The sequence below is a fragment of the Caldalkalibacillus mannanilyticus JCM 10596 genome, from assembly GCF_000615945.1.
Lineage (GTDB): Bacteria > Bacillota > Bacilli > Caldalkalibacillales > JCM-10596 > Bacillus_AT > Bacillus_AT mannanilyticus.
Genome location: NZ_BAMO01000007.1, coordinates 1 through 57,671 on the forward strand (window position 1 = coordinate 1; position 57,671 = coordinate 57,671).

50 protein-coding genes, 7 pseudogenes and 1 riboswitch are annotated in these 57,671 nt (G+C 40.1%); of the genes and pseudogenes, 14 read left to right on the forward strand and 43 right to left on the reverse strand.

Going from position 1 to position 57,671, the window contains the following annotated elements; genetic code table 11:
• Nucleotides 1–207: 207 nt before the first annotated feature.
• From JCM10596_RS24095 to JCM10596_RS05630, 7 genes and pseudogenes are all read right to left on the reverse strand, one after another.
• Nucleotides 208–1,505: pseudogene (locus JCM10596_RS24095) on the reverse strand (NCS2 family permease).
• A gap of 143 nt (nucleotides 1,506–1,648) precedes the next feature.
• Nucleotides 1,649–1,749: riboswitch (purine riboswitch) on the reverse strand.
• A gap of 84 nt (nucleotides 1,750–1,833) precedes the next feature.
• A complete protein-coding gene (guaA, locus tag JCM10596_RS05605) occupies nucleotides 1,834–3,354 on the reverse strand; it encodes a glutamine-hydrolyzing GMP synthase (RefSeq protein ID WP_034680648.1) in 1,521 nt (506 codons plus the stop codon).
• 177 nt (nucleotides 3,355–3,531) lie between these two features.
• A complete protein-coding gene (locus JCM10596_RS24100; protein WP_025026275.1) occupies nucleotides 3,532–4,998 on the reverse strand; it encodes a DUF4129 domain-containing transglutaminase family protein in 1,467 nt (488 codons plus the stop codon).
• Between the two features lie 89 nt (nucleotides 4,999–5,087).
• Nucleotides 5,088–5,765, reverse strand: coding sequence for a hypothetical protein (locus tag JCM10596_RS05615; RefSeq protein WP_025026276.1), 678 nt, complete (start codon nucleotides 5,763–5,765; stop codon nucleotides 5,088–5,090).
• A complete protein-coding gene (locus tag JCM10596_RS05620; protein ID WP_148302517.1) occupies nucleotides 5,746–6,534 on the reverse strand; it encodes a DUF58 domain-containing protein in 789 nt (262 codons plus the stop codon). Before JCM10596_RS05620 ends, JCM10596_RS05615 begins: the two co-directional genes overlap by 20 nt.
• A gap of 62 nt (nucleotides 6,535–6,596) precedes the next feature.
• Entirely contained in the window at nucleotides 6,597–6,974 is a 378-nt protein-coding gene (locus JCM10596_RS05625; RefSeq protein ID WP_025026278.1) for a hypothetical protein, read from the reverse strand.
• Nucleotides 6,975–6,986: 12 nt separating this feature from the next.
• A complete protein-coding gene (locus JCM10596_RS05630) occupies nucleotides 6,987–7,973 on the reverse strand; it encodes an AAA family ATPase (protein ID WP_034680628.1) in 987 nt (328 codons plus the stop codon).
• Between the two features lie 231 nt (nucleotides 7,974–8,204).
• Between JCM10596_RS05630 and JCM10596_RS05635 the strand changes: the two genes are divergently transcribed.
• Nucleotides 8,205–9,140 carry a diacylglycerol/lipid kinase family protein gene (locus JCM10596_RS05635; protein ID WP_051541191.1) on the forward strand — a complete coding sequence of 312 codons (936 nt, stop codon included), beginning with the start codon at nucleotides 8,205–8,207 and terminating at the stop codon, nucleotides 9,138–9,140.
• Between the two features lie 130 nt (nucleotides 9,141–9,270).
• Here the strand turns inward: JCM10596_RS05635 and JCM10596_RS05640 are convergent, their stop codons facing one another.
• Together JCM10596_RS05640 and JCM10596_RS05645 are read right to left on the reverse strand one after the other, a co-directional pair.
• Nucleotides 9,271–9,927, reverse strand: a complete 657-nt coding sequence (locus JCM10596_RS05640) for a CoA transferase subunit B (protein ID WP_025026281.1) — start codon at nucleotides 9,925–9,927, stop codon at nucleotides 9,271–9,273.
• Between the two features lie 13 nt (nucleotides 9,928–9,940).
• Nucleotides 9,941–10,633: a CoA transferase subunit A gene (locus JCM10596_RS05645; RefSeq protein ID WP_025026282.1), complete on the reverse strand. Its 693-nt coding sequence runs from the start codon at nucleotides 10,631–10,633 to the stop codon at nucleotides 9,941–9,943.
• A 290-nt stretch (nucleotides 10,634–10,923) separates the two neighbouring features.
• Between JCM10596_RS05645 and JCM10596_RS05650 the strand changes: the two genes are divergently transcribed.
• The gene (locus JCM10596_RS05650) at nucleotides 10,924–11,196 is read left to right on the forward strand and encodes a hypothetical protein (RefSeq protein WP_025026283.1); all 273 of its coding nucleotides are present in this window, start codon (nucleotides 10,924–10,926) and stop codon (nucleotides 11,194–11,196) included.
• A 253-nt stretch (nucleotides 11,197–11,449) separates the two neighbouring features.
• Complete coding sequence (locus JCM10596_RS05655; protein WP_025026284.1) at nucleotides 11,450–12,202, forward strand: hypothetical protein; 753 nt, start codon at nucleotides 11,450–11,452, stop codon at nucleotides 12,200–12,202.
• Nucleotides 12,203–12,505: 303 nt separating this feature from the next.
• Here the strand turns inward: JCM10596_RS05655 and JCM10596_RS30060 are convergent, their stop codons facing one another.
• Nucleotides 12,506–12,958 carry an ABC transporter substrate-binding protein gene (locus JCM10596_RS30060; RefSeq protein WP_369345608.1) on the reverse strand — a complete coding sequence of 151 codons (453 nt, stop codon included), beginning with the start codon at nucleotides 12,956–12,958 and terminating at the stop codon, nucleotides 12,506–12,508.
• Between the two features lie 142 nt (nucleotides 12,959–13,100).
• Nucleotides 13,101–14,132 (reverse strand): helix-turn-helix transcriptional regulator, encoded by a 1,032-nt coding sequence (locus JCM10596_RS30065; protein ID WP_234410418.1) that lies wholly within the window; start codon nucleotides 14,130–14,132, stop codon nucleotides 13,101–13,103.
• Between the two features lie 207 nt (nucleotides 14,133–14,339).
• Between JCM10596_RS30065 and JCM10596_RS24110 the strand changes: the two are divergent.
• From JCM10596_RS24110 to JCM10596_RS27560, 3 genes and pseudogenes are all read left to right on the forward strand, one after another.
• Nucleotides 14,340–15,319, forward strand: a pseudogene (locus JCM10596_RS24110) (ABC transporter substrate-binding protein).
• Nucleotides 15,320–15,686: 367 nt separating this feature from the next.
• Nucleotides 15,687–16,514 (forward strand): nuclease-related domain-containing protein, encoded by an 828-nt coding sequence (locus JCM10596_RS05675; protein ID WP_025026286.1) that lies wholly within the window; start codon nucleotides 15,687–15,689, stop codon nucleotides 16,512–16,514.
• 458 nt (nucleotides 16,515–16,972) lie between these two features.
• Nucleotides 16,973–17,419 (forward strand): hypothetical protein, encoded by a 447-nt coding sequence (locus tag JCM10596_RS27560; protein WP_025026287.1) that lies wholly within the window; start codon nucleotides 16,973–16,975, stop codon nucleotides 17,417–17,419.
• A 57-nt stretch (nucleotides 17,420–17,476) separates the two neighbouring features.
• On the opposite strand, the gene JCM10596_RS05685 is transcribed toward JCM10596_RS27560, so the two are convergent.
• Genes JCM10596_RS05685 through JCM10596_RS05695 form a run of 3 tightly spaced genes read right to left on the reverse strand, consistent with a single transcriptional unit; the run spans nucleotide 17,477 to nucleotide 21,263 of the window.
• On the reverse strand, nucleotides 17,477–18,241 hold the full coding sequence (locus JCM10596_RS05685) for an ABC transporter ATP-binding protein (RefSeq protein ID WP_025026288.1): 765 nt from the start codon (nucleotides 18,239–18,241) through the stop codon (nucleotides 17,477–17,479).
• A 12-nt stretch (nucleotides 18,242–18,253) separates the two neighbouring features.
• Nucleotides 18,254–20,581 carry an ABC transporter permease gene (locus JCM10596_RS05690; RefSeq protein ID WP_234410419.1) on the reverse strand — a complete coding sequence of 776 codons (2,328 nt, stop codon included), beginning with the start codon at nucleotides 20,579–20,581 and terminating at the stop codon, nucleotides 18,254–18,256.
• Between the two features lie 25 nt (nucleotides 20,582–20,606).
• On the reverse strand, nucleotides 20,607–21,263 hold the full coding sequence (locus JCM10596_RS05695; RefSeq protein ID WP_025026290.1) for a TetR/AcrR family transcriptional regulator: 657 nt from the start codon (nucleotides 21,261–21,263) through the stop codon (nucleotides 20,607–20,609).
• A gap of 491 nt (nucleotides 21,264–21,754) precedes the next feature.
• Here JCM10596_RS05695 and JCM10596_RS05705 point away from each other — a divergent pair, with 491 nt between their 5' ends.
• Complete coding sequence (locus tag JCM10596_RS05705) at nucleotides 21,755–22,189, forward strand: helix-turn-helix transcriptional regulator (protein ID WP_025026292.1); 435 nt, start codon at nucleotides 21,755–21,757, stop codon at nucleotides 22,187–22,189.
• A gap of 1 nt (nucleotide 22,190) precedes the next feature.
• A complete protein-coding gene (locus JCM10596_RS05710; protein WP_025026293.1) occupies nucleotides 22,191–23,390 on the forward strand; it encodes a macrolide family glycosyltransferase in 1,200 nt (399 codons plus the stop codon).
• A 148-nt stretch (nucleotides 23,391–23,538) separates the two neighbouring features.
• Here JCM10596_RS05710 and gshAB read toward each other — a convergent pair whose 3' ends face one another.
• From gshAB to JCM10596_RS05725, 3 genes and pseudogenes are all read right to left on the reverse strand, one after another.
• Nucleotides 23,539–25,866, reverse strand: a complete 2,328-nt coding sequence (gene gshAB, locus JCM10596_RS05715) for a bifunctional glutamate--cysteine ligase GshA/glutathione synthetase GshB (RefSeq protein ID WP_025026294.1) — start codon at nucleotides 25,864–25,866, stop codon at nucleotides 23,539–23,541.
• An 84-nt stretch (nucleotides 25,867–25,950) separates the two neighbouring features.
• Nucleotides 25,951–26,783: pseudogene (gene fghA / locus JCM10596_RS24120) on the reverse strand (S-formylglutathione hydrolase).
• Nucleotides 26,784–26,787: 4 nt separating this feature from the next.
• Entirely contained in the window at nucleotides 26,788–27,903 is a 1,116-nt protein-coding gene (locus JCM10596_RS05725) for an S-(hydroxymethyl)glutathione dehydrogenase/class III alcohol dehydrogenase (protein WP_025026295.1), read from the reverse strand.
• 126 nt (nucleotides 27,904–28,029) lie between these two features.
• Here JCM10596_RS05725 and JCM10596_RS24125 point away from each other — a divergent pair.
• Nucleotides 28,030–28,391 (forward strand): annotated as a pseudogene (locus tag JCM10596_RS24125) (winged helix-turn-helix transcriptional regulator).
• Nucleotides 28,392–28,436: 45 nt separating this feature from the next.
• Nucleotides 28,437–28,607, forward strand: a pseudogene (locus tag JCM10596_RS31215) (site-specific integrase); the annotation flags it as partial.
• A 113-nt stretch (nucleotides 28,608–28,720) separates the two neighbouring features.
• Here the strand turns inward: JCM10596_RS31215 and groL are convergent.
• The 7 genes and pseudogenes from groL to moaC form a co-directional block, all read right to left on the reverse strand.
• Entirely contained in the window at nucleotides 28,721–30,352 is a 1,632-nt protein-coding gene (gene groL, locus JCM10596_RS05735; protein WP_025026296.1) for a chaperonin GroEL, read from the reverse strand.
• Nucleotides 30,353–30,428: 76 nt separating this feature from the next.
• Nucleotides 30,429–30,710 (reverse strand): co-chaperone GroES, encoded by a 282-nt coding sequence (gene groES, locus JCM10596_RS05740; protein WP_025026297.1) that lies wholly within the window; start codon nucleotides 30,708–30,710, stop codon nucleotides 30,429–30,431.
• 302 nt (nucleotides 30,711–31,012) lie between these two features.
• Nucleotides 31,013–31,765, reverse strand: a complete 753-nt coding sequence (gene tatC / locus JCM10596_RS05745) for a twin-arginine translocase subunit TatC (protein ID WP_025026298.1) — start codon at nucleotides 31,763–31,765, stop codon at nucleotides 31,013–31,015.
• A 45-nt stretch (nucleotides 31,766–31,810) separates the two neighbouring features.
• Nucleotides 31,811–31,981 (reverse strand): sec-independent protein translocase protein TatAY, encoded by a 171-nt coding sequence (gene tatAY, locus JCM10596_RS05750; protein ID WP_025026299.1) that lies wholly within the window; start codon nucleotides 31,979–31,981, stop codon nucleotides 31,811–31,813.
• 1 nt (nucleotide 31,982) lies between these two features.
• Entirely contained in the window at nucleotides 31,983–32,636 is a 654-nt protein-coding gene (locus JCM10596_RS05755; protein ID WP_025026300.1) for a redox-sensing transcriptional repressor Rex, read from the reverse strand.
• Nucleotides 32,633–33,124, reverse strand: a complete 492-nt coding sequence (locus tag JCM10596_RS05760) for a MogA/MoaB family molybdenum cofactor biosynthesis protein (protein ID WP_034680661.1) — start codon at nucleotides 33,122–33,124, stop codon at nucleotides 32,633–32,635. The genes JCM10596_RS05755 and JCM10596_RS05760 overlap by 4 nt, the downstream gene beginning before the upstream one ends.
• Nucleotide 33,125: 1 nt before the next feature.
• Nucleotides 33,126–33,640: pseudogene (gene moaC / locus JCM10596_RS24130) on the reverse strand (cyclic pyranopterin monophosphate synthase MoaC).
• A 138-nt stretch (nucleotides 33,641–33,778) separates the two neighbouring features.
• On the opposite strand from moaC, the gene JCM10596_RS05770 reads away from it, so the two are divergent.
• Nucleotides 33,779–35,725, forward strand: coding sequence for an ABC-F family ATP-binding cassette domain-containing protein (locus JCM10596_RS05770; protein ID WP_025026302.1), 1,947 nt, complete (start codon nucleotides 33,779–33,781; stop codon nucleotides 35,723–35,725).
• 95 nt (nucleotides 35,726–35,820) lie between these two features.
• On the opposite strand, the gene JCM10596_RS05775 is transcribed toward JCM10596_RS05770, so the two are convergent.
• The 6 genes from JCM10596_RS05775 to thiL form a co-directional block, all read right to left on the reverse strand.
• Entirely contained in the window at nucleotides 35,821–37,887 is a 2,067-nt protein-coding gene (locus tag JCM10596_RS05775) for a hypothetical protein (protein WP_159102324.1), read from the reverse strand.
• A 411-nt stretch (nucleotides 37,888–38,298) separates the two neighbouring features.
• A complete protein-coding gene (gene tsaD, locus JCM10596_RS05780) occupies nucleotides 38,299–39,315 on the reverse strand; it encodes a tRNA (adenosine(37)-N6)-threonylcarbamoyltransferase complex transferase subunit TsaD (RefSeq protein WP_025026304.1) in 1,017 nt (338 codons plus the stop codon).
• Complete coding sequence (rimI, locus tag JCM10596_RS05785) at nucleotides 39,293–39,766, reverse strand: ribosomal protein S18-alanine N-acetyltransferase (protein WP_199900114.1); 474 nt, start codon at nucleotides 39,764–39,766, stop codon at nucleotides 39,293–39,295. Before rimI ends, tsaD begins: the two co-directional genes overlap by 23 nt.
• Nucleotides 39,767–39,780: 14 nt before the next feature.
• Nucleotides 39,781–40,497: a tRNA (adenosine(37)-N6)-threonylcarbamoyltransferase complex dimerization subunit type 1 TsaB gene (gene tsaB, locus JCM10596_RS05790; RefSeq protein WP_025026306.1), complete on the reverse strand. Its 717-nt coding sequence runs from the start codon at nucleotides 40,495–40,497 to the stop codon at nucleotides 39,781–39,783.
• Nucleotides 40,494–40,955 carry a tRNA (adenosine(37)-N6)-threonylcarbamoyltransferase complex ATPase subunit type 1 TsaE gene (tsaE, locus tag JCM10596_RS05795; protein WP_025026307.1) on the reverse strand — a complete coding sequence of 154 codons (462 nt, stop codon included), beginning with the start codon at nucleotides 40,953–40,955 and terminating at the stop codon, nucleotides 40,494–40,496. The genes tsaB and tsaE overlap by 4 nt, the downstream gene beginning before the upstream one ends.
• A 14-nt stretch (nucleotides 40,956–40,969) precedes the next feature.
• A complete protein-coding gene (gene thiL / locus JCM10596_RS05800) occupies nucleotides 40,970–42,016 on the reverse strand; it encodes a thiamine-phosphate kinase (protein ID WP_081791924.1) in 1,047 nt (348 codons plus the stop codon).
• A gap of 184 nt (nucleotides 42,017–42,200) precedes the next feature.
• On the opposite strand from thiL, the gene JCM10596_RS05805 reads away from it, so the two are divergent.
• On the forward strand, nucleotides 42,201–42,482 hold the full coding sequence (locus tag JCM10596_RS05805) for an iron-sulfur cluster biosynthesis family protein (protein WP_025026309.1): 282 nt from the start codon (nucleotides 42,201–42,203) through the stop codon (nucleotides 42,480–42,482).
• A 17-nt stretch (nucleotides 42,483–42,499) separates the two neighbouring features.
• Here the strand turns inward: JCM10596_RS05805 and JCM10596_RS05810 are convergent, their stop codons facing one another.
• Entirely contained in the window at nucleotides 42,500–43,492 is a 993-nt protein-coding gene (locus JCM10596_RS05810) for a DoxX family membrane protein (protein WP_025026310.1), read from the reverse strand.
• Between the two features lie 117 nt (nucleotides 43,493–43,609).
• Nucleotides 43,610–44,920, reverse strand: a complete 1,311-nt coding sequence (locus JCM10596_RS05815; RefSeq protein WP_025026311.1) for a globin-coupled sensor protein — start codon at nucleotides 44,918–44,920, stop codon at nucleotides 43,610–43,612.
• A gap of 199 nt (nucleotides 44,921–45,119) precedes the next feature.
• On the opposite strand from JCM10596_RS05815, the gene bcp reads away from it, so the two are divergent.
• Entirely contained in the window at nucleotides 45,120–45,590 is a 471-nt protein-coding gene (gene bcp / locus JCM10596_RS05820; protein WP_025026312.1) for a thioredoxin-dependent thiol peroxidase, read from the forward strand.
• On the opposite strand, the gene JCM10596_RS05825 is transcribed toward bcp, so the two are convergent.
• The 11 genes and pseudogenes from JCM10596_RS05825 to rbsK form a co-directional block, all read right to left on the reverse strand.
• Nucleotides 45,571–46,737 carry an ABC transporter permease gene (locus tag JCM10596_RS05825; protein ID WP_025026313.1) on the reverse strand — a complete coding sequence of 389 codons (1,167 nt, stop codon included), beginning with the start codon at nucleotides 46,735–46,737 and terminating at the stop codon, nucleotides 45,571–45,573. The genes bcp and JCM10596_RS05825 overlap by 20 nt on opposite strands.
• Entirely contained in the window at nucleotides 46,734–47,132 is a 399-nt protein-coding gene (locus JCM10596_RS31220; protein ID WP_369345603.1) for an AAA family ATPase, read from the reverse strand. The genes JCM10596_RS05825 and JCM10596_RS31220 overlap by 4 nt, the downstream gene beginning before the upstream one ends.
• 44 nt (nucleotides 47,133–47,176) lie before the next feature.
• The gene (locus JCM10596_RS31225; RefSeq protein WP_369345604.1) at nucleotides 47,177–47,443 is read right to left on the reverse strand and encodes an ATP-binding cassette domain-containing protein; all 267 of its coding nucleotides are present in this window, start codon (nucleotides 47,441–47,443) and stop codon (nucleotides 47,177–47,179) included.
• A 117-nt stretch (nucleotides 47,444–47,560) separates the two neighbouring features.
• Nucleotides 47,561–48,724 carry a glycosyltransferase family 4 protein gene (locus JCM10596_RS05835; protein WP_025026314.1) on the reverse strand — a complete coding sequence of 388 codons (1,164 nt, stop codon included), beginning with the start codon at nucleotides 48,722–48,724 and terminating at the stop codon, nucleotides 47,561–47,563.
• A complete protein-coding gene (locus tag JCM10596_RS31230) occupies nucleotides 48,721–49,212 on the reverse strand; it encodes a hypothetical protein (RefSeq protein ID WP_369345605.1) in 492 nt (163 codons plus the stop codon). The genes JCM10596_RS05835 and JCM10596_RS31230 overlap by 4 nt, the downstream gene beginning before the upstream one ends.
• 58 nt (nucleotides 49,213–49,270) lie before the next feature.
• Nucleotides 49,271–50,098 carry a CotS family spore coat protein gene (locus JCM10596_RS28610; RefSeq protein ID WP_051541193.1) on the reverse strand — a complete coding sequence of 276 codons (828 nt, stop codon included), beginning with the start codon at nucleotides 50,096–50,098 and terminating at the stop codon, nucleotides 49,271–49,273.
• 259 nt (nucleotides 50,099–50,357) lie between these two features.
• Entirely contained in the window at nucleotides 50,358–51,293 is a 936-nt protein-coding gene (gene rbsB, locus JCM10596_RS05845) for a ribose ABC transporter substrate-binding protein RbsB (protein WP_025026315.1), read from the reverse strand.
• A gap of 87 nt (nucleotides 51,294–51,380) precedes the next feature.
• Nucleotides 51,381–52,333 (reverse strand): annotated as a pseudogene (locus tag JCM10596_RS24145) (ABC transporter permease).
• 1 nt (nucleotide 52,334) lies between these two features.
• The gene (locus JCM10596_RS05855; protein ID WP_034680634.1) at nucleotides 52,335–53,825 is read right to left on the reverse strand and encodes a sugar ABC transporter ATP-binding protein; all 1,491 of its coding nucleotides are present in this window, start codon (nucleotides 53,823–53,825) and stop codon (nucleotides 52,335–52,337) included.
• 45 nt (nucleotides 53,826–53,870) lie between these two features.
• Nucleotides 53,871–54,275: a D-ribose pyranase gene (gene rbsD, locus JCM10596_RS05860; RefSeq protein WP_025026317.1), complete on the reverse strand. Its 405-nt coding sequence runs from the start codon at nucleotides 54,273–54,275 to the stop codon at nucleotides 53,871–53,873.
• Nucleotides 54,276–54,346: 71 nt separating this feature from the next.
• The gene (gene rbsK / locus JCM10596_RS31235) at nucleotides 54,347–56,314 is read right to left on the reverse strand and encodes a ribokinase (protein ID WP_025026318.1); all 1,968 of its coding nucleotides are present in this window, start codon (nucleotides 56,312–56,314) and stop codon (nucleotides 54,347–54,349) included.
• Between the two features lie 674 nt (nucleotides 56,315–56,988).
• Between rbsK and JCM10596_RS05870 the strand changes: the two genes are divergently transcribed.
• Nucleotides 56,989–57,579, forward strand: a complete 591-nt coding sequence (locus JCM10596_RS05870) for a hypothetical protein (RefSeq protein ID WP_025026319.1) — start codon at nucleotides 56,989–56,991, stop codon at nucleotides 57,577–57,579.
• The last annotated feature ends 92 nt before the right edge of the window (nucleotides 57,580–57,671 follow it).

Below are 57,671 nucleotides of genomic sequence, written 5' to 3' on the forward strand. Positions count from 1 at the left end.
ATACACTTATTCATAAAAGCAATAACTTAATTTTGGAAAATGAAAATATTTTTTAAATCGGCTTTATTTTGCCTGAGTGGGCTGATTTATTCATTAAAAAAGAAATGACCTCCGTAAAGTTCTTCACTGAAGTTCTTTACAAAGGTTCATTTCAAAATGTTCATTATATAAATGTAAGTAGACCACTTATATCATTACGGCAATTCCCTACTCCACAAGCCAAACAAAATAGGCAATAAAAATGAAAAACAAAACGTACATTATAGGATGAACTTGTTTGAATTCACCCTTAAAGATTTTCATCAATGGGTACAAAATAAACCCTAATGCAATTCCCGTCGCAATACTATAAGTAAGCGGCATCGCCAAGACTGTGACAAAGGCAGGGATCGCATATTCAAGATTATCCCACTCAATCGCTTTAAGTGAAGATGCCATAAGCACCCCAACGATGATCAAGCTGGTGCGGTTACTTCTGGTGTGACGACTCCTAGCAGTGGAGAGAAAAATAGAGCTAAAACAAACAATCCAGCAACAACTACTGAAGTAAATCCAGTACGTCCACCTGCTCCCACTCCAGCCGCTGACTCAATATATGAAGTAGTTGTAGAAGTCCCTAGTACCGCTCCAGCCATCGTAGCCACAGAATCACTGGCTAAAGCCTTCCCCGCTCTTGGTAATTTCCCATCCTTGAGGAAGCCTCCTTGATTTGCTACGGCCATTAAAGTTCCTGCTGTGTCAAAAAAATCAACGAATAAGAAGGTGAAAATAACAATCCAAATTTCAACGGTAAAAATCTCATTAAAATGAATAAGGGCTTGACCAAAAGTAGGAGCCAAACTTGGGATGGCTTTGACAATTTGCTCGGGTGTTCCAATCAAACCTGTAACTACTCCAGCAATTGCCGTTAACACCATTCCATAAAATATTCCACCCTTATATCCACGTATCATAAACATCGCAGTCACAATCGTCCCAAAAATCGCGAGCAAAGTTGTTGGTCTTCCCAGTTCTCCTAAACCAACGATGGTTGCTTCATCAGCAATGATAATTTGAGCATTTTGTAACCCGATAAAAGCGATAAACAAACCAATACCTGCTCCAGCAGCCAGTTTTAACTGTGTGGGAATAGCATTAATGATCGTTTCACGTATCTTAGAGATTGTAATGACAAACATAATGATACCTGAAACTAGAACTCCAGCTAATGCTGTTTGCCAAGGAATCCCCATTCCCAATACAACAGTAAAAGCAAAAAATGCATTTAAACCCATACCTGGAGCCAAAGCAATGGGGTATTTAGCCCATAATCCCATCACTAAGGAACCAATAGCTGCGGATAGTCCTGTTGCAACAAAGACCGCGTCTGCATCCATTCCAGCGGCACTTAAAAAATAGGGATTTACGAATAAAATATAAGCCATCGCTAAGAAAGTGGTTAAACCTGCTACTGATTCTTGCTTCATATTGGTGCCATGCTCTCTAAAACCAAAAAAACGATCCATTTCTTAATATCCTCCCATAGCTTTGCCATAACACCTAAAAAACCTAGGTAGCTTCTACCTAGGTTTTCTCAAAGTGCTTAACTACATGCAAAAGGAGTGAGGACATCGTTAGTAAAACCATGAATCATTAGCGAGTACTCCACAAAGATACCTCATCTGCACGTAGTCAAGCAATTTACGGTTGCCTGGTAGAAACTTCTGAGCCAATTCTCAGAGCTATACGTTCAGCTTACTTTAAATTATATAACCATTCTAAAGTTTACTCTCTGTGTCGAACTATGTCAATAAAAACACGAACATTATTGATTATTTGTAAAATAAAATTCGTTTATTCCCACTCGATTGTTGATGGCGGCTTCGAGGTAATGTCATACACTACACGGTTAACACCCTTCACCTCGTTACAAATACGAGTCGAAATCTTCTCTAATATATCATACGGGATACGTGCCCAATCAGCTGTCATCCCATCTATAGAGGTAACCGCACGAATACCTATTGTGTAATCATAGGTTCTTGCATCTCCCATAACCCCTACAGACCTCATGTCCGGTAGCGCTGTGAAATATTGCCAGATCTCTCTATCTAAGCCTGCCTTCTTAATTTCTTCACGCAGGATGTAATCCGATTCACGAACAATCTCTAGCTTGTCCTCTGTTATTTCCCCTATAACTCTGATCCCTAATCCAGGACCTGGGAAAGGCTGACGCCAAACAATTTCGGCTGGTAAACCTAATTCCTCACCAAGCTTACGTACTTCATCCTTGAACAATGTATCTAGAGGTTCTATAAGAGCCATCTTCATATCTTCCGGCAAGCCGCCTACATTATGATGAGATTTAATTGTTTGAGCCGTAGCTGTACCACTCTCAATAATATCGGTATAGAGTGTACCTTGAGCTAGGAAGTCCATCCCATCTAGCTTACCTGCTTCCTCTTCAAAAACATAGATAAATTCATTCCCGATAATTTTTCTTTTTTGTTCAGGATCTTTTACTCCCGCTAGCTTTGTTAAAAACCGTTCTCTCGCATCAATCTTGATCACATTCATGTTGAAATCACGACCAAATGTATCCATGACACTCTCCGCTTCTCCTTTACGAAGTAAGCCATGGTCAACAAACATACACGTCAATTGATCCCCTATCGCTTTATGAACTAAAGCTGCCACTACTGATGAATCTACACCGCCGCTTAATGCACATAAAACCTGTTTTTCCCCTACTGTGCTGCGAATCTTTTGTACAGCCGTATCAATAAAGGCATCCATATTCCAATTGCCTTCACATTGACAAATTTTATATATAAAATTATGCAGCATTTCGTTTCCGTATTGAGAATGTCTTACTTCTGGATGGAATTGAACAGCATATAGATTTCTTTCTTGATCGCTCATCCCTGCAATCGGACAGGATGGATTGGTCACATCGACCACAAATCCTGGAGGAGTCTCAACAACTAGATCCCCGTGACTCATCCAGACAACCTGCTCTTGATCCAACCCTTCATAAAGCTTCGAAGTGCCACTCAATTGAACCGTTGCTTTCCCATATTCGCGAAGAACAGCTTTCTCTACCTTCCCTTGAAAGTGATGAACCATCAATTGCATCCCATAACAAATTCCTAAAACAGGAATTCCTAGATCAAAAATGCGCTCATCACAGCGCGGGGAGCCTTCTTCATAAACACTATTAGGACCCCCAGAAAAAATAATTCCTTTAGGATTTAGCTTTTTGATCTCCTCTACTGAGATATTATGGGGAAGCAGTTCACTATAAACACCAAGATCTCTAATTCGGCGAGCAATCAATTGATTATATTGACCGCCAAAATCCAACACGATAATCATTTCATTCGGTCTTTCCACTTCAATATCCTCCTCTTATGTACATGGTTTCCAGTCAGTGATTTCAAGCAAAAAACTAGGACAGCCTCTTACACTTCCATGTAAAGGCAGAATCCTAGTCCTTCTAAAAATGATCAGGATGCGTATATGGAGTCATTCTACCAAGCTGTAGTTAAAAGGTCAAGAACGCATTTTTTTCAACACTCTTTCCCATAGCTGATAGGCTTTGTGCAGCTGACCTTCTTCTGTTTTCTTGTTCCCATAGCGCATTTCTTCAAATATTTTGGTTAGAGGTCTTAACTCCTCCTGCGAAACTCTACTTTCTAAGGCAACGACATATTCACGCATGGTCTGTGATGGATCTCTGCGCACGACCCATTTTCCTACAAGCTGAAGCATGACTTCATAGGCTTTTAAGAAAAGCTGAGGATCTTGATTCCGGCGGTAACGAGCAATGATCCACGAAATCATTATTTTTTTCCAATAGAATAAGACACCCAATACTCCCAAGGCAAAGAAGACAGAAAGAGAGATGGTGAAATATTTGCTTTGATACCACGGCTTTGATTTGCTCCCGGCACCAGCTACGTCACGATCCTCCTGATCTCTTTCAGGGATGTCTGGAAAATCTTGTTTAAGCCTTTGTTCGAGATCTGTCATATCAGGTAGCGAGCTCGTATCTGGCGTCGTTCGATCGATCTCAAAAGGGTAGGGATTGTCATAAGCTTTGGTTGGCTCAAATGGAACCCAGCCACTCCCTGGAAAGTAGACCTCTACCCAAGAATGAGCATTTAGATTACGAACCTGTGTTGTATACACTCCCCGCTCTTGAGCGGTAATCTCACCAAAGGTAAACCCTTTAACCCACCTTGCAGGTATACCCACCGTCCTTAACATCACGACCATAGAGGTAGAAAAATTGTTGCAATAGCCTCGCTTGGTTTCAAAGACGAATTGATCAACATAGTCTTGACCCTCTTTAGGAATCGGCACATCCTTTGTTTCATATTCATACCCAAATCGTCTGAAGAATCCCTCAATCTTTTTTACTTTGTCATATGGGTTCTCGTCGTTTTTCGTTAATTCCTCTGCTAACTCTCCTACTCGAGCGGGCAGTGTGTTCGGCAACTGTGTATAACGATTCATAATTTCTGAAGGAACTTCATTCATTGACGCTTCTCTCAGAGCCTTGATTTGAAACTTAGGATAGGTACTCTTCATCTGGTACTCACTATAATGATTTGGCTGTTCTTGATTTTCCCAAAAAGTGATATGTCCTTCTCTGCGATCGACTTGTACTTCTTCTCCCAACGGGTCCAGATGCACTCTTGTAGGCTCCCCTGGATAAAAAAGAGTGGAGTATCTCCTGCTTTTCATTTGGACATCAATTTCTATTTCTTCAATCTTGACTTCTTCTTCATAAAGCTTAAATTCATCGTGTAACAAAAAATCATTGAAGTGTTGGGGGGCATACCGCTCTGGATACTTTGAAGTATTGATCCAGCCATGCCCCGTATAGTAATCCTTCGATTCTCCTCGCCAATAATGTTTTTTTGGTGTGGTAGCCTTAAAGACGATCTTGCTATCCTGAACAAAAGGTCCACCTAAAAATTCATCCTGATCGCTATATCCTACTCGTTGAACCAATCCCGATCCATTACTTCGAGCAGCTGCATGTTCAGCATAGCTCTGGATAAAGGAAGCAGGGTCTGGCCAATTTGGAGCAGCTTTAGGGGCTACATACCTAGAGATGATACGACAAGAATCATCACAAGGGTAAAAACAAACCCTTTATAAGGGAAGGATTGTCTGTACACAATGCTCTTTCGATTGGATTGAATGATCTTCACGATTTCTAGAAAAGCTAAAAGAACCAAGCCCACAATAAATGTGCGGATAATAGAATCATCCTGCCTCATTGGGCTAAATGTATCTAATATGGCAAGATAAACAAGGGTGCAGAGAAAAAAGGCAAACAATCTCCGATACACCACGACCGCTCTATACAGATACGTCGCCATTCCCCAGATCAGCAGGTAGAACACGATCGTTTTGACATAATAGGAATGCCCGACAAAGTCTCTTTCCCATAGTAGCTGGAGAGAATAGAGAAGATCATTGCTTAGGTATTCCACCCAGCTCCAGGAAAAAAACGGACCGCCCAGATAGAGATAGTGGAAAAAATAGATCATCGAGAACCCGACTAACAGATTTTCTAAAACCGTCGGCAGACGCAATACCTTCACCATCACAGCAAAAAGAAAAAAGAGCAGAAATGGCGTAATACTTTCCGTTGTTGAAATCACGGGTAAGGGTTTCAGCCATTCCCAAAAGAGAAAAGTAGCTCCAGCTAATAAAATAAAGGTTTGGAGAGGAGTTGTTCCATGGGAAGGGTTATTGAGATGCCGAAACATGGCGTTCACCTCCCGATAATACTTCACTAAATTTTTCTTCCGTCACAAGATAATAAGTGACTTGAACACCTTCCATCAACTGCAAATGACTGCGTTCTTCGTTGGTTAGTGGTTGTTTTTCACGAATCCAAAAGAACTCCACCTTGATCTTCCGATAGCTTAAATCACCTAAAAGAAGAGCTAGTTTTTTATCAAGGCGAGGAGAAATGATCACCACCGTGGTTCCTGTAGGAAGGTACACGACTTCTTTTAGAATGGTTTTAGCAAAAGAAAGAGTCGCATCTGCCTTAATTCGAGCCAAATGTTCAAAAATGCGATATAGCTGCTCCTGATCCTTGGTCATCGGTAAGGTAGATGGGAAGCTTCCATAAGAAACAAGCCCCGTTGAAAAGTGATTCTTCAAGGCATATTTCGCTAGAGAAGCCGTTAGACTCACGGCTCTTTCAAATAACGGATGCTCCTCGGCTCCATACGATGCTTGTTCTCTATCTAGAAAGAACATAAAATCGTTGGTTACCTGATGTTCAAATTCTTTTGTACGCAATTGCTGGATCTTAGCACTTGCCTTCCAGTGGATTCTGGATAATTTATCGCCTGGGGCATAATCCCTGACTCCCATGACTAACGATACATCCTCTGCTTTGCGATGTACGGTCTGATTCATCCCCATATTTTTTTCATTCATACTTCTCCATTGACGAATCTCCTGATACTTTGGATAGACCACGACTTCGTCAGCTTGTGAAAAGCTCATCTCTTTCTTAATCAAACCAAAAGGGTCCCCTGTTTGCAATGTTATTTCATTCCAACGATACAAACCTCTTGGCAGTTCTAAGATCTCGTATTTCGTATGAAAGGTACGCCCCTGTAAGGATGGATCAGGTTCCCTTGGGATAATAGCCTTCCTTCTAATTTGGGATCCAAATGATCTGTGATCAGCATATAAACAAGCGGCAAGGGAAACGATCTTCTCATGGTCACTTCTACTTGTAATGTTTCCCCTGCTGTCATTTTCTTCTTGGGAATCTGCCTTTCCACCTCTATCCCTCGAAAAGCGAGGAAATACACAATGAAAGAGTACAGGGCAATGGGGATAAAACTATAAAACAAAAACCAACTGACAAAGCCCCCTTGAAATTGGGTAAAGACAAACAAAATAATCCCTAGTAAACAGAGAAGAAAAAGTCCGCGCAAAGATCGGTTTAGCATCTCTTCACTTCCCTATTGCCTTACAGGCTCTTTTATAATAGGAACTTTAATTCTACTCATCACATCTTCTAAGATGGTTTGAACCGTTGCCCCACTTAACCTGGATTCAGATTTTAGAATCATGCGGTGTTCCAGTGTGTAAGGGGCTAATTGTTTCACATCATCTGGAATGACAAACTCTCGTCCTCGAATAAAAGCCAATGCCTGAGAAGCTCTTAATAAAGCTAGCGATCCACGAGGACTCGCTCCCAAATAAACATTAGGATGCTCTCTTGTCGCTTGAGTCAATTGCACCATGTATTCTTTTAAGCTATGATCAACATGAACCATCCGCACTTCTTTTTGTAGCTCTTGTAGCTCCGATAAAGAAATAACAGGATGCACGTTCTCAATTGGATGGGATTTCTCAGCACGACTCAACACTTCGACCTCTTCTTCCAGAGTTGGATAGCCCATGCGCAGCTTTAGTAAAAAACGATCAAGCTGTGCTTCAGGAAGCGGGAAGGTTCCTTCGTATTCAATTGGATTCTGAGTCGCAATGACGTTAAACGGTAGAGGCAGACGTCTGGTTTCACCATCCACCGTGATATTTCCTTCTTCCATGGCTTCTAACAAAGCGGACTGTGTCTTGGGAGAAGTACGATTGATCTCATCAGCTAGAATAATATTGCCGAAGATAGGTCCTTCCCTAAATTCAAAGTTTAGCTCTTTTTGATTATAAATAGATACCCCCGTCACATCTGAAGGCAATAAATCTGGCGTAAATTGAATTCTCTTAAACTCACAACCTAGAGAGCGGGCAAGGGAGCGAACCAGCATGGTTTTTCCTACCCCAGGGACATCCTCTAGTAAAACATGCCCTCCTGACATGATCGCCACTAAAACGAGCTCTATCATATCATTTTTTCCGATCATAACTTTATTAACACTTTGTATCACTTCATTCATTTTTGGATGATACGTATCAAAAGATGCCTGAATCTCTTTACTTTCTCTCATCAGTCTTCCTCCAGTATAGGTTCATAGTTTTCATTTTTTTCTTATCCTTCTATTATAACCATAGCTTTTCCTATTTTTTCAATGTTTAGTTCTACCTTTTTCCAATTATTTCTCTTGCCATTCATCACTCTCTAGGCAGGAAATAAAGCGGACTCTACCGAATTACATTCTACTATACTCATATTATAGCTAAAACTTATAGCTAAAACAGCATAGCTAGGAGAGCCGTTTATGAAAATGTATATTTTTATTATTAATCCTATATCAGGCAGCGGAAAAGCGCTAAAGGTATGGGATAAAATAAAACAGGAGCTTGAAAAAAAGAAAGTAGAGTACCGTTCTTTTTTCACGAAATATCCCGGTCACGCTTCCGAAATTGCTCAGCAGGTCGCTGAATTGCATCAAGAAAAGCTAGAGGCGATTGTCGCTGTTGGTGGCGATGGGACGATTCACGAGGTTTTTAATGGGTTAACCAATTACACAGCTCTACCTGTTGGCTATATTCCAGCTGGCTCCGGCAATGATTTCGCCAGAGGGTTCTCTATTCCCTTATCTCCCCTGAAGGCTCTACAATTTCTCCTTAAACGTAAAGGAAAGGGAGGACGTAAAATAGATATTGGGCGCTATCAGTTTTCCAACCGCAAAAAAGAGTCGATGAAAAGCTTTATTAATGGACTGGGAATTGGTTTTGATGCAGATGTCGCCAAAGCAACGAACGAGTCCCGCTATAAAGATTGGTTAAATAAAATACAGTTAGGGAGACTCGCCTATTTTATCATGGCGATTAAACTTCTGTTTTCATACAAGACACAGGAAATAAGTGTCGAAGTGGATGGGCAGTCATTTGTCTATTCGAATGTTTGGCTTATCGCCATCTGTAACAGTCCTTTTTTAGGCGGAGGGATGAACATTACTCCTCAAGCAAAGGTGAATGATGGAAAGCTTCATTTATGTGTGCTTCATGATGTGAGCAAATGGAAGCTCCTCGCCCTATTCGCCACTGTATTTCTGGGAAAGCATACTCGGTTTAAAGGGGTTATTCTCCACGAAGGACGTCACATAGAGGTGACGAGTTCTACTTCTTGCACGGTCCATGCTGATGGTGAATTAATTGGAACCACTCCCATTACTGTTACAGTTGAAAAGCAGAGCAGGAAAATTTGCTAGATCATGATCTAGACCTTGATCTAAACCATGATTCAGACAAAAAAGGGTGTCTAAAAGCAATACGTCTTTTAGGGCACCCTTCTTCTATTTTCCATTCTACTACCTATACACCTAGCACCTGTACAAAAAACTAGACTCTCATCGTTTTGAGTTGATCTGAGATTATGAGGCTTGGCTCGGTCGAAGCCTGAATGTCTTCGGAGGTATATCCCTCTGCTATTTCCACTAGGACAAGCCCTTTTTCTGTCACGTCGATGACGGCACGATCTGTAATAATACGATGGACGACCCCTTTTCCCGTGAGAGGAAGCTGACAAGAATTAAGAATCTTGGGCTCTCCATTTTTATTGACGTGATCCATAATCACAACAATTCTTTTGGCTCCATGAACCAAATCCATGGCTCCCCCCATTCCTTTGATCATTTTCCCTGGGATCATCCAGTTCGCTAAATCTCCTTTTTCGGACACTTCCATGGCACCTAGGATGGCAACATCAATATGTCCTCCACGAATCATAGCAAAGGATTCTGAACTATCGAAGTAGGAAGCCCCTGAAACAGCTGTTACCGTTTCTTTCCCTGCATTGATTAAATCTGGATCTACTTCGGTTTCGAGTGGGTAAGGTCCGATTCCAAGAAGTCCATTTTCCGATTGAAGGATTACCTGCTTATTATCAGATATATAGTTAGCTACTAGTGTGGGCATGCCAATCCCTAGATTCACATAGTATCCGTTCTCAATTTCTTGCTCTGCCCTTTGTGCGATCTGCTCCCTTGTTAAACTCATCGATCGTCCCCCCTTACACCGTACGTGTTTTTAATCTTTCAATCCGTTTTTCGAAGGTTCCCTTAATTACTCCTTGAACATACACACTTGGAGTATGCACATGATCAGGATTGATACTGCCCACAGGAACGATTTCCTCTACTTCAGCAATGGTGATTTTCCCTGCTGCTGCCATCATCGGGTTAAAGTTACGCGCTGTTTTATCATAGAACAGGTTGCCAATCTCATCCGCTTTCCATGCTTTGACCAAGCTATAGTCAGCAATCAAAGCCTCTTCCAATAAGTACTCTTTGCCGTTGAATACTCTTGTTTCCTTCCCTTCAGCAATCGGTGTTCCTACGCCTGCTGGAGTGTAGAAAGCGGGAATTCCCGCTCCACCTGCTCTGATTTTTTCAGCAAGGGTTCCTTGCGGAGTTAAGACAACCTCAACTTCCCCAGCCAAAACCTGTCTTTCAAACTCTTTGTTTTCTCCTACATAAGAGGCGATTATTTTTTTGATTTGACGATTCTTAAGGAGTATCCCTAATCCGAAATCATCGACACCACAATTGTTAGAAATCACGGTAAGATCCTTGACTCCTTTTTGGTATAGTGCTTGGATTAGATTCTCTGGTATACCACAAAGCCCAAAGCCCCCAACCATTAGAGTAGCTCCATCTTGTATGGATGCAACGGCTTCTTCAAATGAATGCATTACCTTATTCATGATATTCCCCCTTACCCATCTAATAGACTGAATTGATGTCTTCCTGTATTTATTTTACATTAAACTGATGCTTCTTGCTATTTATTTTGTAAGCCCTTTCAACTTTTGTGACCTATGCACTTCAAGTGAAAAACAACTTTATGTTCAAATTGCAGTTGTAGGTGCCCTGCGTTTATAGGAAGATAAAGTAGTAGTAACCTACGTTAAACGCTGGAGAATTGAAGTGTTCTTCAGAGTTGATTATTGAATTATTTTGGACTGAGTATTGTTTATTTTAAGGAGAGGATATCTTGCTACGATTTTTACCACTTGGTTTTTGGTTATCTATCATTCTTTTTCTTGTTTTTCAATGGCTCTCACTTCCAATCATTGAGTATTTTACATATAGAGCTGTTCATGTTCTATGGGGCATAATAATAATCTTGGGAATCATTTATCCCATCTACTTCGCGTCCACAATGATTTATCTAAAGAAGGTACAAAAGCTAACTGTGGAACAATTAATTGTAGCGGGAGCTTTTCTACTTATTCCTGTTATTTCGTATATCCCTCTACTAACTTAGCCGATCACCGCCGCTTGTAGTAGATTGAATCGATTTTCCCCCATGAAGCACATCATATCTCAGTGTGCAAACTTCCTGTCCTGAAGGGTATAAACATATACACCCCCCTCATCCGAGGGGGGGAATTTGCTCCAATATCCCTTGGCTCTCTCCTCACTGTTATTAAATTTCCATAGAACATTTCCCAACTCTAATGAATATTGTAGGCATTGAACAAAAATAAAGAATAACGAGAACTAGAGGAGGAATAGTCGTGAATTCAGATTCACTAGAACCTCAACCCATTAGAGCATTGTCGCTTCTCTCTGCCATAACAATGGGAAATGCAACGATTGAGGATTTAGCTATGGAACTAAGGCAACATGGATTTGATTATTCTTCATTGCAATTTCGAAGAGAATCTCCACAGGAATTAGACTCAAGCATTGTACAAAGAGTGCCACAGATCCCCTTCGTCTTAAACGGGATCATGCACGATCCGAAAGACATCATACGCTTCAACGGTCAGGAACTGCATTTTGTTTTAGCGCCAGCCGGTGATCATTTGTTAGTCGTTGATAATCGAACCTTGTTGAAAAGTTGGCTCGAGTTAGCCTACCACGAGCAATATGGATACCGGAGCTATACACATTTTGATACAGGTACACCGCGCGCTGGTGGTTTTGGAACAGGTACACCGGATGGCAGTGGCGCTGTATTACACATCCCATTAGGGGGAACGGGTCCCCATCATCCCCACACTCTGTTTTGGGAACACATCAACGCGAAAGGCGCTAGTCTATACCTACGCCCAGGTCGTGGATACAAGAATCTAAAAAAAGTGAGTATGGGTATTTTCGGCAACTGGAACGATGAAATTTCCTCTGTCACGTTAAGTGGGACTAGTATGGCTACATTGTATGAGCACATTAACTGGGAGGGACAAACACTGAATCTTTTTAGGTCGGAAAGAGACTTACATCGATTGGGTTGGGGAGATCGCGCTTCAGCAGTTTCTACTCATTAGGCAATTCATCCATAATGAAACGACCCCTCTCTGCCACTATTTTTAACATAAAATGTTGCGGTTTGTTGATAGTTTTGTTGCTATTGTTCAGAATGATAATGAAACGGATACCATTGTCTATACGACGAAGGAGTTTCAGCCTATGGCGGAAAGCTTTTCTGATCGCTATGCCTTTGTTGGTCCCTCCATTAGAAAATCTCCTCAGTTATTAGATCCGAGGAGAAATGGAAAAGATCCTCCATCAGTTCTGTAAACGGATGGAGGATTTTCTCATTAAACGATAGGTGCCAAAAAAAGGAAACGCTATACCAACACCTTTAGTACATCGTCGATTTTTTTTCCATGAGAGATCACACCGTAATTCATCCAGGTCAAAAAGTCTACTTCGTATACACACTTATTCTTTACGGCAGGGAGCCTTTTCCATAAAGGAGAGTCTAATATCCTTCTTTCTTCTCCATCTGTATTAGAATGACGTTTGTCAAACGTGATAAACAAGTGATCAGCATCAAGCTGTTCCAGCCATTCTTGTGTTAATGCCACTTTTCTAGATTTTCCTGCTAGCTTCAGTACAATAGAATGCGGTGTCAAGCCGAGATCTTTGTACAATATCGGACCTGTATAACCATGTTTACATCCGCCATACAAGCTAATGCCACAGGCTGAAATACGCAGAAATGCGACTGTTTGACCACAAACGGAGTGCCATAATACTTCCTTAGCCTCTCTTGCTTTATTTTCATATTGCTCAATGATTTCTTGTACATTGTTCTTCCTTCCAAGTAATTCTGCACTGTATGCAACATCTTACGCCACTCTTCGCCGGGATGGGGTAAATTGTAAGTCTTTGCTACTTCACTTAGCCGTTCATTCGGTATCCACTTATCAAATCCACCATCTAAGATAATATGATTAGGCTTATAGGGCAGCAATCCATCCACATCTTCTGTTTCAACATCAAATAAAGGAATATGGTGCAAGCAAGATAATCCTGCTTCCCCCATCCATTATGAAAGCATTGCACTACAGGAGTAATTCCTAAAGCCACTAAAAAATCCTCAAGGAATGGAGCAAAGACACGATTGCTTTCTCGATGATTTTTGCGATAATGGCCAGGGGATATTCCTACCGATTGCTTAAATCGGCGATTAAAATAATATTCGTTATTAAACCCGATATTCTGAGCAATATCCATTAAACGATCATCTGTCTTTACTAGCAATTGCTTAGCTCGCTCGATCCGAATCCCATTTAAATAATGGAGAGGAACCTGACCCGTTACTTTTTTAAACATGCGCGTATATTGCCAGCGGGACACTCTTGCTAGTTCTGCCAGCTGGTCTACTGTCCACGGTTTGTCATATTGTTGTTTTAAATAATCAATCGAATTTTTTATTTCCTGCTGTATACTACTCGCTCTACTATTCTCCGAACAATTTTGCTGAAAAATGAACTGGATCAATTCCTGAAAACGCACATGAATATTGAACAATTCCATTTCGTCACTTGAATTTCGCTGTTGATAAATAGCCTCGAGAAAATCAAGACATTGGGAGAAAGGATGGCATAGCACTTCTCCTTGACAAGGAAGCGGAGTGCTTTGCTTAGACATCTCTTTCACAAGATCTGTTCCATTAACTTTACAAACATCGAAATCCAGTTGATAAAAGCTTACATTATCTTGATTGGACTGCGACTGCATGCTTATTTCCATATTGGGTGTAGTCATCACACATTTTCCACGAGCTAGATTAATACTAGAATCACCCATCATGATCCGTCCGCTTCCAGAAGTGATCACCCACATTGTATAACCATCTCTTATATTTCCTTCATTTTTCCAATCTAGAGGTTGGACTCTATATCGAATCTCTTTTAGTATATAAAACCAAGTAGGCTGAACCATCTCTATTATTGCTTCTCCCTTCATTTCTAACACTGCAAATCGATAATGATTATCATTTTTAGTATAGAGATAATAAGAGAGTTGTTCAATGCTCTTCTCAAGTTTGTATAAGAAAATTGTAGAGAATGTGAATTGCTAGTCCATATATAGATATATACAATGTTTATAAATGAAATGAGAATGATTATCATAATTTCCTTTCGTTAATTTTTAGTATAGGAGTGAGTGAATATGGCAAAATCGCATCAAAAGTTTTTTGTCATCATTGCCGTATTGTTTGTATTGGCTATCGGACTTGTAGGGTGTGGAAGCAAGGAGGGTTCGACGTCACAGACGTCACAGCAAGATATAGAGCAGTCTTCTAATAAAGAATCAGCTGAAACGCGAGTTGTTAAGGATGAGTTTGGAGAAGTAGAAATACCAGCGAATCCAAAGCGAGTAGCAGGGATTTATCTTGAGGATTATTTATTGGCTTTAGGAGTAACACCCGTTGTACAGTGGTACCATCCAGAATGGGGAACACAAGATTATTTAAATTTGAACGCCCCTAAATTCGATATAACTGGAAATATAGAAGTTTTGCTGGAAGCTAGTCCAGATTTGATTTTTGTTGATGGAGGAGTGGATTCTGCCAAATATGAGATGTATTCCAAAGTGGCTCCGACTTACAGGTTGCCTGAAGCAATTCTCGATAGCCCATCAGAAATTCTAGAAACAATAGCAGAAGTGTTAGGGATTCCTGAAAAATCTGTCAGTGTGTTGAACCAATATGAACAAAAAATCGCTGAAGCAAAAAGCATTTTAGAAAAAGAGGTCGGTGGTGAAACGGTCGCCGTTGTCCGAATAGATATAGGAAATAAAGCTCTTCGTCTGTTTGGCATAAAGAACAGATATATCAGCCAAATTTATGAAGAATTAGGCTAACACCGCATCAGCTTGTCAAAGATATGGATGATTTTAGTGCTGCCCTTTCAGAAGAGAAGATTCCTGAGCTTGATGTTGATCATATTATTATTTTTCCTTCTAATGGCACGTGGTCATCAGAGGAAAATAAAGAAGCAATAAAATTGCTTGATAGCTCCATGTGGAGGTCTTTACCAGCTGTTAAGAAGGGACAAGTATATATGGCGGAAAGAACTCACTGGCAGTCTGGGGCCATTACAGCTAATATGATGAAGATTGACGATCTTTTACAATGGCTTGCTGAATGAAGGGGTTATCTAAATAAATATCAAGTAGGCCACACCTGTTTTTTCAGGGTGGTCTACTTGATATTTATTTATCTTTTTAAAAGCATTATATGAATATATACTGTAAATATAAAATCTTCTCTTAATTCAACCATACTTACAATCTTATCTTCGATTTAGGGGCACAGTACACTAGCACTGAATTGACAAACTATGCACAATCCTTCAGTCGAAAGGGATGCCCTAATAATACATGATCGCCTTGGCTTTATGACTCCACAGGCTATTGAAGATTACTATAAGCTAGTTGCTTAAAACTTAACTTTTTTGCGTCCAAAATATTGGCTCAGATCCAACTCAGATTCAAGGAATTAGGAGGGTTTCTTTAATGTTTAGTAAGCTAATTTCGAAGCTTTTGAAGAATGATATAAAAGAAAAAGTTAGTCCAAAACCAGTAACAAAGAAAGAAAAGACAAAAGTTGCACCGACAAGAATTGGTGAACTAGGAGAGTACAAAATCGATATTCAACTTGACCAACTACCCAAGAACTACAGATATTTAAGTGATGTATTACTTCCAAATAAAAAATCAAAATCTGGATACTCACAAGTTGACCATATTGTACTTACTCCCTATGCAATCTTCGTGATTGAGACAAAAAACTATGCTGGTACAATCTACGGAGACAGGAATAGAGCCAAATGGTCTGTTAATGGAAAGTTCCCAATGTTAAACCCTTTTAATCAAAATTATGGGCATATACTAGCTGTAAAATCTTTTTTAGATGGTGTAGAAGATACTAACGTTGTATCAATGATTTCATTCAACAGAAGGGCTACATTTAAAGTGAATGAGGAATTGAGAAAGATACAATCTAATGATTTGATTGTCTATGATACGGAGTTATCAGATTTTATTGCCAGAAAGATTAATATCATTAAGATGTTGAATTTATCAGCGCTTTTTTCAGATGAAGTAATCATACATATGTATAATGTGCTAAGTAAGGCTAACATAACCGACCCAAGTACCAGAGAACAACATGTTGAGAAGATAAATGAATTGAAAGATCAGAAAGTTGATGCTAATGCATCTACAGAAGTTGTTAATTGTGACAAATGCGGAAAGGTTGTTTCGGCAAAGATAAAAGCCTTTTGTTTATCAAACAAGAACCGATTTGATGGGAAGATATATTGTTTTGAACATCAAAAATAAGTATCATCAGAAGGAATATGATTGCCCTAAACAAATTTTAACACCATAAAAAGACTACCTCCTTAAAATTAGGAAGTAGTCTATACTTTAGAAGTAAATCATTTACGTGACTGGTTCTCAGAAAGGGTGAAAAATAGCTTTAACTATTTCTCAGATGCTTGGCTTAAAAGCCCTACATCATGCCGCCCATTTATCATTTGCAAAAAGTATAAAGAATAACTTTCAATAAAATGCCGTTATAACTACTTTTTCTAATATTTATATAATATCGTTTAATAAAATATAAAAATACTATGAGCAAAAAAATGAGCATTTATTAGACGACAATCCCTCTAGTAGCATTTTAAGAGCTATTTTTTTACGTTCTTTGATTTATCTGTTAAATTTAAAAAAACACGGAATAAAACGATTAATGAGCAGTTGTATCACTTTTCACTTTTCTATCAAAAAGATAAAGAATGAAGAACATACCGCTAAATCCTATGGGAACCCCAACTGTTGAAAATCCTTCTACTTTTGAACCGTCACTTGGTACTGAACTTGGAGAAGCTATAGAAATTCTTTCATCTAGTGAGCCAGAAATTGCACCTTATAACGTTAAAGTGATTGACAATGTCACCCTACAGGGGCCCTCCTTTCAGAAGCACTTTACGCTTGCACCTGGCAACGGCAAAGAATTAAACATTTGTGTAAAAAATAACCACAGCTCCAAAAGCGTCAGATTCATAGTAGAGCGCACTGACAATAATCAAGATTTCGGTTATGTGACGATTGAACCTGGAACGTCTTCAACTAGAAATTTTACCATGAAAGACGGCGAAGGAATGGAGGGTACCTGGAAAGTCTATGTAACTAGTAACGACGGTCATAGAATGGATCTTTTTATTCACGCTGGGCAATTCTAATTCTTTTTAGCTGTTTGAAACTAGTTAACGAAGGCATAATTTTGACATACTTCCTCCCTAAAAGCCCATTCCCATCAACCAACGAGAAAGATTGTTCTCTCTTGCCCTTAATTCTTGCTCTTGGCGTTGATATTTCCCTAAATGCTTCTCGCCAACAATGTCACCGTCCAGCATATAGATCACTCGTTCTGTTTTAGCAGCTACTTTTACATCGTGCGTGACAAGCATAATCGTTGTTCCCTGATCGTTGAAATCTGCTAATATATCTAAAACTTCACTTGCAGATGTGGAATTTAATGCCCCAGTAGGCTCATCACCAAAAAGAATTTCTGGCTCATTAATAAGCGCTCGACAAATAGCCACACGTTGAAGCTGTCCGCCTGACACCTCCATTATATCATTATTTTTCAAATGAATAATCCCGGTTTTCTTCATCAACTCCTTTGCTCGTTTATCAATTGCTTCTTTTTTGTCTTTTTTCGCTAAATATGCGGAAAGAACGATGTTATCAAAAATAGATAGATTTTTTAACAGATGTATTTGTTGAAAAATAAAGCCCATATAATATAGTCTTAAATGCGCTAATTCCTTTTCTGTAAGTGATGACAGCTCTTTTCCATTTAGTAAAACACTCCCACTAGACATTCTATCCATCCCACTGATGTTGTAGAGTAAGGTTGACTTTCCAGATCCGGAAGGACCCATAATGGAAATAAATTCTCCTTGTGAAATAGCAAGATTAATGTCTTTTAAGATTGCGACCGATTGCTTTTTGCCACCATATATCTTCGTCAATCCTTTTGCTTCTAGTATCTTCATCATTACCTCCCCCCGTCAGTCATTGTTTACATGAGATAGCTTAATCTTTTCTATTGATCCTGTGCTAAGAATAGTCGTAACAACGACACTTGAAATAAGTATGAACGGACAAACTATATACGCCCGAATCGGATGAATCGTAAACTCTAATCGAGAAATACCCATCGACGACAGGAACACACTTACAATACGCTCCCCTCCTACATTCGCTAGGAATGTGCCGACCATAATTCCCACAATCATTAGAAACGACATTCCAACAACATATTGTAATTGAATATCCTTTACGGAGAAGCCGATGCATCGTTTAATAGCAATTTGCGCTGCATCCTTTGCGATTACCATCTTGACAAATAATGTCGTGATCAGAATAGAAATGGCTAGACCAATGACGATGGCCGCCATTGTTAAAATTCTCACTTGTTGCACCGTATCCCCTAATGTTTGTGATAAATATTCTTGTATATAGGTGACTTTTGAAGGATAGAACTCCTTCGTGTATTCTGTTAGTTTCTTCGATATAGCTATATCGTCTTTTAAATCTAAACTAACGACATACCATAGGACTGATTCATAGTTAGGTGAGAATATTGCTTTTGCTGTTCTTCCACCATTAGTGATATCTTGGTAAATACCCGTCACCACAACCTCTTTCTCACTGCCATCGCTATTGAGTTGTAACAGAAGCGAATCTCCAACGGATTTCTCCAAATCATTTGCATTTATATAAGAAAGCACAATCTCTTGTTCATTCATCGGTGCTCTTCCCTCTAAATATTCAAGCGGAAAAATCGACAAGTTTCCTGTTTCTACACTAATATTTTCAAAAACGCCAGCACTATTACGCACTTGAAAACGGGAAGTAATAAGTGGTGAGTATGTATCCACATCCGGATCTGTTTCTAGATAGCTGACAACCTTGTTAAATCGTTCTAGAATATCCTCAGATTTTTGCAAATCTATTCTTATGTCAGATTTACCAATCCCCATATAAGAAATAAAATGAGGAGATTGAATCGTATGATAGAAATTCACTGGTACAATAATGACGATGCTACAAATGATAAACACGACACATAATAAAATGAACATTTTTAAACGACTAAAAATATCATTTATTCCAAGAAAACTATTTACATCTAATAATCTTGTTTTCTTTAGGGAGAATCTTTTAATTAGCTTTGTATCACCTAAATGACCTGTACGTAACGCTTCTACCGCCGATACTTTCTGGAATCTTCGCAGCGTAAACCTACAGAATAAGACAATTATCAAAAAGACAATCATTGCACCGAAAAATGAGATAATATAGGAAAGAATATCCCCCTCTGGGCTACCAGAATAAAGGACAATATTACTCGTAAGTAATTGACTAGTGAATAGAGAGATAAAATAGCCCAATAAACTTGCCAGTCCAGCAATAAATATGTATTTAATTAAATAAGCATTTCTTATAAAATGCTCGTGTAAACCAATTGCTTTCATGACTCCAATCTCTTGGTAATCTTCTTCTAGGGTGGATAATATGGTGAGGCGTAAACAAAGACTTGCAATAACGATGAGTAAGAAGCTTACTAAGATGATAACAACTGCGACAATACCGTCAGATAGCGCGTTTAATAGCTGGAATGCTTGATAATCGATGGTAGGACCACTATTCGGTAGACTAGCCGCTTCATATTGCTGTATAAATGTATTCCTTTTACTTAAATCTGTTAACAGAAATTCTATCAAGTACTCGATTTCTCCAAAAGTATTTTTCATTGTTTCATAATCATTCTCGTGAAGTAAAAAACGTTTCGAGTGAACGACTGATGGATTCATTAACGAATCTCTTACAAAATGAGTAATCGTAAAAGACATCTGCAATGAGCCATTTGAAACGACTAATGTGTCACCTAGTTTTAAATCGTTTCTTTGCAAGTAGTAAATTGGAACACCTACTGCACCTGGGGAAACGTATGCAATATTATTTTCTAACGTTAATAAGTAGTCAAATCTCCCGTTTTGCTTGACAAAGCTAATGTCCATGACACTATTTGTCTCTGGCTCACTATTTTTACCAATGATAATATTTGCCCCATCGATATTGACCATCTCCACCAATTGATAGTCTTTGACAAGATCATGTGACTGTGCCCAATTCTCTAGTGCTGCTTGATCCAAATCACCTGCATGCATCTGGACGAAGTGCGGTGTTTTTGAATTTGTAAACAAATGATCAATGGAATGGTAAAGTTTACTAATCATACTACTCCCAGTCGATACTAAAATTGATGATAGCATAATGAAAATAATAAGAGTTAGCGTGATCGTTTTCTTTCTATTAAGATCTTTTCTCATTATTTTACTGAGCATCCTATTTTCCTTACCCTTCATTGAAATGATTTTCATAAGATTGATGCAATAAATCTTGTATATACGTAAACGTCCCCTTGTTTGCCCCTAGTGATGTTTCCATCAAATGTGTAAAAGCCATCACTTTTTGAATTAGCTCTTCTTGGCTCCATTGAAAAATTCCTTCATCAAATAAAAACTGGGAAGAAACGAGCAAAAACTCTACCGTTTCCTTTGGGTATGGTGTATTAAAAACACCTTCCTCGATTCCCTGTTCGATCACCTTTGTTAAAACAGGTGTTAATTGAAGGATTGTTTCTACTAAACTTTTTTGGTGCATTTCTGCGTTATTCACTTGGTGTAATTGGTCTACCATTTTCGTTTTTTGCGAATTATTTGCTCTATTCTGTGATAATAAAATGTCAAAGATTTTTTCATTTGCTTTTTTCGTCGTATCCATTGCGATAGTTTCCGCTGCTTCCACCCCCTGTTGAATAAAACGCATCACAATGGCATTTAACACCTCTTTTTTTGACTCAAAATGGTGATAAAATGTACCTTTTGCAATACCAACACCTCGAAGAATATCATTCACTGTTGTCGTTGAATAACCTTTTATTACAAACAATTCTTCTGCAGTATCCAAGATTTCCTTTTTTCTTTCTTCTGGGTCTTTTAAAATTCTCATGCTCATTCTCATCCTTCTATAAAACTAAAATAGACCGACCGTCAGTCTATTTTAGTTTTAACAAATATGCGATTTTTCGTCAACTAACTTTTTTATCACTTTTCCCTTTTCTATCAAAAAGATAATCGATTAAAAAAGCTCCTCCAAACATTAACGGTCCAACAATGATGAGATAGTAGATGTTTTTAGGTACCTCATACACAGATGATAAGTAGGAAATCAAAAACACCCATACTATGAGAGTTATCATTTTTATCCAAGTACGCATTCAAAATCACCTCACCAACTTTAATTACCACATAATATGGATATATGTTGATATTTTACATGAATTTAAGGGACGCTTCTATAAAAAGGTTTATTACATAAATTTAATCTTACTAGAATTATTTTGTATTATCTTGCCACTATTTTTAACATAAAATGTTGCGGTTTGTTGATAGACTTTATCCGATGGCTTCTATACTATGAATCATAGAGGAGCTGAAGATATGATTGGTATGAATATTCGTATTTTACGTAAAAAGCTTAAAATGAGTCAGGAAATAGTAGCTGAAAGAATCAACGTATCTCGTCAGACTGTGGCAAAGTGGGAAAATGGAGAGGCATTGCCTGATATTCATAAATGTAAAATGTTAGCCGATCTCTTTCAAGTTACCTTGGATCAATTATCCAGTAATATGAGTGAGGCAGAGGTCGAACAGCTTGGTCCCAAGGGCAAACACTTCTTTGGGGTTGTAAAGGTGGGAGAGCGCGGACAGATTGTTATTCCAAAACAGGCACGAGAAATGTATCAGATTCATGCTGGCGATAAGCTTGTTATTTTAGGGGAGGATGCTACCAGGGGAATTGCCATCCTAAAAAGTGAAGACTTCTTAGAGTTTGCCGATATGATCCGAAAGGCTGAATTGCTAGAGGAGGAATAGTATGAATAAAATTGCATTTTTTTCGATCCCAGCTCATGGTCATACAAATCCAACCCTTCCTGTGGTAGAGGAATTAGTTAACCGAGGGCATGAAGTATGGTATTACTCCTTTTTAGAGTTTAAAGAAAAAATAGAGCGCATCGGTGCCAAATTTATTCCTTGTGATGAATTCTTACCCCCGGTATCTCAACAAGAATTGGAGCATAAAGTTGGCAAGGATTTTGCAGCATTAATTGAAATGATTGTCGATACGACCATCGCCTTGGATGAAAAGGTCTGTGCTGAATTAAGAGCATTTCAGCCAGATTGTATCGTGTCTGATTCCTTATGCTTTTGGGGGAAGTTATTTGCTCAGAAATTAGGAATCCCATACATCTGTTCAACAACAACCTTCGCCTTTAACAAGCACACCGCAAAACTGATGAGACGCGGCCTTAAAGAAATAGTGAATATGCTCTTGGGAATACCGCGAATGAATAAAAAAATGAAATTGCTACGATCCCATGGGTATGAAGTTGATGGTTTTGTTTCTATTGTTCAGAATGATAATGAAACGGATACCATTGTCTATACGACGAAGGAGTTTCAGCCTATGGCGGAAAGCTTTTCTGATCGCTATGCCTTTGTCGGTCCTTCCATTAGAAAATCTCCTCAGTTATTAGATCCGAGGAGAAATAGAAAAGATCAAAAACTCATCTATATTTCATTAGGTACTGTGCTTAATCAAAATAAAGATTTTTACCAAAATTGTATGAAAGCATTCGTAGACAGTCCTTATGAAGTTGTGATGTCTGTTGGTGAAAAAACAGAGATTGCCTCTCTTAGCAGGATACCAAAGAATTTTTCTGTGAAGGACTATGTTGACCAAATTGCCATGTTGCAGAAGGCAGATGTATTTATTACGCACTGTGGAATGAATAGTGTGAGTGAAAGTCTGTACTATGGGGTGCCAATGGTTTTATTTCCGCTCCATAGTGAACAAAGACTAGTGGCTGACCGAGCTGAAGTACTTGGTGCTGGAGTCAAATTGAAAGGAAACAAACCAAAACATCTATCAAAAGCAGTCGCTAAAATCCTTTCAGATAAAACGTATCTGGATAATGCACAGAAGCTTTCTGTAAGCTTCCAAAAGGCTGGTGGCGCAGTGGAAGCCGCAGATGTTATATTGGCTAAAATTGAAGGGCTTTTGCAATTTGACTGAGTGGTTGACTAAAATAGTGCTGCTTGCTAACTACATTTTCCTCATAAGTGGCAATCATTCCTCAATCTCGTCTCCATATTATTTTACCACGCCCCTCCTCAGGGCGAGGTAACTTATGCCCAATGAAGTTAAATAACCTTATTGTCATTCAACAGCTTGCCGTTGTAAATCCGTTTTTTACTAGTCGTACTCGTTTGACTGGCTGTAATTCCTGATTTTGTAATAGTTCGGGGAATAAATAATGGATGATATGCATGGTTAATCGTCGTGATTTTCCTTTATGTGGATGAATATGCATATACATGGATGGATTAAAGTTCGCTTCAATAATTCCATAAGCGTTTTTATGGGCTGCAGGAACTTCTGTATTTTCAATAATCAAATCAATCCCACAAATTTTTACCCCGAGTGCAGCTACCGCATCCACTGCTATTTTTTTATAATCATCAGGAATTTGATCGGTCACATCAATCGAATCTCCACCTGTACTAATATTGGAGTTTTCACGCAGATAGATGATTGCACCCTCTCGCGGAATGGAATCTATTCCATATCCTTGAGCTTTAAGCATAAGGTTCTCCAATTCCCCCAATTGGATGCTTTCTAAAGGCGTTCGATGGTCTCTTCCTCTTAACGAATCACGATTCTTTTGATCTACTAACTCTTGGATGGTATGTTTACCGTCCCCTTTAACATTCGCAGGAACTCGTAATAAAACAGCATAAACTTTATCATTTAACACAAAAAATCGATATTCTGTTCCATTAATAAATTCTTCTATTAATACAGATGAATCTTCTTTAAATGCTAGCGTGAGTGCCTTTTGATAATCCTCGTAATTTGCGCATTCTTTGAAGATTGATATTCCTAATCCATAGTTTGTTGTTTTCGGCTTCACAACAAAAGGCTTAGTAGAAAATAAATGATAGGATCGTAAAGCTTGATCGATTGTTTGAAACTCCTCACCCTTAGGCACTCGAAATCCATGTTGGTGTAGAATTTTCTTTGTTACTGTTTTATTTTCCATAATTAAAGTGGACACATAATTATCTTTACTTGTCATGTTTCCATTTTTTATATATTCAACATGATCTTTTAATTTCAGCTTCAAAAATTGATCTTGTCGATCCAAAATTTCTACTTGGATTCCTTGTTGTATGCAATCAAACATTAAAATCTGGGTGGACAACTCCATATCAGTAAAACCTGCTAATTGATAAGGCTTATCCCATGATTTTTTATAATTTTCTTTAGCAATTGACGTAGCCACTTGACTTTGACTGCTTTTTTCACTCTCTTTATAAAGTCTTCCGGCTAAAGTCTTGCTTGGATCCATCAGCATTTCTCTCAGATGAACAAATAACGTATCAGTAACAGGTAAATCTAAGCTTTCGACTAAATGTTCCATCTCATCAATCATCTTTTTAGCTTCTATTGCAAATTGTATATGCGCTAATGGATGCTCAAGAGCCACTATCTCATTATAAAAATCACCCATTTTTACCCATTCATCACAATGATCTCCTTCATCTTTCCATAGTAAATACAGTAGGAAAAGATGGAGAAATTCTACTTGTTCATAACTAATTCCATATGTGTCAAAAGGATTTAAATCTATATTGCGCAATTCAATATAATGAACACCGTGATCTTCTAAATCTGAAACATGATGCCCACCTCTTAAACGAATAGGTCCATAAAATTCCTTTTCTTCTGATAGAAGCCCTCTTTTCACCATCAAAGAAAGATCTGTTAGATAGTTCTGTATACTACTATACGACACTTTAACATCATCAGAATTGGCATAACCGTATTTACTACCTCTAATGCTTCTTACGGCATCATCCAAAGAATTATATTCAAAAAAATTCTTTTCACTACGCGGAGAAGCCCCATAAAAATAAGTTACTAACCATCGGTTGTGTAAATAATTTCTTGTAACCTTTAAATAAATTTCCGCTTTAAACTGTTGGTAATCTTTTATCTCCGATTGTAAGCTAAATAATGCTTGGATCAACTCTTCGCCGAATTCAAAGTTGAAGTGAATTCCGCTAACCATTTGTTTGCGACGGCCATAAGATTGCGATAAAGTTTGACGATATCGAACATTTTCGACATTTTCCAATTTCGCAATCACAATGTCTTCTTCTTTTTCTGGCAACTGTGGTGGCATGCTTAATGGCCATAGCATTTCATTCTCATCCATAGAACGATAAGCAACATCATGGATCGCTGCTAAGTAATTAAACAGATCCTCTAATGTCTCCGTAACAGGTGTGATTAATTCCATTTGTGTTTCTGAAAAATCTCGTTGAATATATGGGTGATCATCTTTTAACATTATGCTCTTAGGATGATCTGTTTTAGCCAAATTTCCCGACAAGTCAACTCGATGACTTTCTTTTTCAATCCCATAACGGGCTTTTAATAAGTATGATTTCACACGGTCATTGGCTAACATTGTTTTAAAATCCATAGTTGCTCTCCCCCCCCCCCAATTAACCATTTATCGAATTAATTCCCGTTTAACACGACTAAATGGGTCATAAAAATAATTGAATTATCTTAAGTACTTCATATGGAAAGAGAAATGGTCCTCTAAGAAAGTAGCTATAAAGAAATAGCTATGATCATAACCTTCCATTTTCTGATAATGTACTACTTGATTATTTTTCTGAGCATTCTTTAAAAAATAAGTTTCATCTAATTGTTCTGGATAAAAATCATCTTCAGTTCCTTGCGTAATGAGAATAGGAGCATGCCGGCCTCTTTGACCAATTCTGAAGCATCCCATTCTTTCCAAGAAGCTTGATCTTCACCTAAATAAGCGGAGAAAGCCTTTATTCCCCATGGGACTCTACTAGGACTTAAAATAGGAGAAAAGGCAGAAATTGCTTTGAACCTTGTCGCATTTTTCATGCCAATCACTAAAGCGCCATGACCACCCATTGAGTGGCCCATTATGCTTTCATCTCCTGAAAAATGAGGTACCAATGTTGACGCAATCGCGGTTAACTCATCTACTATATACGAATACATGTGATAATGCTTTGCCCACGGATCTTGTGTCGCATTTACATAAAAACCTGCACCTTTTCCAAGATCCCATCCGTCATCATTAGCCACATGTTCTCCACGTGGGGAAGTATCTGGAATAATAACGGCCACTTGATGTTTTTCAGCCAATCGTTGAAATCCACTTTTTAGACTAAAATTATCATCCGTACATGTTAAACCAGACAACCACCAAATAAGAGGAATTTTTTTCTTTTCTGTATTTGATGGTAAGTAAATACTAAATGTCATCTCGCATTTTAAATGTTCTGAATAATGAGTATATTTACATTGTTCTCCACCGAAAGAGCGACGTTTTTCAATACGTTTAAGACTCACTTTCTCACTCTCCATATGTTAAAATTGTACGGATGGACTCGCCCTTATGAAGCAAGTCAAACGCTTCATTGATGTCTGTAAAGTTTAAGTGGTGGGTGATAAACGAATCTAGATCAATTTTACCATTCCTATAATCTTCAATCATTCCTGGCAGCTGCGTTCTTCCTTTTACTCCACCAAAAGCTGATCCACGCCATACCCGTCCAGTTACTAATTGGAATGGGCGTGTTTGAATCTCTTTCCCTGCACCTGCTACACCGATAATAACACTTTCGCCCCATCCTTTATGACAACATTCAAGAGCAGATCTCATGACTTCAACATTCCCGATACACTCGAAACTATAATCGACTCCACCATCTGTCATTTCAACAATGACTTCTTGAATAGGTCTATCAAATTTAGATGGATTGATAAAATCAGTTGCTCCCATTTTTTTAGAGAGTTCAAACTTATCCTCATTTAAGTCAATAGCAATAATTCGGCTTGCTTTTGCTTGAACTAACCCTTGAATAACCGCTAATCCAATAGCGCCAAGACCAAATACGGCTGTCACTGCTCCTTCTTCTACTTTTGCTGTGTTGTGTACAGCCCCAATCCCTGTAGTAACACCGCATCCAAATAGACAAACTTTATCCAGTGGCGCCTCTGGGTCAATTTTTGCTAAAGAGACTTCAGAAACAACTGTATATTCACTAAATGTACTCGTTCCCATGTAATGATAAATAGGTTCTCCATTATAAGAAAAACGAGTGGTTCCATCAGGCATTAAACCTTTACCTTGAGTTTCTCGTACGGCACTACATAAGTTTGTTTTACCAGAACGACAGAATTTACATTCTCCACATTCAGCTGTGTATAGCGGAATAACATGGTCTCCTGGTTTTACTGAAGTCACTTCATCCCCTACAGCAACGACAACACCCGCACCTTCATGACCTAGTACAGCAGGAAATATACCTTCGGGATCATCACCTGATAATGTAAAAGCATCTGTATGACAGACTGATGTATAAAGTATTTTTACTAATACCTCTTTGGCTTTTGGTTCTTCTACATCGATTTCTACAATTTTAAGTGGTTCTCCTGCTCCAAATGCAACAGCAGCTCTACTTTTCAAATAAATCCCTTCTTTCCCTTGTTTTATGGTATTTACAATTTATATAATTACACATTAGAATTAATGGAACAATACTGACTTTTTTGTCACTATAAACATATTACAATAGAAGGAGATCGTAATAATATGGAAATTACCTATAAAGATAAAACGTTCTTCACGAGCAAAGATTTGGCCTTATCAGTAATAGGTGGTCGTTGGAAGATAGCAATTATATGGTGTTTACTCCGACAATCTCCATTGAGGTTAAGTGAAATACAAAAATACCTTCCGATGTCAATCAACGTATGTTAATTAGACAATTAAGGGAATTAGAAGAGGATAATATAATTACTAGAGTTGTATACCCGGTTGTACCTCCTAAAGTAGAGTATCAACTAAGTGAAATTGGTTTACTTCTAGAACCCGTTGTAACTTCCATTTGTGATTGGGGAGATAATTTTAGAGAATTTTTAGAAAAAGATTCCAATAAAAAATCAGTTGAATAAAAACCTATACTGGTTTGCGTATTGGGGAATTACTTCCATTAATAACATTACCCCTCATTTACACATACATCTCTCTTAATTGAAGCCGGTGTGGGAGTAAAGGAGATTCAGCAGAGTTGAGGCTATACAGACATAAACACGACAATGAATATTTACGCTAATAAGGAAGAAAAGGCCTCCCACCAGTTCAGTAAACTGATGAAAGACCTTCTCTGATAAGATTGTTTTGTGAAAAAAGTGAGCATATTTTGCTTGCTATGAGCAAAAGTATGAGTATTTATCTTTATTCCACTTAAAAACCCTTATATGTCAAGGCTTTATGATGTTTATTACATCATGCCGCCCATTCCACCCATGCCGCCCATGTCAGGCATTCCGCCACCAGCGTTTTCTTCTGGCTTATCAGCTACAACAGCTTCTGTTGTTAAGAACATAGCTGATACGGATGCTGCATTTTGAAGGGCAGAGCGAGTTACTTTTGCAGGGTCTACGATTCCTTGCTCCATCATATTGACCCACTCACTTGTAGCAGCGTTGAAGCCGATTCCTACAGGCTCTTTTTTCAATCTTTCAACGATTACAGATCCTTCTAGACCTGCATTGTCGGCGATTTGACGAACTGGCTCTTCTAGAGCGCGAAGAACGATGTTTACACCTGTCTTCTCGTCACCAGTTGCTTCTACTTTTTGTACAGCAGAAATTACGTTCACTAGAGCTGTTCCTCCTCCAGCTACGATTCCTTCTTCAACAGCTGCACGAGTAGAGTTTAGAGCATCTTCAATACGAAGTTTCTTCTCTTTTAATTCTGTTTCAGTAGCAGCACCTACTTTGATTACCGCTACTCCACCAGCAAGCTTCGCTAGGCGCTCTTGAAGTTTTTCCTTGTCAAATTCAGAAGTAGTTTCTTCAATTTGAGAACGGATTTGCTTCACGCGACCTGCGATTTGATCAGAAGATCCAGCACCTTCAACGATCGTTGTGTTTTCTTTTGTCACCACAACCTTGCTCGCACGACCTAATTGAGATACGTTAGCAGATTTAAGGTCTAATCCTAAATCTTCTGTGATTACTTCACCACCAGTTAAGATAGCGATGTCCTCTAGCATTGCTTTACGACGGTCACCAAAGCCAGGAGCTTTAACAGCTACTACATTGAATGTACCACGTAGTTTGTTCACAACTAAAGTAGCAAGAGCTTCTCCTTCAACATCTTCAGCCACAATTAATAGAGGCTTTCCTTGTTGAATGACTTGCTCTAACATAGGTAAGATCTCTTGGATGCTAGCGATCTTTTTATCTGTGATTAAGATATATGGATTGTCTAAGACAGCTTCCATCTTATCTGTATTTGTTACCATGTATGGAGATGCATAACCACGATCAAATTGCATTCCCTCTACAACTTCAAGTTCAGTAACGAATCCTTTAGATTCTTCAACAGTGATAACACCGTCATTACCAACCTTATCCATTGCTTCTGCAATTAATTGACCTACTTCGTCATCCGCAGCAGAAATAGCAGCTACTTGAGCAATAGATGCCTTTCCTTCGATTGGCTTAGAAATAGCAGAGATTTCTTCTACAGCAGCACGAACCGCTTTCTCAATCCCTTTGCGCACAACCATAGGATTTGCTCCTGCAGTTACGTTCTTTAACCCTTCACGAATCATCGCTTGAGCTAAAACGGTCGCAGTCGTTGTACCGTCACCAGCTACGTCATTTGTTTTATTGGCTACTTCAGCTACTAGCTTAGCGCCCATGTTTTCAAATGCATCTTCAAGCTCGATTTCTTTTGCGATTGTTACCCCGTCATTTGTAATTAACGGAGATCCAAATTTCTTTTCTAATACCACATTACGACCCTTTGGTCCTAATGTAACTTTAACAGCGTCAGCTAAAGCGTCTACTCCGCGTAACATCGCACGACGAGCAGATTCACCGAATTTAATATCTTTTGCCATCGTATTCAGCCTCCTTAATAATATGTAACTTCATTCAAATAGAAGTTCATTTGAATTGTCTTGTTTTTGCAACCAATTAGCTTAATACGGCTAATATATCACTTTCACGCATAATAAGAAGCTCTTTGTCTCCTACTTTCACTTCTGTACCAGCGTATTTAGAGAAAATCACTCGGTCGCCTTCCTTCACTTCTAGAGCCACGCGTTGTCCGTTCTCATAACGTCCACTACCTACAGCGACTACTTTCCCTTCTTGTGGCTTCTCTTTCGCAGAATCAGGAAGTATGATCCCACTTGCTGTTGTTTCTTCTTTCTCAACCGCTTCTAGTACAACACGGTCTCCTAATGGCTTTAACATTGAAAACGCCCTCCTTTATGGATTTGGTTTTTATTTTTTATTTTAATTAGCACTCACTCATACCGAGTGCTAACAATTCATATAATACTCATTTTTCCTAAACTTTGCAAGTATATTTTTCATTTTTTTCTCTATAATTTTCTATTTTTTTGTTCTACGTTTGCCGTTCATTTCCTTTATGTAAACAAAAAAAGATACACCCTACCATTATACGCAGGTGTACCTTCTTTTAGACGGGTATCGTATTTTATCTTTCTCAATGCTCTATCTTCATTCGATCCTTCTTATCTGTCATTCATCTATTATCTTTCATTGCTGAGCTCTTCTTCTTGAGCCCTAACCATTTTCTTATAGGAGAGATGAGAAAGTAGAATACTCACCTCATACAAAATGATCAGCGGCAGTGTGACAAAAAGATGGGATAACAAATCAGGCGGCGTAATAATCGCTGCAATGACAAAAAGAGCAAAGTACGCAAATTTTCTTATCTTCCTTAACAATACTGGATTGACAACTCCTAACCTGGTCAAAAACAGCATGAGCAAAGGCATTTGAAACAAGAAGCCAAAAGGGATAATTAAGGTAAATAAGAAGCTAAAATAACTAGCCATTCCATACATTTCCTGCGCCCCAAGCTGCTCCGCAATATTCATCATAAACCCGACCACAAAAGGAAAAAGCCAAAAATAACCGAAGGACAGTCCAATAATAAAGAGCAGGATTCCTCCTGGGATATAGCTTAATGTGACCCTTCTTTCCTTCACTGTCAATCCTGGACTGACAAAGGCCCAGATTTGATACAAGGCAAAAGGGAAGGTAATCACAATACCTAAAGCCATCGCAAATTGAAGATAGACTCGAAAAGCATCTGTTAAACCAATAACAACCCAATCTATAGATTGGGCAACATCCTGAAGCTTTAAATAATTGATCACTGTAGGGGCTAAATAAAAGCCGAGCACCATGGATAAAACAAAAAGGAGCAAAATATAGATTACTCTTTTTCGCAGTTCACCAACATGCTCCCACACATTCATTTGGCTCTGTTCTGACATGGCAATCCATCCTTATGATTCGTCAAAAACGTCTTTCGTTCGTTATTATTTGTCCTTCTTTTTATCGTCTTCATCATCGGTTAAACCCTTTGTTGCATTTTTAAATTCTTTTAGTGTTTTTCCAAACGCTCTTCCCAATTCAGGAAGCTTATTAGGGCCAAATAAGAGCAGGGCGAAAATCGCAATTAAAACTAAGCTAATGGGTCCAATTGGCATTTTATTCACCTCCTGCTTTTTCTTTATTGAGCGGATAATGCTTTAGAAAGTAGATAAGGGATTGTAGTTCAATTGATAAATCAATATGATGCACCCGAATATGTGGAGGAACATCCAATCTTGCAGGTGTAAAGTTTAGGATTCCCTGAATTCCAGCTTTCACTAATAAATCACTCGTTTTTTGTGCTGCCTGTACAGGGACTGTTAGTACAGCGACTACACAATCCCCCAAAGGCTCTCGCTCTATCTCATTCAGATCATAAATGTGTACCCCGCTTATTTCCTCTCCGATCTTGCTAGGGTCTACGTCATATGCCCTGACGATTTCGATATTGTGTGTTTTTTGAAAATTATAATGTAAAAGTGCTGTTCCCAGATTTCCTACCCCTACTAAAATAACGGCTGTTTTGTCATCTTGTCTTAACGTTTCACGAAAAAACTCTAAGAGATAATTCACGTTATAGCCGTATCCTTTTTTTCCAAGAGCACCAAAGCAAGAAAAATCCCTGCGTATGGTTGCAGCATCCACTTTCACAGCCTCACTTAACTCTGAAGAGGATACTCTTTGCTTGCCTGTTGCCCTTAGATTTTCTAAGAACCGATAGTAAAGAGGTAGCCTCTTGGCTGTTGCTTGTGGAATGGTATGCTCTCTCATTCACTATGTCCCCCCAGTTCAAACACCTCACGTTTACCCTGTAGTATCATAAGTGCGTTAGGAAGCTGATCTAAAATCGATTGTAGGCAATATTTCGCAGCATCAGGTGCGCCGGGAAGGTTAATAATTAAGGTGTTTCCCCGCGTTCCGCATAAGGCTCTTGTTAACATGGCTTGACGAGAAAAAGACATGGTTTGTCGTCTCATTTCCTCTGCCATCCCCGGAATAATACGATCAATGACTAATCTTGTCGCTTCCGGAGTGACATCCTCAGGACTTAGGCTCGTTCCTCCAACGGTAATTAAAAGATCAGCTTTATGGCGATCCGAAAGCTCAATCATATGTTCCTTAAGGGTTGTAATACAATCTGGAGAAACGCGATGAGCAATTATTTCACAATTTAAATTCTCCCGAATCACTTCCTGCACAACAGGACCTGCGTCGTCCACCCTTTCTCCTCTAGATGCTCGATCACTTGATGTTATCATGCTACTCTCCACATTTTTTGGCTCCTCCTTCAGCTATTTCACGTCGATAATCTCCACTTTTCCGCCCGTCTTTTGAACCAAGTAAGTGGGTCCTATGACCATTCCTTTATCTACTGCTTTACACATATCATAAATCGTTAAAGCACAAACAGAGGCAGCCGTAAGGGCTTCCATCTCTACCCCGGTTTTTCCGTTTGTCTTTACCTCTACTTCAATCTTGATCGTGCCTTTTGTTTCACAGCGTTCCGTTGAAAAATGAATATTCACTCCCGTTAATGCCAGAGGATGACACATAGGAATAATGTTCGAGGTCTGCTTGGCTGCCATAACCCCAGCAACCTGAGCAACTGCAAGCACATCCCCTTTCCCAATCTTACCTTCCTCCAGCTTATTCAATACCTCTAAAGTCATTTGTACCTGACTGACAGCGGTGGCTGCTCTAGAGGTTTCGTTTTTTGCAGATATATCAACCATACGGGCTCTGCCTTGGTCGTTAAAATGTGTAAAGGTTGACATGGAGTGCCCCTCCCTTTTTCGTCATTCTCTTTTATTCTACACGATTTCACAAAGGTTGTCTTCTACTGTGTTCAGGACAATTGATAAATTTGTGAACTTTGTTAAACTGTAATTATGAAATAAGAGGTGAGGAATAAAATGATCTTATTACAAGCACATAATATATCAAAATCATATGGAGTCCTCCCTATTCTTACCAACATCCAATTAGAAATACGTTCAGGAGAACGAATCGGTCTAGTGGGTGTGAATGGAGCTGGGAAGTCAACCTTATTAAAAATTATTACAGGCGAATTGTCCTATAATTCTGGTGAGATTATGAAATCCAAGGAAGTTGAAATAGGATACCTCGCTCAGAATAGTGGTCTAGAATCTTCTCTTAGCATCTGGGATGAAATGAAAAAAGTGTTTGCTTCTCTTATAGAACAAGAAAAAGCCCTGCGTGAGATGGAACAAAAAATGGCAGATCCAACAATAATGGATCAGTCTAGCCTCTATGAAAAATTATTGGAGGAATACTCTCGTCGCTCGGTGGAGTTCAAGGAACAAGGAGGCTACCAATACGAAGCTCTTATTCGTAATGTGCTACATGGACTTCGTTTCGCTCAAAAGGATTACAATGATCCCATCTCTTCTCTGAGCGGTGGTCAAAAGACACGACTTGCCCTTGCCAAACTTTTGCTACAACAGCCTGCTATTCTGATTCTTGATGAGCCTACCAACTATCTCGATTTAGAAACCTTGGCGTGGTTAGAACAGTTCCTTCAATCTTACCCAGGCGGATTGCTTATTGTTTCCCACGATCGATATTTTTTAGATGCTCTCGTCAATGTGATCTATGAGATCGAAAGAACCAAAGCGACGAAATATGGAGGGAACTACTCTCGTTTCTTAGAGCAAAAAGCAGAGAGATTTGAGCAAGAACTGAAGCTATTTAAAAAGCAACAAAAAGAAATAGAAAAACTCGAAGACTTTGTGCAACGGAATATGGCGAGAGCTTCAACCACGAAACGAGCTCAAAGCAGGCAAAAACAATTAGAACGAATGGAGAAGGTAGATCGACCACAAGGAGATTTGAAATCTGCTTCCTTCGCTTTTGGTATTGAAAAACAAAGTGGAAATGATGTCCTGAAGCTGATGGATGTCGGGGTAGGATATCCCGAGCAAGCCCCGCTTGCCCAACATATTCAATTCGAGGTCTATAGAGGGGATAGCATTGCCATTGTCGGGCCCAATGGTGTAGGAAAAACAACCCTCCTTAAAACCATTATGGGAGAAATTGAAGCAAAGGAAGGCACGATTCAAAAAGGAGCTAATGTCACCATCGCTTACTATGACCAAGAGCAAAACAAGCTCCGTTCGAATAAAACTGTTCTTCAGGAAATATGGGATGATTATCCTCATATGCTGGAAAAAGAAGTTCGGGGTCTGTTAGGTCAGTTTCTATTTAGCGGGGATGATGTCTTAAAGCTGGTTTCAGATCTGAGCGGTGGCGAAAAAGCGCGACTTTCTTTGGCTAAGCTTCTTTTACAGAAAGCCAATGTCTTAATCCTGGACGAGCCTACCAACCATTTGGACATCTATAGCAAAGAGGTTCTAGAGGAAGCCCTGCTGGACTACCCTGGAACTCTCTTATTTGTTTCACATGATCGCTATTTTCTCAATCGTATGGCGACCAAAGTGGTCGAAATCTCCGCTAGCGGTTCAGAAATGTACCTGGGAGATTATGATTACTATGTGCACAAAAAGAAGGAGCTTGAAGAAATTAAAAGCTTGAAGCTGAAAGAAGCATCACAAAAAAATGCCTTATCTCCTGAGCCGATCAAAGAGCAGAAGGATAAAGAAAGCTACGAGCGCGAAAAAGAAAAACAAAAGCAGCAAAGACAACGTGAAAGAAAGAAAGCCCAGCTGGAAGAGAGCATTGAAAAGCACGAACAACAAATTAAGGAATTGGAAGAAGCCCTCTGTCTTCCTGAGATTTATCAGGATTATGAAAAGTCAGCCGAAATCCAAGGAAATCTAGACTCATTAAAAGCTGAACTAGATCAATTCATTGAAGAGTGGACCTTCCTAGAAGAAGAATAAAGCCACTAATAAAGCGGCTGGTACACACTCACAGCACAAATCGCCCCTTGCTACCTTACGTAGGAAGGGGTTTTTTGAGCGCCTAGCACTTACAACTAATCTTTAAAGCGCAAAAAGATATACGGAAAGGTAACATACATCATGGTTGTCGCTGCGGCAACAATCCCTGAATCATTGACCAGCAGGATCAGTACGGCACCCACGACAATGGATTGAAAGCCGTGAAGCCAAGGATCATTGCGCACGATATCCTGCCGATGTTTCCGATACCAGAACAAAAAGAGAAGTAAGACAATAAAGCTGGTGACAAAAAGCTTCCCCCACAAAGAAACACGAATCAGCTTGAGATTCATTTCTAGCTTACGATAAACGATCTGTCTAATGGGCTCCCATTCTCCACTAACAAGCAATCTAACTACACTCCCAATATGGGTGTGCTCACTCTGGAGATGGAGGTAGCCAATGAAGCCAATAATAGCAAACAAAAGGATTGAAAAAGAAAGCAGATGCTTCCAACTACACTTTACTCTTAAAAAAAGAAAGATAGAACATAAAAAAGTCAGCAATGAAGCGAGTGTCGCACCAGCATTTGTACCGTATTGTGGAGCGGCCATAAAATATAAAAGGATCAAAAACATCAGACTCACTGCAACGATAAAAGAACGCCCTACTTTTTGAGGCTCCCCTATTTCCGTCTTTTTCTTTTGCATTAACCAGACATAGACCCCAGTTACCCCTAACAAGGAGCTTCCAAGCAAGATCCCCGCATACTCATTACCCAAGCCATAATATCTTGCACCAATCATAGGATCATAGCCTAAAAAGGATCTTTTCATCCACAAGCTTCCCTGCAACAAATCATAGACAATGACGATACTGTTTACTAGACCAATCAGGGCGAGGAAAAGCGAATTATCCATCAGTTTTTTTAAACAAATGCTTAAAAGCATGGAACTAAGCAAGAGAACAACAATCCACAGCCATGCATGCAGATAAAGGATCAACGGAGTTATCCACAGGAAGAATAGGGGGGAGAGCAGAATCGTCCCCACCAAAATCTGAATATGCTGAACCGCTTTTTGGTCTCGAAAGAACCACCAATAAACCGTTGTTGCTACGAGTAAAAGGATAACTAAAGAAACATAAATCGTGATAATCCATCGTCGTTCCTGATAAATCGTAAACAAGTAGTCCAAATGGCTTTGCCAAGGCTTCAAATTCAATTGTCCATCAGTGTAATGTAGCCATTCTGTTGATGCTGTGGATATCTGATTCTCAGCCTCCTTACTAGGAACGATCCCTTTGCCGACTAGCTCGGATGGCTGCTCTATTGAATAGAACTCTAGGATACTCGCGATAAGGTCAACATTAGCTACAATGCCCTTTTGTTTTGTTGTTGCGGATAATAAGACCTCATGCTTTTGCCCCTTTTGCCATGTCACCAAGGGAGCCAAGTGCTTACCCTGACGCAGAGATTCTTTGGATACCATGGGAGAAAGCAACCAGATTGCCAGCCCTTCCTCCTGGTATTGCTGTTGTCCTTGCTCGGCAATGCTTGAAAAAAAAGCACTTACCTCCTCCAGCCATCTCTTCTTCGTCCTTTCCAGTTGTAAAGGAGAGAGAAACTCCTTTTCAGCTTCGATGCGTTCTAGATCTCCTAGCTCGATGACAGTAAAAGAACGGGGATAAGTAGACCAAATCTCCTGTAATGCTACTATTATTTTTTCCCAATCGGTGACCCACCCTGTAGGAAATTGCAGGTCTTTACGTAAACTCTCTTTGTCAATAAGTCCATTGGCTTCCCCAGCAAAATTCATTACGAACGTAGCAGCCAGTCTCTGCCTCTGTTCAAACACATCACTATTACCAAAGGCGGCTGTATAAATCCCCTGTTGATCTAAGGTTTCTCCTAACCAGCCCGGCCCTGTCTGGATGTTTCCTTTTGTCCTTGTCCATTCTTCCTGTAAACGATAGATCTCTGGGTGGACAATCTCCTTAGCAGGTTTTTTACCTGATCTTTGTTGATAAATCTCCCCCGCCTTGCCCTGATCCATCGTTTCCTCTTGTTGATAACCATTCCATTCTTTCGTCCCCACTCCAAAGTGACCTGTTGATAACGTGATGACATTGTTGATTACTGACATCTGTCCCCCTGTTCTCATGCTCATGCCTGCTAGTTGAAGATCCTTCTGAACGGAAGCAGGAATCTGGTGAATCCATAATTCTGTATCATCAAAGCTATATCCCGGGACCAAAAGCAGGACGATATGCCTTTCATCCCCCTCTTCTTGCTAGCCAAAGCCGTTGCCGAACATGAAAAAAAGAGAAAAATCATACCGATGGCCATCCATAACAACCGAAATAGATTCCTTCTAGCATTGAATGCACACATGCTGATCTCTCCCTTATATCCGTAAGCTAACAGGTTATTCACAGCTTATTCTAACTAGATTGATTCTATTTCATTCAACGATATATACTTATCCACAAAAATAAAAACCTGTGGATATACTTTTCCACAGGTTGTGAACAATTTGTGAATAACTTTGTAGATAACTCTAGTGATTCATTGCTTAGCTTAATTCTAAACCAGGATAAGCGTTAAGTGACATAGAGTCCTTTCTTCCTTTTTGAAACGAAATATACCCTGCTCCAGCAATCATGGCAGCGTTATCTGTGCACAACGAGAAGGGAGGAATCACCAAAGGAATGGATTTCTCCGCACAAGCCAAGGTCAACTGCTGACGAAGAGCTTGATTGGCAGCTACTCCGCCGGCTAATAGAACTTGTTTGACTCCATACTCATGGGCAGCTCTCAATGTTTTTCCTACTAATACATCGATGACGCTTTGCTGAAAGCTGGCAGCAACATCTTCAATCACAACACTCGTTCCTTTTTGTTCATGGTTGTGAACATAGTTGAGCACCGCAGATTTCAAGCCACTAAAGCTAAAATCATAGGTATCTGCTTCAAGCCAAGCTCTCGGGAATGGAATGGATGCCTCTCCCTGTTGAGCCAACCGATCGATATGCGGTCCACCAGGATAGGGAAGCTGTAAAGCACGTGCGACCTTGTCGTACGCTTCTCCTGCGGCATCATCTCGGGTTTCACCTAGAATCTCGTATTCTCCATGCTCTTTCATTAAGACAAGCTCTGTATGTCCTCCTGAAACCACTAGAGTCAGAAGGGGAAAGGCAAACTCTTGGACAAAGCGATTAGCGTAGATATGACCCGCAATGTGATGGACTCCTATCAGCGGAATCCCGTGAGCGAAGGCAATCGCTTTCGCTGCTGCTACTCCAATCAGCAGGGCCCCTACTAATCCGGGTCCTTTGGTGACAGCAATGGCATCAATGTCTGCCATCGTTACCTTCGCTTCTTCTAGAGCTTCTTCGATCACTAAGGTAATATGCTCAACATGCCTTCGCGAAGCCACTTCTGGGACCACTCCGCCAAAGCGCTTGTGAATCTCCATCTGTGAAGAAACAATGTTCGATAGGATACGGACCCCATTCTCCACAATCGCTACAGAGGTTTCATCACAGCTTGTTTCAATTCCTAAGATTTTAATTGATTCCTTTTGTTTCATCTAAATTCACCCACATTATAATGGCATCTTCATGATTATCTGTATAATAGCCTTTTCTAATTCCATGCTCCGTAAATCCTAATTTTTTGTATAAATTCTGTGCGCTTCTATTAGATACTCGAACTTCTAGCGTCATTTTCGCCGCACCATACATCATGGATAAACTGATGATGTGCCTCATCAGGTATTCTCCAATCTTTCTCCCTCGATACTCTGGGTGTACAGCAACATTGGTAATATGAGCTTCATCTACAATTACCCAGACCCCACAATACCCTACCACCTTATGTTCCATCTCCGCAATGATATAGTAGGCAAAGTGGTTGTTAATCAGCTCATTATAAAATGCATCTGCGGTCCAGGGAGTGGTAAATGACTGATGTTCAACCTCTAGGATTCCCGGGATATCTTCCACTTTCATAAGGCGAAAATGAATGTCTTCCTCCACCATGATATCCTTCCTCTCTAACAACTTCCTCCTTGACGAGCAAGCCAATTGGCTTCCGCTTCAGCTAACTGAAGATATTCTGGTACAAATGAATGTATGTCCGTTTCCTGTCGTGTATGCCACTCTTTCCAAACCAGCTGAGCTAATTGAGCGGCTCGTGGACGGTGTTCTATTTCCCGAGCGAACCTAATATGATCCCCTAAACCCTGTTCCAGCACTTCACGATGGTGAGACACACCTTCTCCAATGAAGAGAAGAGGCTCTTCACTCCCTCTATATTCTTCAATCAAGTCCGTTATTAATTGAAGACGGTCTGCTTGCTGTGGGAGGGCTAATTCTCTTTCTTCATCCCAGCGATAGATCCCGCGATACACCTGACCACGGCGAGCATCAACAAGTGGAATAATCAAGCCAGATTCATCAGGACGATTTTGGGCAATCACCTGTAAGCTGGATACACCAGCAAGGGGAATTTGAAGTGTCCATGCCAGCGTTTTGGCGGTCGTCACTCCAATTCGCACACCGGTATATGATCCAGGTCCCTGAGCCACACCGATCCCTTGAAGTTCCCCCGGCTTAATCTGTAGTTCTTGTAAAAGCTGTTCAATCGCTGGCATCAATCGGAGAGAGTGATTTTTGGATATGTAGCTATTGATTTCTCCAAGTACCACTCCCTGGTCTATAACGGCAACTCCTAATGGCCAGTTGGATGTGTCCATTACTAATAGCTTCATGCCAGCACCTCTTTTATTAATTGTTCATATCGCTCTCCACGTGGAGTGAAAGAGATTTCTCTCGTCTGTTCACCCATTTTATGAATCTCAATCTCCAGCCGTTCCTGAGGAATATAGTCTTGGATCATTTGAGGCCACTCGACGACACACACTCCACCGCCATAAAAGTATTCATCGAAGCCTAAATCTTCTGCTTGATCCTCAAGTCTGTAGGCATCCATATGATACAAGGTTAGTGAGCTGCCTTGATATTCTTTGATAATGGTAAAAGTAGGGCTGTTAACGTGCCTCTTCACTCCTAATCCTTTGGCTAAACCTTGCGTAAATGTTGTTTTACCAGCCCCCAGATCCCCGGTCAAAGTGATGACTTCACCACCCACCAAGTGTTTTCCTATCTTCTCAGCAAGCTGCTTGGTTTCCTCTGAGGAGGTGATCCGTTGCTGAAGCCTCTCTTGCATACTAAACCCTCTTTCTATTTAACAAAATGATTAAATCCTTGCTTCGCCAGTTTCGCTCGATGGCCCTTTTCTTGCAGGTATACTTCTCCCTTTCCTTCCATAGCATAGCCAATAGGGTAAAAGGCTAAGTTCTGCCTAGAAAATTCTTCGGCTGCCTGTGCTGCGAGTTCCTTAGGGAGTGTACCGATCAGGACAAAATCTTCTCCACCATGAAAGACCCACTCATAAGGGTTCTTCCCTACACACTTAGCAAATTCCTTTAACTCCGGACTTAGTGGAAGCTTTTCTTGTTCTATAACAAGTGAAACCTGACTTCTTTCCGCAATTTCATGCGCTTCACTGGATAACCCATCACTTACATCGTTCAGGGCTATCGCTCCTTTTGCTGAAAGTCTTGCTAATAGCCTTCCTTCTTGGAGATGAGGCTTCGGCTGCTGATGAGCAAACAGAAGATTCATAAACGGCTCCATCGAAGGAAAGGAGGCGCGTTTCTCATCAGATTGCAGCAGATAATGTAAACCTGCGGCAGAATCCCCCAGCCTCCCCGTCAGAAAAAGAAGATCGTCTGGCTTCGCCTTGGAGCGTGTTAATTGAACATGCTCTTCAACCTCTCCAATTGCCGTCACCGTAATCACAAGAGCCGATTTGGCGGAAACCGTATCTCCTCCAATCAAATCTAGCTGACACTCATCAGCTAAGAATTTCAATCCTCTATAGATTTCAGCAATCTCTGAAGCGTTCCAGGAAGGTGGGATCGCCATCGAAACAAGAAAATACTTAGGAGTTCCTCCCATAGCAGCAATATCACTTAGATTGATTGCCAGCGCTTTATACCCAATTTGAAAAGAAGACATCGTTCGGGTGGTAAAATGAATCTCTTCTACCATCGTATCGATGCAGACAACCTGTCCTTTCTGCTGAGAAACAGGGAAGATCGCCGCATCGTCCCCATTAGGGACAAGAATGGGCTGATATGTATGAAAATCTTTCGTCATTTCCTTTATTAATTCAAATTCATCTTCAATTTTGTTCTGATGCTCCATTTTATTCTTCTGCTCCATGATTTTCCTCCCAACCAATGGAAGTCTACTTCATTATAGCTTTGTCCTAATGATCCTTCAACTTCTGATCAGGGTTCTTTCCTTGCCACACGTACAAAAATAGAGTAGAGTGGAAGAAAAATCAGGAGAACATTGGAGGAAATGAAAAGATGAAGATACATATAACCACACGAGCCAGGATGCCATGATCAACCATACTCCTCCACAGGGCTATGGATTACGCATCACAGGAAAATTGGCAGGAGGTTGTGGATGTACGTTAGATTATCATCTAAGTCTAGATCAAAAACGAGAGGGAGATCTCACCTTCCATACAGAAAATCTTCAGGTATGGATCGATGAATTTACCACCCAATTTCTAGAAGACTCACTCACCCTAGATTATATTCCTGCACAGGGCTTTAGGCTTTCTTCCCCCTCTGAGATTTATGCGTATGGTTTATCTATTGCCCAGCCCACTTTTTAGAAGCACTATCGCCTTTTCTAAGCAAAGCGATAGTAAATCAAGATCATGGTCGAGAGCACAAAAATAAAGTTAAGAGAAACAAAGATAATCTGATCAATTTTGCTCTTATGTATTTGGATAGGCGGATGATAGAAGCTCACTCCTTCAATGATGAAAATAAGAAGGATGATATGAAACATGAAATGACCTATCACTTCTGTCATTCCAAACAAGGTTGTTGTCGTAATAAAAATCAAGGTCAATACAAGGGCAAGAAGCCGATTAAGAACCCCTACGACGAGTAAATAGCCCACAACAAATTCAATAAAGGCACTGATTGAGATAAAGATTTCAGGGGAAAAACCAAATGTGGGTACGTGATGGTGTTCAATAATGTCCAAGCTCATGATGGGATATACCCACTTTTCTATGGCTACCCAGCATAAAGAAAGCCCCGTACCAAGGTACAGAAAGGGCATTCCCCAAGACTGAATTCGAGTCTTCTCCACTAATATGGCAAACACAATCGCCACATAAAAGCCATAGTCCAGCATGTAAAAAACTCCGTGCTCACGTACAGTTAAGAGAAACAAATACAAGAGAGCAACTGCCGCCATTTTCGAAGTATAGGTCAGTGGAACAAGGAGGAGGAGAATCATTCCTACTCCCATATACATGCCGAAGGTGGAAACCTCTAATTCAGGAGCAAAGATGGAACCAGAAAACAACTGGATCGCTAAAGCAAGAGCTAATCCAATCTTGAGTAGAGGATAAACAAAATGACGATACTCCTCCAGTCTTTTATCCATTTGTCTGCTTATTTCCCAATTCGTAATCTGAGGGATGATTTGGGGCAAAATCCCTAAGATAAGGGCAACAACGACACTTGTCCCCAGAAAGAAGGGAGAAAGAATATTCTCTATTGATTCTTTAACGGGATCAATATCCGTAAACCATTTCACATGAGCGCTGCTTACTAGGGGGATGAGTAAACATAACAATAACATCCATCCTACTTTTTTATTTTTCATCTGATCACCTCTACGACCTAGTATTCTTCAATGATCAAGAAGTTATTTCATCCTGAGGTCTAGGTCAAAAAGAAAAAACGAGTCTGACAAAAGACTCGCTTCTCATGCATCCATTATTTAGTTAAGCTCCTGTGTAATTGAGGTCAGGCTATCGGCAGACATCGCCACTTCTTCAAAAGCATTTCCAAGTTCGTTCAACACGCTGACAAAGGAAACAAGCTCATGATCAATTTGTCCATTTTTCTCTTTAGATAGACGAATGGTATCTATGATCTGCTCAAAATATTGCAGCGTTGTTTCCTGACTTTCGTTTCCTTCTCCAACCGCATTTCGAATTTTTTCTAATGACTGAGTAAGATTATCTACTTGAGAATGCGTATTCACAATGAGCTGAGATACATTCGTAACTGAGTTTTTGGTTTCCTCAGAAAGCTTTCGCACTTCATCGGCAACAATGGCAAATCCTCTTCCGTGCTCTCCTGCGCGTGCTGCTTCAATCGCTGCATTCAAGGATAACAAGTTCGTCTGATCAGCAATTCCTGTTACAATCTCAACAATCTCCTGCATTCGTTTCGAGATTTCTAATAATACCTGAACATCCTTTGATATATCCGTAACCGTCTGTTGAATGTTTGTCATGTTCTTTTTCTGAACCTGGAGCTGCTCTTTTCCTTTATTTGATTGCTCTTCTGCTAGCCCAGATAGTTCAATTCCCACTTTTGATAGCTCCACTATATCCTCTGATTGCGAGGATAAATGATGGAAGGACGCATTCGTTTCTTCAGCGATCGCCGCTAGGTTTTGAGATGCTCCCGTTATATGAGCTCGGATCGACTGCTTCTGCTCATCGGAAGCTTCCCTTAGTTTTTCCGTTTCCGCATCATATGCCTCTAAGACAAGCTGTTGCTCTAAATTAAGCAAGCGAGTAACCGAACGAATAATTGGCAATCTCTGTTCTTCTGCTACTTTGGTTTCAACCACCTCTAAGAGAGATAAGAAAAGGTCCTGAAAAGCACACATATACCATTTGGTTTGGAGCCCAATCTGGACATGCATTTGAGCGATTCTTTTTCTTTTTTCAAAATAAGCTGCATCTATCATTCCCGAAAACATTTCTGAGATATGCTGATTCAATGTTTTTTTCAGCCTAACTATGGAGCTATTATCCTGGATCATGCGAATCAGGTTTGGTTCATTCTCTAGATTTTTATAGAATCTATCAACAATGCGCTCAATCTCTTCTTGCACATAGTGCTGGATGCTTTTCGCTTGGTGTAAATCCTCTTTTGTTAAGCCAATCATTTTGATTTGCTTGGCAAAATCACTTCCTTCTTGAATGTCTAGCTTCACGCTTGGATCATGGGTCACCTGTGTTCTATTGGATACTTGTTTCGATTTTTTTGATTTAAATAAAGATGTAATAGACATAGATCTAGGTCCCTCCTACAAGTAAAATACCAGTCTCTCTCCTATATACTATGTCGGCTTCATGTCAGGTTTTGTTTAGTATGGATCTTTTCCATTATGGAGCTTTTCCCTATAGGCGTTAGAGTTGCCTTCCCCGTTCTTTTTTCGCTACACTGATCTTATGTAGAATAAAATATGGAATACGTATGGAGGGATGATCATGAATGTTAAAATAGGACAACCTGCACCAGATTTTCGCTTACCTGCAAATGATGGATCAGAGGTTAGCTTGTCGGACTATAGAGGAAAAAAAGTGATTCTTTATTTCTACCCAAAAGATATGACTCCTGGCTGCACGACTCAAGCATGCGATTTTCGAGATCAGTACCAAGCCTTTGCGGATCTAAATGTCGTCATCTTAGGAGTGAGTCCTGATCCCGTGCAAAGACATCAAAAGTTTATTGATAAATACACTCTCCCTTTTTTACTGCTTGCCGATGAGGAGCATAAAGTGGCTGAAGCATATGGTGTATGGCAATTGAAAAAGAACTTTGGTGTAGAAAAGATGGGCATCGTCCGCTCGACCTTCGTCATCGACGAAGATGGCACACTCATCAAGGAATGGCGCAAGGTGCGGGTAAAGGATCATGTAGCAGAAGCCCTTGAATTTATCAAAGAATCGAAAGCATAAGCATAAGGATACCAAGCAGTGTCAGGCTCGGTACCATTAGATAGAGAACCCCTTTTCGGCTTGCTTTCATGGCTTCTAGCTCGTCCAAGCGGAACATCTGTAGAAAAGGGGATTTCTGCATTTCCATCCACGTTGCAGCTAAAAAGGAATAGAGAACGAAGATAAAGACAGCAGCAACTCCCCATTTAACCCAGTACGGGAGCACAAACACCGCATAGAAAAAAACGAGCTGAAGCTGGATAAAAGAAAGGAGGAGCTTCCAATTTCGAATAAACGATTTAAGATAGAGTTCTACTAATCCATTCTGTGTAGAACGTTGTTTAAACAACAGGGTAGACTGGCGAAAAATCCAAGGTCTTTTTTTCTTTCTCTTCTGTTTCTTTATCGTCATATCTGGCGCCCCTATGTACATTGCCGAAGTCATCAGAACCTGTACTCCACTATTCTTTCGTTCTGAAGCCCTAATGCAATCCTCTTCAAAGCTCCAAGCGATTTTCTCTCTTCTTTTCCAGCCTATAGAAATCATCAGAGATAGAATGAAGAGAAAGAGAAGCTGTACCACTACTTGCTCTGTATAAAAATAAGTGGGAAGCAGAAAAAGTCCAAAAATTCCTCCATACGCCACACCAAGAATCAAGAGTCGTTTCCATCCCTGAACAAAGATCGAAATCATATCTTCTATTCCCATCATCAAAAATCTGAATAGTGTAAGCACTAGGAATAACAAGGATAAAGAAACTAGCGAAAAATCAATATAGTTGATCAATATAGGTGCTATAGCTCCCGTGGTAACTACGGTTTGAAAGACATTTACTATAAAAGAGTAGAGAATACTCCACCTCATCAGCTGTCTAACCCATGACTCATTTTGAATCAGAAATAATTGATCTGCCTTTTCCACAAACAAGTGCAAGCGTCCTGAAATCGAATAGAAGAATACTCCTATCACGAGATACAAATAGGGAATATGCTCTGCCCAAGCTGCCGTCTGGTTCCATAAAGTGGTGTAATGATAGATTCCTATCCCTATTAACGGAATCAACAAATAGAGCCAGACAACCCAATCTATCACTCCTGTCCAAAGCCGAAGTTTATATCTCCACTCAAGTTGTACACGTTTCGCAAAAATAGTAATCATTTTTTTCATTTTAAAATCTCCACCAAGTGATTAAAGCATTCTAAAAGAGAGGAAGACTCTAATCCACATTGCTTTTGAATTTCCGCCAGATTTCCTTGAGCGATGATTCTTCCACCATTCAGAAGTACAAAACGTTCACAGATTTTTTCCGCTGTATCCAAAACATGTGTAGACATCAATATCCCTGCGCCTCTTTGGCGTTCTTGACTGAGCAATTCCAAAAAAACTTTGGTTGCCGTTGGATCTAGCCCGACAAAAGGCTCATCGACAATATATAAATCAGGCTGAATCAAAAAAGCCAGAATAATCATCAGTTTTTGCTGCATTCCCTTGGAAAAGCTGGGTGGTAAATGGTGTTTTTCTTCCCTTAGCTTAAATCTCTCCAATAATTGTTCGGCACGCACCTCAAAGAAATTTCTCTCCATTTCAAATAAAGTGGCTACAAGCTCTATATGCTCCCAAAGGTTAATTCATCATAGAAGATCGGCTGTTCAGGAATATAGGCATATTTTGAATCAGGTCTACTCATCGTAATCTCGCCCTCAAAGTCCTTCAACAAGCCCATCATCGCCTTAATTGTCGTACTTTTCCCTGCTCCATTTGGACCGATTAAACCGACCAATTCCCCTGGTTGAATATGAAATTGAATCTGTTGTATTGCTTCATTTCGTTCTTTATATCCTGCTCTAGAAATACGTACCTCAACGATATTCATTCTTCTCGCCTCCCGCTTTTCCATACGAGATACAGAGAGGATGGTTTCACTAATTATAGAAAAAAATAGAAACAGCCCTACCCTTTAGAAGGGATCGGACTGTCGCTAAAGCTGATTCTATTCATTCGCTTTTTCATCACTTGTTCTTTTTTTCCATACACCTAACACATCTTTCGCTACTCTTTTCCAACTAAATCTCCCTTCGGCTAGCTTACGACCGCTTCGTCCCATTCTTTCTGCCTCCCTCTTGTCGGAGAGTAGCTTATTTATTTTCTGCGCAAATTCCTTCGGATCATTTGGTTTCTTGACAATAAGTCCATTGCTATTCATCACCACCTCAGGATTTCCCCCTCTTGCTGTTGTAATAAAGGGAAGTCCAGCTGCCATCGCTTCATAATGGACTCTGGCAAGAGGCTCCTCCCACTGTGAAGTACAGACAAAGAGATCTCCCGCCCAAAACCAATGGTGGATCTGATCGGCTGGAACATACCCTGTTGTAATAATCGGGATAGGGGAACGTTTGGCAAGGGACCGAATATAAGCAATGTAATCGCTCACCTTGTCTTTGCTGTACCACGATCCTCCCACAATGACAAGTGCAGCATTACGATGCTTTTTCGCTACATCCCACATCGCCCTGACAAGCACATCTGCCCCTTTTTTAGGAGATAAGCGCCCAATAAATAAAATCACTTTTTTGGATTCCAAGCGATGTTTCTTCCGGATCTTTTGACGAATCAGTTTGGCTTGTTTGGATTGACTATATGGGACAAATAGCTTGAGATCTACACCAGAGTAGATGGTTTGAACCTTTGGTTTGGCTTGAGGATAGTGCTGGCAGATGGTTTTCCCGACATAATCACTTACGGTGACAATTTTTTCTACATGATCAATGGCGGCTGCAGCCTCTTGAGAGGAGATTTTATCAGGACCGAACATATCATTGTGCATACTTAAAATGATTCTAGCTTTGGGAGCTATTTGGCGAATTGGGTTAACAAGTCTAGGTCGATTAAAGATATGAATAAGATCAAAGCTATTGTTTTTTAAAAAAGATAGAATCCCTTTTAGATAGACATTTAGATCCAGTCCTGCAACCCTGACATAGCGAACTTTTTTTACTGTTTCACTCTTCGGTAATTGAGGATCGGTAATACCCAAAATAGTCAGGTCATGCTGAGTCGCTAATTGATCAACAATTCCACTAATATACGTTTGAATGGCTCCGCCTCGAATTGGAGGAACTGGCAGTTTTTCTGTACAGATCATTAATATCTTCATCTTGAGCCTCCTTTTCTTCGATTCGATGCTCTCGAGGTTTTAGCTTTGTTTTTAGACTTTTTTGGGGATGTCTTTTTCGTTTTGTGCTTTGAATTTTTTTTGGATTTTTTCTTCACCTTGCTCTTTTTCGATGTTTTTTCGAGTGGAGCAATAGAAGAGGCAGAAAAGGTTTTAAGAGGTTGAATTGTTCCTGAGAGTGGAGGTAAGTAGACGGAGCTTTTGTGATTGTTATTAGCGGGGGGATCATATTTCCCCTTCTTGTATTTCCCAATATCTTTACTTAGTTGATCTAATGCTTTCCACTTGGTTTTTTCACATAACATTAGCTTATTGATCACCGTGGTGAACTCCGTATTTAAAAAGGTTTCTGGATCATATAGCATCTCTTTGCAATGCTTATAGAATTCATTAGGCATCGCCATATCAATAAGCAGAATTTTAAACATTTCTTGGCTCAAGGGATTTGCCTTATGATAGGCTTCGATCATGCCCCTCATCCATTTTATATCCCAGACTCCCATGTCATCCATCGTACTCGTAATCAGCTTACGCAAATCTCGAATAGGTAAATCGTAGGCGACTCCATTCTAGGTCAATCACCCAGATTCCTTTTGGACCCATTTGTCCATTGGACCACCCATAATCCTGATGGACCAGTCCCCAATAAGGTTCACCCATACTCACCATCTTATAGTACGCTGACTTCTCTAACTGCGCTAAGGCATTCTGTGCCTGTTTCTCAAATGTATCAATGACAGACAAGAGCTTACGGCTTGCGGGATTTTCTTTGTATAGTTTGGCAAGAACTCTGAACCAATCAATTTTGTTAATAATTTTGGCATAATGCTTGGGCCATTTGTGTAATCGGGAAGCGACATTGGCTTCACCAGAAGGTACGTATCCTTTTGAATGTTTATGGAACTCACCAAGACCATAACATAAGGCTTGAGCCCCTTTAAGATCAATCTTAGTCGCTTGTGTTAGGGGACTAACCCAGTCTGTTACAATCCAGGTTTTCCCCCCTAGTTCTTGGCATAGCTGCCCTTTTTTCGTTGGAATAAGAGCGGGAACGCGTGCTCCTTTCTTCACGACATATTGCTGAGCCTCTACGCTAAATCGGCTTCTTCTCGGCTCACGATGTAATAGCTTGAGACTGCGCACCCCTTTATTTGTTTTGATTCTCCAAATAGCACCGCCTTTATCTGGTTTGGAGGTAATTAAGTGTCTTTCTTTTACTTTTAAGTCGTAAAAAGAAATGACTTTATCAGCCAGTTTTTCTATTTCAGGCGGGACATACATGTTTAAATCGATAGATCTAAATTTAGGGTTGGTAAGAGCAAGATTGTCCCAAGGCTGTACTTGATAGTCACCCATTGCATCATCCTCCTGATGTATAATCACCTATTTATTCCAATGGTAATTTGCTTCTTACTCTAGTTTATTGAAATCACAAGGGTTAGTGCCTTGTCCAGCTAAAACAGGCTATTGTAGCTAAGGCAGAAGCGTATGCTCGCCTTAACCCACAGGGACGCATATAGGATGCGGAGGTAAGCCTTTCTTCTCATGAAAAAAAGAGCTCTCTACCTAGGCAGAGAACCCTCCTTCTTCTTCAAAATAACCGTCTATCATTCTCTTATTTAACTAAATCTAACTCGACAGGAATGGTTGAATCTACCGCCTCACCCTTCAACGCTTTCATTGCCGTTTCAACAGCAATTTTACCAATAAGGCTAGGATTTTGTGCGACGGTTGCCGCTAGCTTGCCATCTTGAACTGCCTTAACTGCATCCTCAGTGGCATCAAATCCTACCACAATGACCTCTCGACCAGATGCCTCAATGGCTTGAAGAGCCCCTAGAGCCATTTCATCATTATGAGCAAACACAGCATCGACTTCAGAGTTTGCTTGAAGGATGTTTTCCATGACCGTTAAGCCTTTTGAACGATCAAAGTCAGCAGGTTGACTCGCAATAATCGTAACATCTTGTCCCTCCATAGCCTGATTAAATCCTTCTCCACGATCACGTGCGGCTGATGTCCCTGGGATTCCCTGTAACTCTACGATGTTCCCTTTATCTCCTAGCAACTCTAGAATATATTCTCCAGCCAACAGACCCCCAGCAACATTATCTGAAGCAACATGGGCTAAGACCTCTCCTCCTTCTGCTCCGCGGTCTACAGTGATGACAGGAATGTTTGCCGCATTAGCACTTTTTATAGCAGAAACAATGGCACCTCCATCTGTAGGGTTAATCAAAAGCATGTTGACCTTTTGCTGAAGTAAATCTTCAATATCAGAAACTTGCTTAGCAGGATCATTCTGCGCATCGACGACAATCAGCTTGATACCCTGTTCGGCAGCCGCGGCTTCAGCTCCTTCTTTCAATGTAACGAAAAAGGGATTATTTAAAGTGGATACAGAAAAACCAATCGTGATGTCTCCCTCATTCGCCGGTGTACTTGTGTTGCTTCCTTCACTCACAGGTGATTCGGTTGTACAGCCTAGTGCCAGAGCAACCATCAGAATCAAGACTAATGCAACAGAACCTCTTTTTTTCCATACTTTCATGCGTAAGTCCCCTTTCAACTGTCGTTTTTATTCTAGTAATCTATGAAAAATCTTCAAGGAGAAGACCTCATATTCCAGTGTGAATTCTTAAGAAGCCCACGATTTTTTACGATCTAAGAGTACCGCTAAAAGAATGACAAGCCCTTTGACTACCTGCTGGTAAAAGGAGGATACATTTAATAAATTTAAACCATTGTTTAATACCCCAATGATCAAGGCTCCAATAATGGTCCCCACGATCCAGCCTTTCCCTCCAGATAAGCTTGTTCCCCCTAGGACAACCGCTGCAATGGCATCAAGCTCATAGGTTAATCCTGCATTTGGTTGAGCTGAATCAAGGCGAGAAGTGAGAATAATCCCTGCCAAAGCGGCTAGAAACCCCGATAAGGAATAAACATAGATTTTCACTCGATCGACTTTAACCCCTGATAGTCTCGAAGATTCTTCATTTCCACCAATGGCATAGGTATGGCGGCCAAAGGTCGTCTTTTTCAGGATAAAATACAGAATGGCAAAAGCCAGCAGCATCCAAATGACGGGAAGTGGAATAAAGCCGAAATAACCTGCTCCCATCATGCGGAAAAAATCACTTTCTAAACCGGTAATCGGCTTTCCATCTGTATACACTAGTGTGAGTCCACGATAAATGGTCATCGTCGCTAAGGTCGCAATAAAGGGAGCTACCTTTCCTTTGGTAATCAGAAACCCATTGATGGCTCCCATGATTCCTCCGACGAGCAGCCCGATTAATATGGCTAGAATAGGTCCATTCCCGAAGCTAACAGACCTGCTGTAATCGCACCGGAAAAGGCGAGGATGGAGCCCACAGAAAGATCGATACCACCAGTTAAGATAACAAAGGTCATTCCCAAAGCGATCAAGGCATTGATGGAAACCTGTCGTAGAATATTTAAGGTATTATTAAGGGTTAAAAAGTTTGGACTTAATATAGAAAGGATCAAAACAATAAGAAACAATCCAATAAAAGGTCCCATTGTCTGTAAATATGTTTTTAGCTTATCGGCTGGTTGAATGGACATCTTATATACCTCCTGTCGCTGCCATCATAATTTTCTCTTGATCTGCCTCGGCATGCGTAAACTCTCCCGTGATTTTCCCCTCTTTCATGACGAGGATGCGATCGCTCATTCCTAATACTTCCGGCAACTCAGAAGAAATCATGATAATCGCCACGCCTTGTTCTGTTAATTCGTTCATAATTTGATAGATCTCTTTTTTTGCCCCAATGTCCACTCCACGAGTAGGCTCGTCTAGAATCAACACCTTAGGAGCAATACCTAACCATTTCCCGATGACGATTTTCTGCTGGTTTCCGCCACTTAAGAATCGGACGAGCGTTTCAATGCTGGCTGTTTTGACATTCAATTTCTTCACGTTCTCATGGACAAAGGTGATTTCTTTCTCCTTAGATATGACACCCAAACGAGCGTGAGAATCGAGATTCACCATCGTCATATTTTCCCGTACACTTAATTCAAGAATTAATCCTTCATCTTTTCGGTCCTCCGTCACTAAGGCAATCCCATGCTGAATGGCATCTCGGGGTCTCTTAATCTTAATCGGATTTCCATTCATGGTGAACGTCGCCGTTTCATAAGGATCGATGCCAAAGATCGCTCGAACCATCTCTGTCCTACCCGCTCCCATTAATCCAGCAATGCCCAAAATTTCTCCTTGATGAACGGTAAAAGAAATATCGTTTAACACACCCGCTCGGTTCAGCTTTTCGACCTTTAAACATTCTCCACCGACAACATGCTGACGCGGAGGATAGCGTTCCCCCATTTCTCTCCCTACCATCATCTGAACTAATTTTTCCATAGTGGTTTCTTTCGTGCTTTCTGTTCCAATGTATTGTCCATCTCTCAACACCGTGATTCGATCGCAGATTTCAAAAATCTCTTCCATTCGATGAGAAATATACACCATTCCGACTCCAGATTTCTTTAATTCACGAACCACTCGAAACAGATTTTCGATTTCTCTACCTGTTAGAGAGGCGGTCGGTTCATCCATGATCAGACAATCCGCATTCATGGATAACGCACGCGCAATTTCTATCATTTGTTGCTGTCCAATAGAAAGATTTCCCGTCACTTGATTAGGGTCTATGGTCATCCCCAGTCTGCTTAACGCTTGGATCGTTCTTTCCTTCATTTCTTTCCAGCGAATGATTCCTGTTCCCCGATAGGTTAATTCACGTCCTAAAAACATGTTTTCTGTCACCGTAAGATAGGGGATCAGGCTTAGCTCTTGATGGATGAAGGCAATGCCATGGTTCATGGATTCTGTCGTATTTGTAAACTGAACCTCCTGCCCTTTCACCTTGACGTTTCCTGAATCCTTCGTATAAACCCCACCTAAAATCTTCATTAAAGTGGACTTTCCAGCCCCATTTTCCCCCATCAAGGCGTGAACCTCACCCTGTTCAAGCTGAAATTGAACATTGTCTAGAACCTTTACTCCTGGAAATGATTTATGAATCGATTGCATCTCCACTAAATAAGACATCTGTATTCACCTCCATAAGCATGCTTGTTGAACTAAAGACCTATATTAAAAAGTGACGCCGGCTACAAGAATCACATTGGCATAGGGAGTCGCTTCGCCTGTCCGAATAATCACCTTCGCTTCTCTTGTTTTTTCTTTGAACTCCTCATGAGAGAGAAAGACAATGTCAGTGACACAATCTGAACGAAGTCTTTCGATTGCCTGATCCTTGATCGTGACATTTCGCTCTTCTATTTCTTGGGCAAATATAGCCTGTTCTACTTTCATTTCGGTTAAGATGGTTTCTACTGTTTCAAGAAAGCTCGGTGTCCCTTGTTTCAGGGCTAGGTCAATGCGTTTAACTCCTTCAGGTATAGGGAGTCCACAATCCGCAACCACAATCTGATCTGTATGTCCTAAGCTGGAAATAACGGCTGCAATTTCACTGTGAATAATGCCCGTTTTTTTCATCCTCTTCTCCCCTTATTTTTTATTTTTGTTTTTTTGTTTTTTTGTTTTTCTTTTGATCTTCTTTTGGCTTTCTACTCTGTATTATGGGAGCCGGTGGAAAGGAATTGCTCCACTTCTGCTCTAGTTGGCATCCCCGATTGTGCCCCGTATTGGGTTACGGCAAGAGCACCTACAGCGCTGGCAAAACAAACGGATTCTTCTAAGCTTTTCCCTTCAGCTAGCGAAACCGCTAAAGCTCCATTAAAGGCATCTCCTGCCCCTGTTGTATCGACGACATCTACCCTATAGCTACTGCTAAAGGAAAGCGTCGCATCCCCTCTTTTGGCATAAAAAGCACCCTCTTCTCCACTGGTGACAATAACCTGATCCACACCATTGGCTACTAAGCGCTGTACCGCTTCCACTACATCCTGCTCCGTTTCAATTTCGCTTGAAGTTAGAGTAGCTAGCTCACTCCGATTAGGTGTGATATAGGTAACCTTTTGTAACAGGTCTTGACTAAGCGGTCTTGCAGGAGCCGGATTTAAAATGATCGGAACCTGATGCTCATAAGCGATGTCACATGCTTTCTGCACAGCTTCTAGAGGAATCTCTAATTGCAGGAGAATGATATCCGCTTGAACAATGACATCCTTGTTTTGCTCTATCCACTCAGGTGTACATCGACTATTTGCTCCTGGTACCACAATAATCGAGTTATCTCCTTCAGAAATCGTAATCTGGGCAATCCCTGAAGAAACATCTGTAACCGTTTCCACATTTGTCACTAAAATACCCTCATTAGCCAAGCCCTGCTTTAATTCCTTTCCGTAAGAATCTGATCCAATAGCTCCTATCATCGACACTCTGGCTCCTAAGCGACCCGCAGCCACCGCTTGATTAGCTCCTTTACCGCCATGATGCTGGGAGAAACGCTTCCCCATCACCGTTTCTCCCCGTACCGGAACCTTCTCTGTTACCGTCACTAAATCCATATTAATGCTTCCTATGACTACAACATGTGGTTTCATGTGATTCTCCTTTTCTGAGCGAGGACTCTGCTCACTCCTTTTTTCTTTCTTTTTCCGTTTGGACGATGCTCGGATCACTAATTCAACTTCCATCTCATGATAAATTTGATCAACTGGCTGTTTCTCAATGATTTTCAACAACAATCTAGTGGCTAATGCTCCCATATCATAAATAGGTTGAGCAATGGTGCTTAGTTCGGGAAAAACCGCCTTGGATAAGCCAATTCCATCAAATCCAATAATCGCAATATCCTCAGGAACTCTTTTTCCAGATTGAAAGACGGCCTTTAAAGCACCAACTGCCATGATGTCATTTCCAGCAAAAATCCCATCAATCTCTGGGTATTTTTTCAAAAGCTTTAAGGTACTCTTCTGGGCTTGTTCAATATCGAATTCACCATCAATGATCAAATCCTGAGTAAACCATGGCTCTGTCTGTACAACATTCATATAACCTTCTAGGCGTGATTTGGCTGTCATCGTTCCTTCTGGTCCCCGAATATGGGCAATTTTTCGACAACCAATGTCCAGCAGATGGCGAGTTGCTTTTTCTGCACCTTCTCTGTTATTGGACACCACCGTGGGGACCTGTTCCTCAATACTTCGATCTAAGACCACAAGAGGCACTTCACCAAGAATATGATCAAAGTGAGACGTATTTGAAGCCAAGATAAATCCATCGATATATTTATTTTGTAACACCTTAATATATTCTCGTTCCTTTTCCGTCTGTTCATCAGAGTTGCATAATATGACGGTATATCCGTAAATTTGAGCTACATCTTCAACCGCTCTTGCTAGCTCAGGAAAAAACGGATTCGTGATATCTGGAACAATAAGAGCTATGGTTTTACTTTGTTTTTTATTCAAGCTTCTTGCAATCTCGTTCGGTTGGTAATCAAGCTCCTCCATGGCTTTCAGCACTTTCTTAGCTGTTTCTTTTCCCACATAGCCACTTTTGTTTACAAATCTTGAAACTGTAGCAACCGACACTTGAGCTAATTTGGCAACATCTCGAATCGTAGGCATCTAACGTTTCCTCTCTTGTTCATCATCTAGACCTAACGCACGATCTAAACTCGAAAATCATTTAACATCACACGTGTAAACGGTTACACATTGTTTATGACTTTACTTTATTCTCTTTTATTATTCTTGTCAATATGATTTATAATTTTCACAAAAAAGAACAGACTATATTATGATTAGTTGAATTTTAATATTGACAAAAGAGATATTATCCTTTATAATGTGCTAAGCGAAGAAAGTAATTGAAATCGTAAACACAAGTGTAAGATACTGGCGTTCTGCTATGTTTTTATATAGGAATTATTCACACTGGATCGGCTTCGGAGCCGTTAGGACGTAAGAGAGGTAGGGCTTATGTTGTTTAGTTTTAAAAACGACCCATGTGGAATAACACCGCGGCTATATCATGTAGATGATTAATAATGGAAATGATACGATTCATTTCATAAATAAAGATACACGTGTACAGTTACAGTTAGAATTCGCACATATACAGCGAACCAGGTCAGGGATCTGGTTCGCTTTTCATTTGAACGACAGATTTATCTCCATTGTTCTACAAAATATTTTCTTGTGCTAAATTTCGACATTTTTTTCACTTTGTTTTTGGTAGGATAAAGTAGACTTCTATCATGATAGAGTTTTTACTACATAGAAAATGGGAGGTAACAACATTGTATCGCAGATTAAGATGGTTAGGTTTAGTTTTGCTTGTCATTATGCTGGCAGGCTGTGGTGGAGAAAAAGAAACCACAACGACGCCTGAGGTAGAAGAAACAGGTGTACAGCAGGAGGAACAGAATAAGAAAGAAGAAGCAGAAGAGCAAAAAGAGAATGGCGAGGACGAAGCATCTGCTTCCAATAAGCTGATTGAAGCCGCTAAGAAAGCAAACACTGTGAATCCTGAAATTAAGTTCAGAGAAATAAACTGGATGATGGGAGCCCCCAAACGTCAACCAACCGGAGGCATTTGGATCTTCAGCGGAGAAAACCACCCTCAAGAAATCTCTAATTCCTTCAATTGGGAAACAAAAGATGTTCTCCTTATCCAGATTTCCAATGAAGAATACAAGGGCTATGGTTTAGATATACGTTCATTACAAATCTTGAATGATGAAGTCATCAACGTGCTCGTAGAGCTATCTGCACCCGATGATGAGAAAGAACTAGCACCTAGAAGATATATTGAAGTGGATAAAGGGGCATTAGACGGTAAACTATTGGTTATTAGTACTCATGATGGGGAAATTTTAGAAACAGAATAGGGATATGGAGTTCAAGAAGGAAAAGCTTGCTGATATACTATCATTAAAAACGCAAAAAAATCCCCAGTCATTTAAACTGGGGATTTTTTGGG

Bases quoted from the DNA above. Each gene is read 5' to 3' on its own strand.
- JCM10596_RS05630 (WP_034680628.1), bottom strand. From the start codon at position 7,973: ATGAGAGAAAGTAAAGAGATTCAGGCATCTTTTGATACGTATCATCCA.
- tsaD (WP_025026304.1), bottom strand. From the start codon at position 39,315: ATGAAACAAAAGGAATCAATTAAAATCTTAGGAATTGAAACAAGCTGT.
- JCM10596_RS05615 (WP_025026276.1), bottom strand. From the start codon at position 5,765: ATGTTTCGGCATCTCAATAACCCTTCCCATGGAACAACTCCTCTCCAA.
- JCM10596_RS05675 (WP_025026286.1), top strand. From the start codon at position 15,687: ATGTTTAGTAAGCTAATTTCGAAGCTTTTGAAGAATGATATAAAAGAA.
- tsaB (WP_025026306.1), bottom strand. From the start codon at position 40,497: ATGAAGCTATTAGTAATGGACACATCCAACTGGCCATTAGGAGTTGCC.
- tatAY (WP_025026299.1), bottom strand. From the start codon at position 31,981: ATGCCAATTGGACCCATTAGCTTAGTTTTAATTGCGATTTTCGCCCTG.
- JCM10596_RS05825 (WP_025026313.1), bottom strand. From the start codon at position 46,737: ATGAAAAAAATGATTACTATTTTTGCGAAACGTGTACAACTTGAGTGG.
- JCM10596_RS05805 (WP_025026309.1), top strand. From the start codon at position 42,201: ATGATCAACCATACTCCTCCACAGGGCTATGGATTACGCATCACAGGA.
- JCM10596_RS05695 (WP_025026290.1), bottom strand. From the start codon at position 21,263: ATGAGAATTTTAAAAGACCCAGAAGAAAGAAAAAAGGAAATCTTGGAT.
- JCM10596_RS31230 (WP_369345605.1), bottom strand. From the start codon at position 49,212: ATGATCGAAGCCTATCATAAGGCAAATCCCTTGAGCCAAGAAATGTTT.
- JCM10596_RS05760 (WP_034680661.1), bottom strand. From the start codon at position 33,124: ATGATAACATCAAGTGATCGAGCATCTAGAGGAGAAAGGGTGGACGAC.
- JCM10596_RS05640 (WP_025026281.1), bottom strand. From the start codon at position 9,927: ATGAGTTTAACAAGGGAGCAGATCGCACAAAGGGCAGAGCAAGAAATT.
- rbsD (WP_025026317.1), bottom strand. From the start codon at position 54,275: ATGAAAAAAACGGGCATTATTCACAGTGAAATTGCAGCCGTTATTTCC.
- JCM10596_RS05645 (WP_025026282.1), bottom strand. From the start codon at position 10,633: ATGAATAAGGTAATGCATTCATTTGAAGAAGCCGTTGCATCCATACAA.
- JCM10596_RS05770 (WP_025026302.1), top strand. From the start codon at position 33,779: ATGATCTTATTACAAGCACATAATATATCAAAATCATATGGAGTCCTC.
- JCM10596_RS05755 (WP_025026300.1), bottom strand. From the start codon at position 32,636: ATGAGAGAGCATACCATTCCACAAGCAACAGCCAAGAGGCTACCTCTT.
- JCM10596_RS05705 (WP_025026292.1), top strand. From the start codon at position 21,755: ATGATTGGTATGAATATTCGTATTTTACGTAAAAAGCTTAAAATGAGT.
- JCM10596_RS31225 (WP_369345604.1), bottom strand. From the start codon at position 47,443: ATGAATATCGTTGAGGTACGTATTTCTAGAGCAGGATATAAAGAACGA.
- JCM10596_RS05775 (WP_159102324.1), bottom strand. From the start codon at position 37,887: ATGAGAACAGGGGGACAGATGTCAGTAATCAACAATGTCATCACGTTA.
- JCM10596_RS05815 (WP_025026311.1), bottom strand. From the start codon at position 44,920: ATGTCTATTACATCTTTATTTAAATCAAAAAAATCGAAACAAGTATCC.
- JCM10596_RS30065 (WP_234410418.1), bottom strand. From the start codon at position 14,132: ATGAAGGGAGAAGCAATAATAGAGATGGTTCAGCCTACTTGGTTTTAT.
- tsaE (WP_025026307.1), bottom strand. From the start codon at position 40,955: ATGCAAGAGAGGCTTCAGCAACGGATCACCTCCTCAGAGGAAACCAAG.
- tatC (WP_025026298.1), bottom strand. From the start codon at position 31,765: ATGTCAGAACAGAGCCAAATGAATGTGTGGGAGCATGTTGGTGAACTG.
- JCM10596_RS05810 (WP_025026310.1), bottom strand. From the start codon at position 43,492: ATGAAAAATAAAAAAGTAGGATGGATGTTATTGTTATGTTTACTCATC.
- JCM10596_RS27560 (WP_025026287.1), top strand. From the start codon at position 16,973: ATGAAGAACATACCGCTAAATCCTATGGGAACCCCAACTGTTGAAAAT.
- JCM10596_RS05690 (WP_234410419.1), bottom strand. From the start codon at position 20,581: ATGAGAAAAGATCTTAATAGAAAGAAAACGATCACGCTAACTCTTATT.
- rbsK (WP_025026318.1), bottom strand. From the start codon at position 56,314: ATGCCTACGATTCGAGATGTTGCCAAATTAGCTCAAGTGTCGGTTGCT.
- groL (WP_025026296.1), bottom strand. From the start codon at position 30,352: ATGGCAAAAGATATTAAATTCGGTGAATCTGCTCGTCGTGCGATGTTA.
- rimI (WP_199900114.1), bottom strand. From the start codon at position 39,766: ATGGTGGAGGAAGACATTCATTTTCGCCTTATGAAAGTGGAAGATATC.
- JCM10596_RS05835 (WP_025026314.1), bottom strand. From the start codon at position 48,724: ATGAAGATATTAATGATCTGTACAGAAAAACTGCCAGTTCCTCCAATT.
- JCM10596_RS05635 (WP_051541191.1), top strand. From the start codon at position 8,205: ATGAAAATGTATATTTTTATTATTAATCCTATATCAGGCAGCGGAAAA.
- JCM10596_RS28610 (WP_051541193.1), bottom strand. From the start codon at position 50,098: ATGGGTGACTATCAAGTACAGCCTTGGGACAATCTTGCTCTTACCAAC.
- bcp (WP_025026312.1), top strand. From the start codon at position 45,120: ATGAATGTTAAAATAGGACAACCTGCACCAGATTTTCGCTTACCTGCA.
- rbsB (WP_025026315.1), bottom strand. From the start codon at position 51,293: ATGAAAGTATGGAAAAAAAGAGGTTCTGTTGCATTAGTCTTGATTCTG.
- JCM10596_RS05685 (WP_025026288.1), bottom strand. From the start codon at position 18,241: ATGATGAAGATACTAGAAGCAAAAGGATTGACGAAGATATATGGTGGC.
- JCM10596_RS05710 (WP_025026293.1), top strand. From the start codon at position 22,191: ATGAATAAAATTGCATTTTTTTCGATCCCAGCTCATGGTCATACAAAT.
- guaA (WP_034680648.1), bottom strand. From the start codon at position 3,354: ATGATTATCGTGTTGGATTTTGGCGGTCAATATAATCAATTGATTGCT.
- groES (WP_025026297.1), bottom strand. From the start codon at position 30,710: ATGTTAAAGCCATTAGGAGACCGTGTTGTACTAGAAGCGGTTGAGAAA.
- thiL (WP_081791924.1), bottom strand. From the start codon at position 42,016: ATGGAGCAGAAGAATAAAATGGAGCATCAGAACAAAATTGAAGATGAA.
- JCM10596_RS05855 (WP_034680634.1), bottom strand. From the start codon at position 53,825: ATGTCTTATTTAGTGGAGATGCAATCGATTCATAAATCATTTCCAGGA.
- gshAB (WP_025026294.1), bottom strand. From the start codon at position 25,866: ATGGATTTTAAAACAATGTTAGCCAATGACCGTGTGAAATCATACTTA.
- JCM10596_RS05625 (WP_025026278.1), bottom strand. From the start codon at position 6,974: ATGCTAAACCGATCTTTGCGCGGACTTTTTCTTCTCTGTTTACTAGGG.